This is a genomic window from Thermophagus sp. OGC60D27, assembly GCF_052400625.1.
In the GTDB taxonomy this organism is placed as follows: Bacteria; Bacteroidota; Bacteroidia; order Bacteroidales; family Marinilabiliaceae; genus Thermophagus.
In genome coordinates, this window is sequence record NZ_JBQTGH010000001.1 from 519,822 (window position 1) to 577,492 (window position 57,671).

The window sequence follows — 57,671 nt, forward strand, 5'->3', positions numbered from 1 at the left end:
CATAGGCAGGTACAGCACTGCACAAAAAGAAACGGGCATAAACTCTGACTGGATAACCCATATTTACAGGGATGACCAAGACAATATTTGGATTGGATCGTGGCAAGGATCACTGACACTGATAGATCATACCAGAACCTTTGTCAAATCGTGGACAAAATCAGATATACCGTTCGAAATCAACCATTTTTCTCCCTTCTCCATGACCCAAAGTGGAACGAACGAGTACTGGCTAGGCCTATGGGGGGATGGTGTAATTTATTTCTCTCTAAAAAAAGATTCCTTGGTGATAAAAAAGCAATTGCTGCTCAGTCAATCGGATATGTCTTCTACAGATAATATTATTTTTGATCTGACCTTTGACAAAGACAGCAATCTATGGATAGGATCACCAAACGGACTATCACGGGTAAAAAATCCAAAACAACCCAACCCCACTTTCCTGACATTTAACACTGAAAGCAATCACCACAGGATTTCTCACAATGAAGCTTTCACCATTCTTTGTGATGCATCAGGACTGATATGGTCAGGCACTTCAGGTGGGGGCATTAACAAAATTGACAATAAAATCAAACTATTTAACACTTTCTACATCTACGATTTACTCTCTCCACAAGGATCCCAGTCGGTGACCTCCATTACAAAAACCCCTGAAGGACATTTGCTCATTGGAGTTAAAAGTCAAGGGTTTGGTCTTTACAATCTACAAGATCAATCTTTTACCCGTTTCAATCAAATGCCTGGTTTTAAAGAGCTCCCCAATGAACTCAATACAGTAAACTGTTTTCTTTGGGATTCCAAAGGTAATCTTTGGCTTGGGACCCGCTACTTGGGCCTCATTAAAGTAAATCCTCAAACCGGGGAATATCTCATCATCAACAAAAACAATCCTCAATACAATTTCCCTTCGCGCGAGATTTCGGATATTCAGGAAGATCCCTTTGGTCACATATGGATAGGCTCCGAAAACGGATTATATAAAATCGTTCCTTCGAGCCCTGAAAGTTTTCGTCATTTCATTATTGTCAGATATGCCTCGGAAGAGGATAATCTCAAATCTCTTAGCAGCAACCGCATATCCAAAATTCTTCTTAATCACCGGGGTGAGCTATGGGTGGCCACCTTCGATGGAGGGCTTAATCACTCTAAATCAAACATAAAAAAACACTACCCTTTGCTCTTTGAACAGTTTCAGGCAGCACAAAAAGAGAAAAATGGCTTGATAACGGATCATATCCTAACTCTCTTCGAAGATGCCGCCAATCACCTATGGGTGGGATCCGGTGGAGGTGGACTCTTTAAATGGGATGACGAAGATCAGAAGTTCACCTCATTTGCCTCTCATGTGGCCGGAGATATTATTTATGCCATTAAGCAAGATGATGAGAATAATCTATGGGTGGGCACCAATCGAGGTTTAACAAAGATGACCTTCACAAAAGATTCCGTTCGTTCGAATTATTTCCTTAAGGAAAATGGTTTACAAGGAAATATATTTAACAAAGGAGCCGCCTTTAAAGACGAACGTGGTTTTCTGTATTTTGGAGGGAATCATGGTTTCAACTGTTTTAATCCACAAAACATTAATCCGGACAGCTTTATTCCGCCAGTAGTAGTCACCGATGTAAAGGTGATGAACAAAACGGTTTCCGGCAACACGACACCTGATCACCCTCTCATCTTGAACCATCTGAAAAACAGTTTCTCGGTAACCTTTGCCGCACTCTCGTTTTCGCAACCCGAAAACAATAAATATGCGGTACGACTTGAAGGGCTGGAAGAGGGTTGGAGAATCTTGGATGCCAAAATGCGAACACTTAACTATGCCAACCTAAAACCGGGAAATTACACACTCCAGATTAAAGGTTCTAACAGCCAAGGACACTGGAATCCAGTCGCCGAATTACTCTTTATTAAAGTAAGACCGGCACCATATAAAACCGGGTGGGCCTTTACCGCCTATGCACTCATCTTCGGAGGTTTTATTCTTTTGATTTTTCGTATGGAACGTAATAACCAAAGGGTGAAACAGGCCCTGAAAATGGAACATCTGGAAAGACAAAAGTCAGAAAAACTTAACCAATTCAAACAAAGCCTATTTGCTAATATCTCTCATGAATTTCTCACACCTCTGAGTATCCTTTCATTTCTGATTGAAGACTGGAAAAGCACTCGCAAAGTCCCACAAAATAAAGATCTTACTTTGGCCGAAAGAAACATCAATCGGCTCAACCGACTCAACCGACAATTTTTGTACTATAGCAAATCTGAAATGGAACAACTGCCGCTCTATGTCAACAGCGGAAATCTCAACCAATTTACACAAAATATTTGCGACAACTTTATTCCCCTGGCACGAAAAAAACAGATTGATTTCCAATGCAAAATCAACTGTCCCGAATCCAATCTGTGGTTTGATCAGGAAAAACTCGACATCATTCTTTACAACTTATTGTCCAACGCGTTTAAGAATACCCCTCAGGAAGGAACCATAACATTGCATTTGTCTCTAAAAAGATCGGGCCACCAAACGCTTGCTTGCTTCCAGGTTGAAGATACAGGACGAGGTATTCCGCATCATCTACAAACCAAAATCTTCGACCGTTATCAGTCGGTTGACAGCAGCGCCAAAAAGTCGGAAGGTTTTGGGATCGGCCTTGCCCTCACCAAGGCCATGGTTGAAACCCACAAAGGAACCATTCATCTGAAAAGCCAGCCAGGCAAAGGCACCACCATATCTTTCTCTCTGCCCGTCAACAAAAAAGCTTTCCTCAGGTCAGAGATCATAGAAAACAATGAAAACCAAACCTCCGTCACATTTATGGAACCGGAAGAGGTGGAGGAAGAAACACTTCTGCGCATCAAGAACCTTCAACAGTCCTTCGACAACAAACCGGTAGTCCTTATTGTAGAAGATAATGCCGATTTTCGCAAGCTTTTGAAAAGTAGCCTTGAAACCTTTTTCACCGTTATTGAAGCCCCCAACGGAATAATTGGATACGAAACCGCCCTCAACAAAAAACCGAACCTCATCATAACAGATATGCTCATGCCCACTATGACCGGCGTTGAACTGTGCCGTAAAATCAAAAAAAATGAAGCTACGGCAACGATGAACGTCATCCTGCTCACCGCGAAAACATCAGAAGAAGAACGTGCTGAAGCATACCGCGCAGGAGCTGACAGCTATATCACCAAGCCCTTTAATCTGAACACTCTGCTGGCACGTATTGAAGCGTTATTGGAGAAACAAAAACGGACCCTATCAATGCTGAAAAAGTTCGACCATAACGGCGACAAAGAGCAAAACGACTTTATGGCCCATGCCAGACAAATTATTGAAGAGAATCTCTCCAATCCCGACTTTTCGGTAAAAATGCTCGCCGTTAAATTGTCCATGAGCAATTCTATGCTCTATCGTAAAACCTCAGAATTCCTCAACATCAACCCCAACACCTTTATTCGAAAAATGAAAATGATGAGAGCCTCAGAAATGCTCGAAGAAAATAACCTTTCCATTTCGGAAATCGCCTACCGGTGCGGATTCAAAGATGTTAGCTATTTCGGAACTTCCTTTAAAAAAGAATTTGGAATGACTCCGTCACAGTATCAGAAGAAAAAGGGGGGTAAGTAAGAAGAGAATCTAAGAATATTATTTACCCCCATAAACAAAAATCACAAACGGACTAATTCCAATTATACAGATTGGGTTAGCTCCACCCCCGATGAGTTTGGTTGGCATATATTTTTTTTAAACTTGAAAAGAAGAAAAATAATATGGCTTGTCCATACTACCGTTAAAACATAAAAGAGCTTAGAAATATATTTTGACGATAAAAACCTCATTTCATGAAAAATTCAATTTTTATTCTATTTGTTGCATTTCTCACAACTTCCTGTCACCAGAACCAATCTGACCATGCCGGATTTATTGCCGATGAAATATTGACAGAAGAAGAAATATTTCCGGCAATAAGACAAGACCTTGTTGCCCCGCCACCGCCTCCGTTATCTCCAATTGAAACAACAAAGGAGGTAATTAAAAAGAAAATCATTAAAGACGGACGTTTGGGTGTGGAAGTACAGGAATTGGAACGGACAAAAACACATGTGGATTCTTTAGTCGAAAGATTCGAAGGATATTACGCAAGCGAACGTTTAAATAACACAGAAAGAGAAATATCTTACAACCTGAAGATTAGGATCCCAAGCCATTACTTTGAAAAATTCATTGCTCAAGTTGAAGAAGGGAACGGAGAAATAAAATATAAAGAAATTGATGCAAGAGATGTTACGGAAGAATTTATTGATTTAGAAACCAGACTCGCGAACAAAAAAAATTATCTTAAAAAATACAATGAATTACTGACAAAAGCCAAGACGGTTAAAGACATCCTCGAAATTGAAGACAAAATCCGCAAAATTGAAGAAGAGATCGAAAGCACCACTGGGCGACTTGAGTACTTGAATGACCTGATAGATTACAGCACCCTGCACCTGGAAATTTCAAAACCTAAAGATTTCAAATACCAACCTGTAAAACGCGATAAATTTACTAACCGATTCATACATGCCATAGCTAATGGATGGTTCGGATTCATAGATTTTATTGTATTCCTGGTAAAAATTTGGCCATTTTGGATATTAATGGCATTGACCATTTACGCATGGAAAAAATTTAGATTGAGAAAAAAAGAATAATAAAATATCCGACGGTTGCACATTAAGCCACAGCCCACCAATCATCATCCCGCCAAATGAACTTACTGATAAAGATAGGGACTGACGATTCAGGGCCGGGCATTAACTCTGTGGAAACCAACCAAGGAATCAATTTGAGGACGGAGATATAACATTTTGAGCATACCAGGACTCGATAAATTTTCCAAAACACTATGAAATATATTTTTCTAACAATAGAATTTGGAATAATTTTCCAAACCGATATTCACAAAATGTGATTACAAAAAACTTCGAACCGATCTTTAAAAAATATGGGATGAATGGATGTTTTGTTATTTACAATCAGAATGATAACGAATACATCAAATACAATTCAGAACCAGGTGCTTCAGAAGATATACCTGCATCAACGATTAAAATAACCAATTCATTGATTGCATTGGAAGAAAGGGTCGGTAACGAAACAAACCAAATAATCGAGTGGGATGAGATGGTGAAGCCACAGAAACAATGGAATCAGGATCAGAATTTAAAACAGCAGTTTAACATTCCGCATTTGGGTTTTTATCAATATTGCAGAGCAATTTGGCATAAATATCAGGATAATATTGATACCATTAACTCGGAACGACCCGCCAGCGCAATTTTGGTTGGCCGGACCATTTCACCTAAGTGCAAACCGGCAAATTGATTTTTTGAAAAAATTCTACAATTATCAATTACCTAAAATATCTCGAAGATCTATTAACATTGTTAAACCCGAAAAATGCATTAGAAAATCTATTACGAATTAAAATTGCTGCCAATCAAGTCGCAAGCTAACTTGTTTCCATTCAACATAGCGGGGCTATGCCTCATTTCAACCAGTTCTTGATGGATTGCACTTTTAATTCTCACGACGAAGTTATAATGCATTATTCGGGTTTAAGACATTCTTGTTTCGGACCAAAACCGTAATGATAAATTAAGTGGCAAAACAGGTTGTGGAATTTTATCCGATACACATTATCTTATGTGGTTTGTTGGGTATCTGGAAAAAGATGATAAGCCCTATTTTTTTGCCATGAACTATGAAACTGATGACGTTAACAAAACGAGTCATGCACGATATATTATAACGAAAGAGATTCTATGAGAGTTGAAGTTAATTGATTAAACAAACAATCAGTTTTAACTGAATGCCCTAACCCGGCATTTTAAAGACAATACACTGACAACCATTTGTCCATAATGTTTCAATATGCCCCACTTTAATTATAGTTTCCCAACAACCTACAAAAAAGATTAAATAGTTAGTAAATCCATTTAGGGAGTTGATTGCCGGCAAAATCGGTATAAATCTCACCGGCAGGATCGTGATGCAGCACGGCAAATGGTCTGTCTGCTAACGCTGGTTGATTTAGGTGCAAACAAAACTGAGAATTCCTAAAAGAAAAATATTTGACAGACTGTTCCCATTACACATCCTTACAAACTTATCAAAAGATAGATTGAATTAAGAACTCAAAAATTTGAGAGAAAACACATTTTCCGTGCTTCACAGACAGACCATTTTACCAACAAACTTTAAATATACTAGTGCCATCAATCCAAACAGGTTAACGGTTTATAATTAAACGTTTGGATACGTTTATCGATGCACCAACTCGCCCATATTTAAAGGCGGATTTGCCCCAAGACGAATATCACAGTCACGAACCAAAACATCATTCGCGTTATCAATAAAAAAAGCAGAAGTTTTTGCTTTGACCAACCCTTCTCCTTCGCAAGGTCTGCGATCATAAATTCCACCTTCATAAGCTGTAACTCTATTTAAAACAACAGAAACACCATCAAACAAAATATGGTTGATTTTGTCCGGTGATTCTGCACTCACATAGATTCCATTTTCGGAACGACATTGAATGTTCCTAAATGTTATGTCATTCACTTGCCCAACAAATCCTTCCGTGGCTCCTTCCGGAAATCTCCAACCGGCATCTTTATGATCAATATTTGCTCTACGATAGGCCGTTATATATATGGGTTCCGATTTCCCCCACCATACATCACTAAAAAACCGACTTTCAACAATGATATTTGAAAACAGCACATTTTGCACCACACCCTCATCTCGGTTTTGAATACCTATACCTCTGTTACTTTCAAGGATCGTACAATTGTTCACAGTTACATTTTGAATGGTATCCATATTTTCCGATCCAATTTTGAAGGCGCACGAGCGCGAGCTCATTAGACAATTGGTAACAACTATATTTTCACACCCTCCATACTCTTTGAATTCTCTTCTGTTTTTTAAACAAATACTATCATCACCACTTTTAATATTGCAATTACTAATACGGATGTTCTTGCTATGATCTAAATCTATCCCATCACTATTCCGGATTTTCAAACTATTATCAATAGTAACTCCATTAATAACGCCATCGTCACATCCAATCAAATGAACAGTCCAATAAGCAGAATTCCTGAAGGTGACATTCTCAATCCGTATTTTATGTACATTTACAAGGGTCAATACATGTGGACGGGGATCCTTAACCTCAAAGGGCAAAAGCTCATAGGAATCTTCCAACTCTTCCCCCATGAATTTAATGCCATTTCCGTCAATAATACCTAGGCCTGTAATGGCTACGTCATGGAGGTTTTCTCCACCAATCCAGACTGTTCCTTCTCCTTGATTTTCACGAAAAGCACTCTTGACATAGACTGAAGTATCTGGATTTGCCAGTAATGTGCCACCCGCTTCTACATGCAGTTCCATTTCAGAGACTAAGTCAAATGGTCCGGACAGGAACACGCCATTTCCGGGAATTATCACTTTACCCCCGCCCGACCGGGCACAGGCATCAATCGCTTTTTTTATGGCAACTGCATTATCGGTTACACCATCAGCGACGGCACCATAGTCAACGATATTAAACAATTTTTCAGTATTTGTCCCCACCTTACAACTCACCATTAACACCAAAAAAAACAGACTTAAAACAGATTTAAAATTCTTCATATAGCTTAACTACTTTTATGGGATATTTATCAATCATTTCACAATAAATCACTTGGCGGAAATCCAAATTGTTTTTTAAAACATCTACTGAAATAATAGGGATCGTTAAAGCCCACCATGTCGGAAACTTCAGAAACATTATTTCGTCCCGAACGAAGTAACTGAACCGCCTTTTTCAACCTTAAGGTTCTAATAAATTCATTTGGAGACAGGTCCGTCAACTCTTTGACTTTCCGATAAAGGCTTGAAGAACTAATTCCCAGGGTAGAACACAAAAATTTGCTGGTCAAGTTCTCTTCCCTTAAATTGCTGTTGATAATTGAAGTCAATTTATTCAAAAACTCCTCATCAACCGGAGAGTGAGTTAACAGATCAACAGAACTTTCAATATCACCGGAGAAGGTTTTTTTAAGCCTCGAGCGAGTCTCCACAATATTCTGAATACGGCTATTTAAAAGAGATGGATCAAACGGCTTGGTTAAATAGTCATCAGCACCTAATTTATATCCTTTTATTTGGTTTTCACTATTGCTAAGTGCCGTTAATAAAATAACCGGAATATGACTTATTCGCTCGTCATTTTTTAGTGTTCTGCATAATTCAAAGCCATCCATGACCGGCATCATTACATCGGCGATACAAATAATTGGTTTTATCTGTCGGCAAATTTGCAGCCCTGTTTCTCCGTTGTCAGCTTTATAAACCCTGTAATTTTCTGACAAACAATCAGCAATATAATCTCGTAACTCCTGATTATCATCTATGATTAAAACTTTCTCTTTAAATTCGGTAGAGCCACTTTTTTTCTCAACCTTTTGGTCCAAAGGCGGCATTGATTTTACAGGCACTTTTTCATAATCAAAGATCTCATTCTCATCATAAAACTCCTTATCAATGGGAATTTCAAGGGTAAACACACTCCCTTTCCCTGGAGTACTATGTAATTGTATATCGGATTTATGAACTTTAATCAATGATTTCACCAACGATAAACCGATTCCGGTACCAGTATGTTCTTCTTTACTGCTTTCAACCTGAAAAAATCGTGTAAATATTTTTTTTTGACTTTCTTCAGGAATTCCAATCCCATCATCCTTAACCTCAACAATTAGTTTTTTTACTCCTCTTTCAGTGTTTTTGAGGCCCAGAAACAGACTCACATTCCCATATTTTTGCGTAAACTTTAGCGCATTGGACAATAGATTACACAATATCTTGTCATATTTATCTGTGTCAATCCAACCTGAAATCTCATCATATTCACAGTTGAAATGATAATTAATAGACTTTTCTTTGGCCAATCCCTCAAATGAAAGAAAAATAGTTTGTGTAATTGTAATAACATCAGTTTTAGAAACTTTAAGTTTCAGCTCTCCATTCTGCGCTTTTCTGAAATCCAGAAGCTGATTGACCAGATTAAACAACCGATTGGAGTTCTGAAGAATTAGTTGCACCCGGCTTTTCTGAAAATCTGTGGTTAATCCATCTTCGGCCAACTGTTTGGCGGGGCCAATAATTAAAGAAATCGGCGTTCTAAATTCATGGGAAATATTAGTAAAAAAGCGTAATTTTTCCTCATTCAGTTTCTCTTCCCTTTCACGGTGAACTTTCTCCACCAACAACGCATGCTTTAACATCCAGCTTTTTCTCAACTGCCTATAAACAAAATAGATTACCCCTATCAGAATGAGAAAAATCAGTATGATGGCTTTAGGGGTCAACCAAAAAGGAGGATGAATTTTTATTTCATAAGTGGACAGCTCACTCCAATATCCACTGCTATTTGCAGCCCTTATTTTAAAAGTATATTCTTGGGGATATAGATTGGTGTATTGAACCGTTGTTGAATTTCCATCCACAGTGATCCATTCTTCGTCGAATCCCTCAAGCATATACTCATATTTATTCAAACGGGAATTTGCATATGATGGAGAAGAAAAGGATAATGAAAAATTCCTGTTCACATATTCCAGCTCCAGAAGACGTGAATAATTAATATTTTCATCCAAAACAACCTGTCCTTTAATCTGCTCCCCCGGCAACACCATTTTATTCTGAACCTTTACTTCAGTAATAAATGGAGGGTCAGACCTCAAATTTTCCTTAAGACCGTTAATTGTAAAATATATGATCTCATCTTTACCCGTAATATAAACAACCGAATCCTTATATAACAAAAAACCTTTATTACTAAAAACATCCAGTCTATTACCACTTCCAACATCATATGTTTTCAGGCTATTATCATGAGGATTAAATCGCCCAACCTGTCCATTGTTAAAGTTTAACCACAAGAGGCCATCTTTACCTTTTACAATATCGGTAATCCAGTTTTCACGCAATTCACTGGGCCTTTTTACATGCATAAAGTCATCAATGGTTTCTTGATAAAAGTTTAGGCCCATCCGAGTTGCCACCCAGACAGTCCCCGAATCATCAATGCAAACAGCCTTTGCACTGTTACTCGTTAGCCCTTCAATTTCACCATCTTTTGAAACATAAACCTTGGATTGATTATTTTCCGGATTAAAAGTTATCACGCCATTTTCCGTAGCAATCCATATTAGACCATCATTGGAAACGGTCACCTGGTTAATCGCAATATTGGGAAACTTCCGCTGAAGCGTATAATCCAAACTAAAACCGTGAGGCTTTAGAATAACAGCACCACTGCCATGAGAGCCCATTATTATATGACCGTTGGCCAATTTTTTAAACGCAAAAACAGGAACGGGCTTAAACCCAACATCCAATAGCTTAGAAGTATTCTTAATATAATTGTAAACAACCACTTTACCTGACCATAAACCACAATAAAAAATCTTGCCATCCGGTGTGTAAATACCAGACACGTCATTATTAACAATCTTAATTTTTTTAAACTGATTATTCTCCTTTATAAACAATCCACTATTGTGAGTCGCCACAATTAATTTATCGTCATACGTTTTGGCATAATCTGAAATCCGCGGAATCCGCCCATCAACGATTAAAGAAAATGAATTAATGGTTTTAAACTGATTTCTAAAGGGATCATATTTATCTAACCCATTATCGGTTCCGATCCAGAGTAGTCCAGAATTGTCAAAATAGAGCGCAGAGATGGAATTATCAACCAATGATGTTTTTTCCGATTGTTTGGTGTAATACCATTGAAAATCACCCTCCGAAATATCTTCCAATCTATTACAAACGACGATACCACCAATGGTGCCTAACCAGTATTTTCCATCCGGGGCTCGGGCAATACACGTAAAATAGGGACCTATGGTTTCCCGAAATATTGAATCATGGATTGGTTGCAGCTCAAAAATATCATCTTGCTTATTCCATTTAAAAAGGCCTTCTCGAGTTCCCACAAACAAATCAGACTTATAATCCTGACAAATAAAATAGATATACGGATTAACAACATTCAGTTCCCGCACCGACAAATCATAAGACTGAATATTAAGAATTTCGCCATTATCACCCAACGTTATCTTCGAAATTCCGCCAGTTTCAAAACTCCCAATCCATATATGACCATTTAAATCGTCAAAAATCGATTTGATGTACAAAGATTCGTCCAGAGGCACCCTTAAAAACGTTCTGTTTTTTTCATCCAAAATACACAATCCATGATCTTTGGTGCCAACCCATATCCTTTTAAATTTATCAATATATATCGATCTAATTTCGGAATCGGGTATGGAGTTAGGATCATCTTTTTCATGTAGAAATGTAGTAAACTGATGGGTTTTTAAATTAAATTTAGTGAGTCCACCTCGTGTTCCAATCCACATTACGTCCGAATCTTGGTCCAGAATTAAGGCGGTAATATCATCATCCTGGATTCCATTTCTCGATTTTGAGTTACTCAAATAAGGGGTAAAACGATGTCCATCGAAGCTATTCAGCCCTTTAAATGTTCCTAACCAAAGCAATCCAAATTTATCCTGAACGATATGACGTACAGAATTATGCGAAAGACCATTTTCCCTACTATAATGCTCCAGCTTAAAATCTTCCGCATAAAGACTTGTTGAGAACAAAACTGAGAATATAAAAAAAATGCAAACTATTACTCTCATAGAACTTAATTTGATTGGAAATCCAATCTAAAATTATGGAATATAAATCAAACCATTGACTATATTTTAATATATATGTGCCTTTTATGCAGCACCAAACCCAACATCCAACAAATTAACATATAAACGATTGCGGTTAGTAGTGAACCCAATGCACCAGGTGTTATAGTTTGAAAAATCCTTTCACTGACCCATTCAAATATATTTAACCCATTTCTAGCAGGAATCAGACATAAGGTGACAAAAAACAATTCGGAAAACAGGTAAATAAACAAAGAATTTTTGCCAAACACATCGAAAAACACAATTCCTTTTCTGATTTTCTTAATCTCAAGTATATATATCAGAACAGCCATAATCGATAAATCCAGGCCCACAGTGTAAAGCACGAAAGAACTTGTCCATAATTTTTTGCTAATTGGAAAAACTAAATTCCACCATACTGCCAATGCGGTCAATGCAAATCCAACCATTAAAAGTTTTGCAACGCCTTCAAAAGATTTGCCCTTCCGTTGTATAAATACTCCGGCCATATAGCCCATTACAACATTCACGATGGAAGGTAATGTGCTCAACAATCCTTCCGGATCAAAGGGGATACAATCTTTTTTATAAATATGCCCCAACCCCAAAATCGATAAATCAAACTTTGACGCGGCATTGGTAGCCATCTCATATTCCACCCCGGGATCTCCAAAAAAATACAGAATACCCCAATAACCAAAAAGAATCCCAATACAAAAAATGATAACAGCTCTTTTGGATAGATAAAAGATAAGTATTGATGCGAAAAAATAACAAAGAGCTATCCGCTGAAGCACTCCCATTATTCTGGTTTCAGAAATAGGCTTCAGAATCAAATCGCCACCTTCTCCAAGCTTAAAAAAAGGAAACCAATACATTAAGTATCCCAACAAAAAAATAACGATAGTTCTCTTAAGAATCTTAAGCCACAACCCCCTAGCTGTAGCAAGCTTCATTTTTCGCATGGAAAAACTCATTGAATTTCCCACTGCAAACAGAAAGGAAGGAAAAACCAAATCGGCCAAGGTAAATCCAATCCATGGAGCATGGATTAAAAATCCATAAATTTCAGCTCCTGTTCCCGGGGTATTGACCAGAATCATTAAGGCTATAGTCAGCCCTCGAAACACATCCAACGAAAGAAAACGCTCCTGCTTGTTGATTATAATTCCCTCCATATTAATAATTGTAATCTATTTGAGGTTGCATATTGGTTAAAGGAATTATCTTATCCCTATATTTCTTATACAATTCAACAACTATTTCAGCTGAGTTACCCTGAGGATTAACGGGAAATTCTTTCTTTGACAACACCCATTGCCATTCCCATTGCTTTATATTTTCGTCGAAGTCATTTTGATCAAAATGCCCCCAATGAGTTCGAACCTGATCAAAAAACTGCTCCCATCGAGGTTTATAAAAATCACTTAACAGTCCGCTCCATTGGCGGTTACTATATTCGTGCAAACGGTTATTGGCGTCGCCCCATAATGTTATCAAATTACGGGCGTTTTGCTCATACAACTCTTTTTCTCCGGGCGTAAAACCGCACTTACGAGCATCGGCAAGCCATGGCCCCAGCAAAAAATCCTTACGGGTGCCCAGCAACCGATCCATATCATCAATCAGTGCAATAAACGCCTTACTATATTGTTCAAATTTGGCCTTATCATCATTTTTATAAGCCAGCGAAATCTGTTGTTGTAAGGGCAATGCATAATTGGCTAAAACCTGCCGGGTAACATCCACTAAATCGTATAGAAATCCATCATATTGTTCACACCTAGCAATCGATCTGACAAACAAATCCCACGATGGCAGCAAATCTGCAGGTGCATAGTTTAATTTGGTACGGGCCCATCTTCTATATCCATCAAAAGTTGGTCGGGAAACAATAATGGATTCAGCCCCGTCTCTGATTGTTTTCCCATTATATACCGTTTGAACCAAGATATTCCATGCCTCCTCCAATTCCTGAGTGGTTGTTCCGTATCGGTTTTTAATGTACCTCTTTAACCATGCATCAAGATCAATCGGCGTATCGCGCCATGTATTGTCGGTCATTAATTCATATAAAACCGGATTCTGCTCAATGGCTTCCATGGTTAATCCAATCCCCTTCATTTGTCCGGAATTTTCATCACGTAAGGCTTTTGCAGGATTATGGGCCACATTCTCAATACGGCCGAACATACTTATATTTCCGCCAAAGTTGTGCAACATATTCCAGATCCAATGTTTCCCATAAAACGCTTCCGTTCTTTTCCAAACAGGTTCAATTTCTGCCGCTAAATCGAGAATGATCATCCGGTCATCAGGGATAGCACCAAGCAATCCTCTGATTTGTGGCGATTTCCAGAAATCGCGATGACTATAAAACAACCAACCCTGCATAACCCAGACAGCTTCCGGGTCGGCTGACGTCATACCTTCAAATATTTTCTTACTTAACTGTGATAAATATTCTGGATCATCTGTAGGAGGTGCATTCTCATTAAAGGTGTCGGCCGAATAAAGATGATCCGTTCCGTAAACCTGCGTTTGCAGTTCAAGGAATTTTCGGCCAATTTCAGCAAACAAGGGATCTTCAGCATCCAGAATAAACGTATCGTCAAAGCCGTTGCCCCAATTGGTTTTTTTGAGGTTTGCATCGGGAAAATACTTCTTAAAAGATGCAGGCACATGCCCCGTAAATGCAGGTAATACAGGTTTAATTCCCAATTCACGCTCACGTTGAACTATTTTTTGCTGTAGATCTCTATGACTTTCTTTCCAACTCTTTGGGAGAGGACCGCCCCAACCATCCAAATTTCCCATCCAAAACCAGGAAAAATAGGCCGGCCCACTAAAAAATGGATCTAAATCCTCTTTTTTAAAGCCATATGATTGATACACCTGATTCCAGATATATTCCTGCCCGGTAATGGACAGCGACATATTTATTCCGTGCAAGGCCATCCAGTCGATCTCTTTCTCCCAACGCTCCCAATCCCACCAACTCATGCTGTAATTAAAGGTACAATAATTAAGATAGTAACGGTATTCATAAGGACTTTCTTTACGAATCCTTGCCTCAATAACAGGTAGTTTTTCAGGCAAATTCAGATTCGTTCCGTTCCACGTTATCTGGCAATGACAATATTCTTTTAAATAATAATACAACGCCGAGGCAATGGAAACGCCACTGTTTCCCCGCAATACAATTTGGTCTTTTTGAGAGGATATCTCGAACCAATCAAGTGTATCAGTGTCTTCTATTTCAACAAGGAACTGGTCAGCATGCTCTGAAATAACGCGACGAATCAACTCATATGAAGATTTTTCATTCTCATCATGTTCTGGTTGAGTTGAGCAACCAACCAGAACATAACAGATAAAAAACATTATTAAATGATAAAATATTGATCTCATTGGTTTCTCATTTTTCTATTAGATGAAGATTCAATCATATGATTTACTACATCTTTTAGAACACAAGGTGTCGAAGAATCTTCTCCTTCAATTTTGATGCTTTCTAATTCCCTATTAGGAGCATCATCAAAAAAATATAACGCCCGTTATTTATCTTCCTCATGTATCAAATAATGTTTTTATACACTATTATTCGCCTACCAACCAAGCTCCCCGGCAACATTCCCCAAACACCCCATATCACAAACAATATGAAAATTTAAAATCCATCCATCAGAATCATTTGCGGATTGCTACAACTCATTATCCGACAATGAAGGAGGCAACATTTCCTTGCCCCAATTGTCAGAAGGCTTTGGCCCCATATTAAGGATCAAAGTTCCTCCTTTTACGATTTCACTGTGCTCAATCCAGGATAGGTTATAGTCAATACCATTTAACTGCACCGATTCAATAAATTTGTTTTGAGGTGAAAAATTCTTCGTCTGAATAATAAAATCCTTACCATTTTCTTGATGTATGGTGATTTTGCGGAAATATGGGGCGTTTATCAAGTAGTATGATTGACCGGCATTCGGATATAACCCGATCATATGAAAAGCCAGCCAGGACGACATGGCTCCGGAATCATCATTCCCGGGAATGCCACTCGGAGTACAATTGTAATTTTTATCGATAATAGCATGAATCCGCTCATTACTTAAATCGGGTCGTCCAATCCAGTGATACAGATTTGGACTTAAAAAAGATGGCTCATTTGCCACATTATACAGCCCCAAATCAAACAAAGTATTTAGCCGTTTCATAAAAGCCTCTTTTCCCCCTGACAACGCCACCAATTTCGCTACATCATGAGGTACCGATAATGAATACTCCCACGAGTTAGCTTCATAGAAAAAGCCGCACCACCAACATACGCAAATAGGCCAATCTTGCATAACCGGAGTATAGCGGACATAACTTGTTCTTCCGTATTTTGTACCACACTGAATGCTGTCGACCCAATTTCCATTGGCATCTTTGGGCATAATAAAACCTCTGGAACCGTGATCTTCTATATCGCGCCAAAGATTTTGCCAATTATTCGCCTGTTTAATAAACCGCCAGTATTCACCTCTGCGTTTTATGTTTTTGGCAACAATAGCTAAGCAATAATCGTTATAGGCATATTCAAGAGTGCGGTTCCCCGCCCGGACAAAATCGGTGGAAACATATCCCAACCGGTTATAATCAGTCAGACCACCCCGACCCTCCTTCTCCTCATTGTTTCCGGGAGGGATAGTCGCATCTTTCAACATAGCATCCAACGCCAGTTTATAATTTATTCCTTCCAACCCCTTTACAAAAGCATCAGCAATAACCACCTCGCCATTTGAACCACCTTGTGTTCGTCCATTATGGTTTCCGCTACGTGCGTCTGGCATATATCCCTCGCGTTTATAGATCTCTAGCATACTATTAATAATATCTACCTGACGCGATGGCGTTAACAATGTAATTAAAGGGCTTGAAGAACGATATGTATCCCAAATGGCATAAAAATCATCATAGTATGGTGCGTTATTTTCCCAAAGCGGGTTTTCGCCAGTCCGATCTACGGGCATGAGCATGGTATGATACAATCCTGTATACAACATTTTTTTCAGCTCATCCGGGGCATCCTCTTCCACTTCCAACCGCTTAAATATCGATTCCCATTTTTGCTGCACCTGTTCTAGGGTCCGGGAAAAATCCCAATGAGGTATTTCATGGTCAATATTAGCCCGTGCCTTTAATTCACTCAAAAAGGAAATACCCATTTTCATTTGCACATCATTCGTTTCTCCCGTAAAGGCCAGTATCGCACCGGTTTTTGCCCCCGTGTCAATCTGAATTTTTTGGTCGGGATACAGGCGCTCTCCCTTCCAGGTGGAAAACTCTGTAAAAGGCTGATCAAATACGGCTGAAAAGTAAACAGTATATGCGCCACCATTATTCCATCCGCCACGAATACGACTGTAGCCACGAACCTCATAGTCGGAAACAATCTCAATTTCAGAACTTACAAATTGTTGTGCTTCCCGGGCCTCGGGGTTAGGAACTGACGGTTCTCCCAGAAACTTTCCTAAATCAATCTTTACAAATCGTTTTACGCCCTGCGGATAGGAGAAATGATAGAAAGCGGCCCTGTCAGAGGTCGTTATTTGCGTTTGGATATTCCATCTGCTAAGATTTACACTGTAGTAGCCAAGTTCTACTTGTTCTTCGTTTCTGTGTGATGTGGGCTCTAAGGTAATGGAGCCATCCTCAGACAAAAAGGGCATCACCGAAATATTTCCATACTTGGGTCCCCCTCCGGTGCCACTGACATGAACCTGACTAAATCCATAAATTTCCTTATTGGGATCTGCAGAATAGCCACTATTTGATTTCACATCGTTATCGGGACCGGGTTTTATCATTCCGTAAGGAGCTGATGGTCCAATAAAAACATTTCCTAACCCCTCCGAGCCTATTAGTGGGTCAACAAACTTATAGTATTGTGCCTGAATAGGCATCAAAAAGAATAGGAAGATCAATAATAAGTTCCAATTTTTTAGAAGTCTGTTTTTCACCATCATGAATACATTTACTTATTTTAGATAATAAAAAAGATTGTTTGCAAAAACGACCACAATACCCTACTGTTTTACCTTTTAGATGAGATGCCTGTCTCCAATATTCATACAAACACAATATATTTCCCTTCTGGCAGGTGAAGGCAATCACTCTATTTAGTTGCCCATTGCTCATTGGGCGCTTTGCCCATATTCAGAATCAGCGTTCCACCTTTAACAATATCATTGTGCAAAACGTACCAATTTTGAAGTGCCTTACCATTCCACTGGGCTGATTGAATATATCTATTTTGATCTGAGTTATTTCTGACCTCTATCACTAATTTCTCCCCCGAATAATAACGAGGATTGAGTTGAATGGTAATTCGATCAAAAACAGGACTCCCCAACTCCAAAATAGGTTCCAATGAACATCCCCCCTTCATTGAAAACAACCCCATTTTCATTAACACTGCTAATGAACCCATCATTCCCTGATCTTCATCTCCATTGTAACCTTGATCGGGACTTAGGTCCTCATAAACCTCTTCGACAACCCTACGCGACCAATATTGTGTTAACCATGGCTTACCCAGATAATTAAAGATGAAGGCTGTTTGAATAGATGGCTGATTGCCATAATTAATCGGTATTCGCACAAATTCGGGATGCCTCTCTCTTTGATGGGAAGAACCGGCTGTAAAACCAAGTTTTTCAGCCTCCACAAAAGACTGGTTTAATAGAAAGGATACGGCTTCATCTCCACCCATCAACTGACTCAGACCCTCAATATCATGCGGCACAAACCAAGTATTTTGAGCCCCATTGGCTTCAATAAAACCATTTTCATATTGATAGGGATCAAAATCTGCTTTCCACTGGCCTTCTTTATTCTTTGGCCGCATCCAACCACTGATTGAATCAAATAAATTTTTATAGTTGTAACTCCTCCCTAGAAAGTACCGGAAATCATCCGTTTTATTCATTTTTTTTGCCAGCTGCGCCAAGGCCCAATCCTGATATGCATATTCTAACGTTTGACTAGCCCCATCCTGATGAGATCCATAAATAACATCTGAAAGCGGATAAGGAACATATCCTTTTTCCATATAGTATAACAATCCTCCTCCAATATTGGTATTATGTTCATAGCCAATTTTCTCCATAATACCGCCTGGCATTTGATTTTTTCTAAGTGCCTGATAAATATTTTCCAAGTCATCTTTGACGATCCCTTTCTGAATGGCACTGATAATAAATGGGTTTGACGACGCTCCCGTCATGACATAGGTATAATTACCTCCCGAAGGCCCCCGAGGAATCAATCCCCCATCACGGTAATACTGCATCAGGGATTGAACAAATTCATCCATCATTTCAGGATAAACCAACCCCCAAAGTGTATTGAGGGTCCACTGAGCTCCCCAAAACGAATCGGAATTATAATGATTAAACAATGGCTCTCCTTTATCATTAAGAGGAAGTTGTCCTATTCTGAATTCGTCACCAAAATTGTCGGGATAAGCTCCATTGACATCACTAATAATGCGTCTTCCTTGTAATGCATGCCATAAGTCGGTATAAAAACGTTGTTGTTCTTCTTCGGTTCCTCCTTCTATTTCAATTCGGGATAGTACAGCATCCCATTCATGGACCGATTCATTAACAACACGATAAAACTCCCATCCGGATAATTCCTCTTTCATATTTATCTCTGCATTTTCAACAGAGGTATAAGATATTGCCAATTTCACCTTCAAGGGTTTACTCAATTGATTTTCAAAATAAACCACATAATTACCGGTTGACGGATCTCGCTCAATGTCTTCAATCGGGGAATTAAATTGGGCCGCAAAATAGACTGTACAGGGTTTTGGCCGGCGGAATGTGGGCAGATTGGTTACCTGCCCGGTTATTAAGGTTGGCTCCTGTGCTTTAATAATTCCATTATTCATAAAGCTGGGCCCCAATTGTCCATTCAGATTAAAAAGCAAAGCGATTTTTCCATCACTTGTGTAACGATGAAAACCTACTCGTTTCGTGGAAGTAAGCTCGGCTTTGATTTGATATCTATCCAAAAAAAGCTGATGATAACCCGGAAATACCTGTTCTGTTTGATGATTAAAGCTGGAATAATAATCATGAAACATTGATCTCTTATCAATTAAATCCGGGTTTATAGGCATTATTGATGGACCAGCCAACTGCCACGCATGAATATGACTAAACCCCTTTACAGTATCACTGTCATATTTATACCCACTTTCCCAGGCGCCATCAATTTCCGTATCAGGACTTAAATTAACCATCCCAAAGGGGCGCGATGCAGAAGAAAAAAAGAACCACCGGGAATGGTTCGTTCCTAATAGAGGATATACTTTCTTGGCATATATACTGTCCGAAATTCCTCCGTCATTGTTCACCTCACAGGATAGCCCCAGAGAAAGAAAAAACAGACTCCCCATTATCCTGAAGAAAGATCGTTGTATGACCATTAGCAATATGAAATATTGATTATTATTGAAATTAATGAGAGACAGAAAAATACATCCCCATTTCCAAAACCGAACAGGCATCAGTTCTGAGGCATTGATACGTCAACCTAAATTATTCTGCCCACCTAAAAGGCACTAAAAACAAACGAAATAAGAGGAGGAGGTTTTTTGCAACCTCCTCCATCTACTAAGAAGTATGAAGTTAATAACCTTCATTTTGAGACCAATTGGTATTCTCATTCAAAACATAAGTTGGAATGGGGAATATTCGTTTCGTAAAATCACTCTTGGCTGTTGGATTGATGGTATTTTTAAAACCCCAGTCATCCTCAAACCTTCCAAAGCGAATTAAGTCATTGCGTCTCCAGTTTTCATCAAAAAACTCACGACCTCGTTCATCAAGCAAATCATCTAATGTTGGATCCGAATCAATGGTTGGCGCATTGACATACGAGCGTATCTGATTAAACAATCCCATCGGGGTATCTCCATTGGTGGCAGCTGCACCACGAAGAATAGCTTCACATTTTGTCAGCAAAATATCGGCATAACGAAAGATCGGAACATCATTGTCTTGACAGCGACTATACAACCCAAAATCATTGGGATCCATAATGAATTTATTAAAGCGATATCCTTGCGACCACCCGGTTACATTAGATCCTACATTCAGATTCTCATCGACTACTGTCAGTGTAATATCCTTGGTTAAAACAACTTGTTCTCCCTTATATTCAAACGGAATGGATGTAACCTGATAGGTAGAAGGATCATACTGATACAAGGCTCCTTTAAATAGGGCCTGATTCCTGCGATCTCCTTCCAAGCTAAATAAATCGGCAAATTCGGGATTCATGGCGAAATTACCGGCACATGACTTAGCGAGCTTCATCCCATAAAGTCCTGGACCACCATCTCCATCCGAATCACCCTTACGCCAGGTACGGAAACGACCATAGGTCAACCCATCTTTATTGGCTGCGGTATAAGGCATCACATAAATAAAATCTTTAATATGCGGCCCATTCGTTGGATAAAACTTTTCAAGAAAATCATCGCTCAGATCAAAAATTCCACTTTGAATAATGTCGTCACATACAGCCACGCAGTCATCCAGTTTTTCGTTATTAGCAGTAGCCGACCAACTTGCGCTGGTTACATCCTGAGTATAAACATTCCAATTGATATACAACTTTGCAAGCAGAGCATCCACCATCCAACGTGTCGGTTTGCCATAAGTCGACGCATCAACAGCGGTGGCCATGTCATCTCGAACCGCCAATAATTCATCTTCAATCCACTGTGCAACTTCTGCGCGCGGTTTACGTGCTAATAACTCATCTTCTTCCAGAATATGATCCAAAATAGGAACATCGCCATAACTGTCCATCAGAATGAAATGATAAAAAGCACGGATTGCTCGTACCGGGGCGGATATCACGGCTTCTTCACCCCCAAAATCCACAATCACCCGGTTACACTTGGTAATCCCGCTGGCCAAATCACTCCAATATCCCAGACAGGCATCATCCGCCTTAAAGTTATGTAAACTTGGATGGGCATAATTCCCGGAATCGTAATAGTCTCCATCATAACTTACCCCCATACACTCATCTGAAGAAAGGGTCATAGCCTCGTTGTATCGACGACCCAACACACCGCGAAAAGCATAATAAACATCCGAGGTTTTTGCTTCAATTGCTATCTCGGAATCCGGATAAGAAGTATACAGAGATTTTACTTCCACATCCAAATCGGTACAATTACTAGTAGCCAAAGCTATTATCGCAGTTGATATAACCAGTTTAATATTCATTTTTTTCATAGAATCCTAAATTTAGAAATTGATTTTAAGACCGAGCATGTAAGTACGGGTTCGTGGATAAAAATATTCACGGCTATCGATACCCGGAGTCAGACCACCTAACGATATTTCCGGATCAAGCCCTTTGTATTTAGTGATCGTAAATACATTATTACAGGTAGCATAAACATTTAATCCTTTAATGTACTCTCCAATCTTTCCAAAGTCGTAGTTCAAGGACAAGGTCGACAAGCGCAGATAATCACCTTTCTCAAGATATCTATCCGATGGGGCCTGAGCATTTACATCCTCAAAATTCTGAATTGTTGCCACTTCGCTCAACACATTCTTGCCAGATGCAACCATCGAAACAAAATTATACTGGGCGCGGGTTGAATTCAATATTTTATTACCGGTTACGCCCTGTAGAAAAGCCGTAAGTGACCATTTTTTATAATTAATGGTATTATTCCACCCATAAGTAAACTTAGGCTGCGCACATCCCACATTCGTTCGATCGGTTTCTTGTGGACTGGTGGTGAATTCGCCTGTTCGTTCCCCTGTTTCCGGATCATGCACATAGAATTGAGACACGCCGCTGTCGTTATATCCGGCCCACTCCCACATATAGAACGTTCCGATAGGTTCACCTTCCATAATGCGCTGAACAGTAGCTGTAGCATACCCCCCAATATTCGGATTGGCCGCATTGATATAATCCACCGAATAAGTTTGATTAGAAAGACTTATTACTTTGTTTTTATTATGAGAAAGATTGAACGAAGATTCCCATCGTACCGTTTCTGTTTGGATAGGTATAACATTCAATGATAATTCAACACCCTTATTACTTATCTCACCCACATTGGCCAACATACTTCCATAAGGATAACGGTTGGTAGATACGGCATAACTGTAAATCAAATCCTTTGTTCTCTTGTCATAATATTCCAACGTCGCTGTGAGGCGGTTTTTGAAGAAGCCAAAATCCATTCCAATATTAAACATACTGGTACGTTCCCATTTCAAATCCGGATTTGCATTACTTCTTGCAGCCAGCGTTCGATAATCAGAAGTATTTCCATTTGCATCTGTATAACTAAACCAACCCGATGCACCGTAGGTCTGGATGGCGGTAAAGGCATCAAATCCTAATGAGTTACCACTTACTCCATAACCTATACGAAATTTCAAATCATCAAATACATTCCAATTCTTAACAAAATTTTCTTCTATCAAACGCCACGATGCTGACACCGACGGAAATGTTGCCCACCGATTGTTTTCACCAAAAGCGGAACTCCCGTCTCGACGCATGGTGGCCTGAAAAAGATATTTGCTATTATAACTGTAATTCAGACGTCCATAAAAGGATATCATCCGCAACGTAGAAAGAGTATAGTCACTATTGATGCCCGAGATATCCATATTGTTGGCATACCCCAGGTTATAGTATTTCAAATCATCATTATAAAAATTGTAAACGGTAAGTCCAAAGCCATCGTTATCATCATTTTGCTCCCATGAATAACCGGCCATTATTCCCAGCTTATGGGCTTCATTAAAAGTTTTGTCATAATTCAGATAAGTCTCAAACACCGTTTTCTTATTCTCTACTGCGATCCGACTAGCCACTCCATTCTGAGAAGAATAAATCTGTGAAGCAGTGGTGTGATAGTTACTAAAGATGTTTTGCTCGTTTTGGTACGAGAGACTTAAATTATAAACCAACCCATCAAAAAGCTGAAGGGAAGCTTTGGCTACCCCTTGCAACCGTTTGCTTTCGGTATTGTACTCATCTTCTTCAATCATGGACATTGGATTGTAGTTCTGGGATATCCCTGAGCTTTCATACCAACTCCCATCTTCATTTTTTACCGGCACTAATGGAGAATAATACTTCATGGCATCAAGGACACTCGTTCCCTCAACCCCAAATGGCACACTATGATTATTGGTAATACTTCCATTAAGGCTAAACGACAATGTTAATCGATCATTAAGGGTTGTGGTTTCCAGGAAGGAACGCGCAATAAAACGATCCATCTCAGTCCCTTTGATAACCCCTTCTTTCTTCATATAATTAACACTTGCACTATAACTGGTCTCTTCGTTACCTCCATTAATAGACACATTATGGTTTTGACTGATTCCGGTCCGTTGAACTTCCTTCTGCCAGTCGGTGTCAGCCCCTTCATCATTGGGCAGCGTAATTCCATTCGCCGAAGCATATGAGCGAAGCTCACTTGCCGACATCATATCCAAATTTGACATCACATTGTCGGCCGCAATATAGCTACTATAACTGACCCGAGTTTTCCCGTTTTTACTCCCCTTTTTGGTCGTAATAATAATAACTCCATTGGCTGCTTTTGAGCCATAGATGGCAGTGGCTGATGCATCCCGAAGCACATCAATACTCTCAATATCTTCCGGAGAAACAAGTGACATTGACATCCCAGGCACGCCATCAATCACATAATAAGGTTCTTGGGCCTCGCCCGTACGTAAAGTAGATGCACCTCGTAATGAAATGGATGAACTTCCGTTAGGGTTTGAAGTCTGAGTAATAGTCAATCCCGGGACTTTACCCTGTAACAGCTGAGCAGGATCACTATACGCTCCAACATTCAAATCCTCAGCCTGAACGGTCGTGATTGAACTGGTAACGTCCTTCCGCGTCATGTTACCGTATCCAACAGCCACCACCTCATTTAGAAAAATGACGCTCTCAACTAACTCAACCTTTAAAAAGGAGCTATTAGCATCGATTGTCACCTCTTGGGTTTCAAAACCAATAAATGAAAAAACCAACGTTTGTGCATCCGATGGCACGCTCAACGAAAAATGACCATCAACATCGGTCATGGTGCCATTGGTGGTCCCTTTTTCAACAACAGATACCCCGGGAATTGAATTTCCCTGAACATCTGTTACTATGCCGGATAAATGAATATCCTGCCCCCAAATATTCAATGAACAACCTAAAATAAAGGCCATCATTCCAATTCTTAATACGACTTTTTTCATAAACTTTTATTTAGATTTGAATGCACAATTTTACACTCCATAAGGAATTTTCACCCGGATTTTTCATTCAAAAACATAGACATTTCATTCACGCTTCAATAATTCATTGAATTATGACCGAAAAATTCATGCGCTTGAATGTTTTCTACAAAAAACGGTGGGACAATTGAAACTGAGAGATGATATCACGATATCATTCCACACAAAAATGTATACAAAATTTATTCGAGTAAAATCTTTCTTAATTCAGGGGGGAATAAAACTCTCAAAAAATAGGCTTTTGCATATTCATCTTGTGTTAAGCCTGAACCTCATGCTCATTTTATCCCCGACTGGGGCGATAATAGCTTTTCCGGCCAAAGGTTCTAAACGGAACCTCTTTCAGACGCCCTACTTCGCGCCCCAAAGACTTTGACCTCTTCGATGAAAGATATTAAAAGAATGTATTACCAGAAGGATCGGCCCATCAATGAATAAGACCATGTCATTTTTTATGGCTCCAACCAGGAAGGTTATTGTGGATTCAATTCCACAATTGTCCCCTCTTTCATCCCGATTTTAAAATAATCAGAGGGTTCGCCATGAAGTAAATCATTAAAAATACTCATAAACAAATAGAATTCAACACTCAAAGAATCAACCGCACCCTTATTCGCATGAGTTTTCTCCAATTCTGAATTTATAATCGATTGGTATTCTTCTATCCGCTGAGCACCTACGTCGTTTAAAGCTAATTGATCACCATTTAAGACCCGGTAAAAGTCATAAATCATATCAATCCCTGTCCATTTAAAACCGGCTGTTGAATCAACAGGATCAATCCCTGCATATGCTTGTAAAGTAACGCCATCCGCATTAAGCATAAAGTTTCGAAATGCTTCCGGCCAATCCCTCTTAAGAAATCGTAATCGCACCAATTCCTTCAAGTGCCAATTCAGGAAATCCCCATAATTCGTGGCGCTTAATATCTCTTGATTCCAAATATCCTCCGCCCCACACTCCGTTAGATAAGCATACTCCTTTTCATACAGGGGAAATAAATTATTAAACCCGGGCACTGAGTCTAATTTTACCGTTTCAACAACCATCTCATCAGGATTCTTGATGGTTAATATCTTGTATGCCGCCGGATAGCCTGCAATTGAAGGCACCTGAATATTAACCAAAAAATCCCCGTTCTCATAGTGCCTTATTCCAGTATCATTGAGATGTAAATGGCCCCCGAAATGAATTTTAACACCTGCCTTGGCAAATTGAGCCGCAATATTCTCATCCGGCACCCGGTGTAATTGCATCTTTCCAACGCCAAACAATGCTTTCAGTGCTTCGGATGCGCCATCATAAAAATCAATCATTGGGTAATGACTAAAAACAATCAAAGTTTTATTTAAGCGCTCTGATTCCTTAACCACATCGGCTACCCAGTCTATCAAATAAGGCTTATGGGTAAGAACGTTAGAATATTCCCCTCCCTCTTTTAGCGAAGCCCTTTTAAAATTATTATCCTCTGCTGCCGAAGGTAAAAAAACATTGCCGTCAAGAGCCAATAACCACAATCCTTCTACCGGTTCGACCAAATAACTTGCATCCGGCAACTTTTTGCCTAAACCATCAACAAAATAAGACCTTTGAAGAATAGAAGATTGAGAAACAGCCTGACGATATTGATAGGCATCGTAATCATACGTGGTAAATGGGGTCTCCCAGTATACATATCCTTTCTGAGGGAAAAAACCATACTCTTTCAGAATATGTACGATCTCCTCATAACCTAATTTACGAATATCTTTCGTTACAACGACCGGGAGAGGATTGGACGATGGAGCCTTAAACAATCCTTCCTGACTCATTATGGCCTGTCGCTGTCCTTCTTTACCTAAAAAATCTTTTTTACCGGAATCCATGGAATATGGACCAACAGGATCATGATTCCCGGTAGTAATAAAAAACTGAATCCCGTAATTAGAACTATATTCCCCAAGTATTTCATTGATTCTTTTTACATTATACAATTGTCCGTCATCACTAAAATCCCCTGGTAGTATCACCAATTTTATTCCTCTTTTGACAACATCATCCAACGCTGATTTAAACGCAAAAAAGTTCTCATTAAAAATACGTGTTGAATGAAGCTGGGATTCCATGGTGCGAATAATGACATGCTTCCCCGTTGCAGGATTATAGACTCCTTTATAATCACTGTCTTCATAATCAACATAAATATCATTCAAATGAACATCCGACAAAAATGCAATCTGAACATCCTGTAAGATTGGACTTCCTGTGTTACTGCAACCGACAACAATCAGCCCCAATACAAACAACGCCAATAATCTGTTTCGCATTTCTTTTCGTCTTTTCATTGCCTCTCCTAAGAATTTAGTCCATGATGCATTTCGTCCTGCGTCGTCCCAAAGGGGCGGAGGCTTAAAAATTATTTCCTACACCTTGCCAGGTCAACTCAAAGAGGTTTTCCACGACCTCCAAATGGATTGTTTCCGATCCCCTCTTCCCCGAAAATTCCCTGCCACGAAAAAGGGTTCCCGATACTGCTGGCGCTCCATTCAACCATAAGTACAAAAAGTAGGATGGACCTACAATATTACCGTTTTTTTCTCACATTAAGCGGCTTCTAACTCCAATCGGACAATAATGAAATCACCAATTCTCTATTTTTCATTTTTAACACACCAACTTGTTGCTGCGTGTTATAACATCCGTTTTTTATGGGTTGTTTGACGAAAATCAGAAGCCAATACATTGACGCGCCTTATCAATGGCGCCATGCAAACCGTTATTATTCCGCTTAAAAATGTTCTTTCCCGGTTAAAAACAACCCACATCCGTGATGGAATACGAAAACTTTCAAATTTTAATTTATACCTTTAAGAGAATTTCAAATTTTTATTCCCTAAATTCATTTGTCAGAATACAACTTAGAGCTCGACACCCCTTAAAACAATAAAACATAACAATCACATCATAAGCATGTAAAACATACACATCAGTCAACTCATAGCAAAATCTATACTTTTCCACAAAACCTAAGATTTGGACCACTAAGCCACATCAATACTAAAAATAGGATGAAATTTGAAATCCACACCTAATAATTACTAAAATGAAAATTCTTCTTACTGGTGCAACAGGTTATATCGGAAAAAGATTATTACCCAAATTAGTAGATATGGGGTGCGATATCGTGTGCGGCGTTAGGGACAAGCGAAAATTCCATCCGGGAGACTCCATTAAAGACCGGATTCAAGTAATTGAACTTGACTTAATTGATAAATCCACCTTCATTAACCTTCCCAAAGATATCGATATTGCCTACTACTTGGTTCATTCAATGTCAAGCTCAAAAAATTTTGAACAATTAGAGAAAATATCGGCGATTAATTTCAGAGAAGAAATCCATAAAACAAATGTTAAGCAAGTAATTTATTTGAGTGGCATTGTAAACGCACAGACGTTGTCGAATCATCTTAATTCTAGAAAAAATGTAGAGATGGAATTGAGCAAAGGAAAATATGCCCTCACAACGGTCAGGGCAGGTATCATCATTGGGTCAGGAAGTGCCTCATTCGAAATCATTCGTGATTTAGTCGAAAAATTACCCATTATGATTGCGCCTAAATGGTTAAAAACCAAATGTCAACCCATCGGCATTTCAGATGTCATTAAAATTTTAACAGGAATAATGAATAACCACGAAGTTTTCAATAAAAGTTTTGATATTGGAGGACCCGATATTCTTACATATAAAGAAATGCTGTTGAAATTTGCATCTGTACGGGGGTTGAAAAGATACATTGGAATAGTTCCCGTAATGACGCCCAAGCTATCTTCGTATTGGTTATTTTTCATAACTTCCACCTCTTACAACCTTGCCAAATCATTAGTTGACAGCATGAAAGTTGAAGTTATCGCCCAAAATGACGACCTTAATCAATTATTAAAAATTCAACCTTTATCCTATACGGCATCCATTCAACAAGCGTTTAAAAAAATTGAACAAAATGAGATTTTATCCAGCTGGAAAGATTCTACAATTAGCGGAAGGCTAAATTTTAAAATATCTGATTATATCAATGTTCCTCAATTCGGATGTTATCAGGATATTCGCAAGAAAAAAGTAGTAGATCTTACATCCTGCATCGACAAAATATGGACCATTGGTGGTGAAACAGGTTGGTATTACGCCAATTGGCTATGGAATCTCAGGGGGGTTATTGACAAGTTTGTGGGAGGCGTTGGATTAAGGCGAGGAAGAACGAACTTAAACGATATTCACCCCGGTGATACGCTGGATTTCTGGAGAGTGATTTATGCCAGTAGAACCGAAAAGCGATTGCTGTTGTTTGCAGAAATGAAATTACCGGGCGAAGCGTGGTTAGAATTCAGAATACAGGATGGTTTTCTTGTTCAAACGGCCACATTCCGCCCTAAGGGATTACTGGGAAGAACTTACTGGTATTTAGGACGCCCATTTCACGAAATAATATTTAAAGGTTTAATCCAAGAATTAACCAAACCCAATACCCGGTCATAAATCATCGCCACAGAAATGCTCTGTTCAAGCGAAACCAACTTTAATTATTTAGTATAAAACCATGCGTAAACTCCTTTTTTCATCAATCCTATCAGTTGTCGGTTGGGCGATCTCGCTGACCATAGGTGCCGCCGCCTTTGCCCAAAGCACCGCTGACCACGATTCAATCCCTCAAGAAACATCTCAGGGGGATGTGACAGAACACCAAGTGCCTATCGGTAATAATATTCGGGAGCTTCCCAGGGGCAACCCCATTGCTGCATTTAGTCCCGGCGGTGCCAAAGCGAAGGCATTGGAAGATTTCATCAAGGAACAGAAAGTAGCCGGCCTCCTTATTCTTCAAGATGGAAAGATTAGAATGGAACGCTATGCGCTTGGACATAACGATTCGAGCCTGTGGTCCTCCTTGTCTGTTGCCAAGTCGGTCACAAGCACGCTTGTGGGAGTCGCAATCAAGGAGGGATATATTAAGAGCATTGACGATTATGTAACGGATTATCTGCCAAGCCTTAAAGGAAGTGCCTTCGACAGTGTCAAAATACGACATCTCCTCACCATGACCTCCGGCATAAAATGGAACGAAAACTATACCGATCCCACTTCTGACATCGCCCGGTTTGATAATGATACGACGCATGACGGCATGAAAGCCATTGTGAGCTATATGCGACGTTTGCCGGCCGAAGCAGCACCCGGCAAGAAGTTTAACTACAGTACCGGCGAAACCCACCTCTTAGGGGCCCTTATCAGTGCCGCCACCCAACAAAGCCTGGCGCATTACCTTGCCACTAAAATATGGATCCCTTATGGCATGGAACAAACGGCAACCTGGCGAGTGGATCGTACCGGACAGGAATTGGCCGGCTGTTGTCTTCAAATGCAGCTCCGTGATTTCGGCCGGTTTGGTCAATTTGTCCTTGAAGATGGATCCATTAACGGCGAATCCATAGTGCCCCACCAGTGGTTTCAGGAAGCCACCCAAATACAAATACCGCTTTGGCCAGGCGGTGGCTATGGATATGGCTGGTGGATCTTTAATAACCATAGTTTCGAAGCATTGGGAATTCATGGCCAAAAGGTTTATATCGATCCTTCCAGAAAACTTGTGATTGTCCTCAACAGTGCATGGCCCGAAGCCGACAGCAACGAGCGCCATTTCGCTGCCGCCATTTTTATTAAATCCATTACCGACGAAATTGATAAGGAGTAACCACCCCCTGTGCCCTATGCCTTATTTTAGATGATTAGACCTTTCGTTATAATATCTAAAAATCACACATCCAGACTTGGGATGGGACGGAAGACAGAATGTGTGGTGCTAATGGTAAATGGCTAGTGCGCCGTAATAAAAAGGGATATTTATTGAAATAAACAGAGATGGGTTGTTGATGGAACTTCCCATCTCTTCTGTCTCTTTGTCTCTCTGCGTTTGAAAATGGTAACGGTCACATTTCATCTTAAATCTTAAATCTATAAATCTTAAATCTAATAACCTCAAGTTTTGTTCCCCTGCCGCTTCGCGTCTCCGTGTTTATTATCAATAAAAAAACTGCGGCATGTCGAAAGAAAATTGAGCGGACTGATGTAAATTTGCGGATGTTTTTTTGATTTTATTCTAAACATAAAATGAAGCGAACCATCTTTTTTTTTATTTTCTTGTCTGCACAGCCCTATCGCTATTGGGGCAGAACTATCTCCCCCATTCCGCTGGTGAAATAATCAATCACACCGGCTATTCCCTCTCTTACGACGAGCAACACGAACAGGCCCAATGGGTTTATTATGAGCTCACACCCGACGATGTTAACGGAGACGTGTCAAGAACCAATGATTTCCGTCCCGACCCGAAAGTCTCCACCCGGTCGGCTCTTCCCGACGACTACAAAGGATCGGGCTACGACCGTGGCCATCTTTATCCGGCGGGAAGCAGTAAGACGAGTCGTCAGGCCATGTCCGAGACCTTCTATATGTCCAACATGTCGCCTCAGACCCCTTCGTTCAATCGCGGCATATGGCGAAGTCTGGAAGAAACGGTAAGGCGTTGGACCACTGAAAAAGAAAAATTAGTCGTGGTGTCCGGACCCGTATTCATCAACAATAAGGGCTGCATAGGCGCCAACCGTGTAACGGTTCCGGGCTACTACTACAAGGTGATCTACGCCCCCTATGAAGAGAAAATGATCGCCTTTATTTTACCCAATCAAAAAAGCGATCAACCACTCTACCGACATGCCGTAACCGTTGACTCGGTGGAAATAGTTACCGGCATCGACTTTTTCCCTCAGATGGAGGATTCCAAAGAAATAAGCCTGGAAGCAAAGGTCAATTTAATCCCTTGGAATTTTGACGCGGGCTTCACCCCCTCCTATCGTGCAACAACGAAAGCCGTGCAATGCAAAGGCATCGCCAAATCGACCGGGAAACGATGCAAAAATAAAACCACCAACCCCAACGGTTATTGCCGGTATCATCAAGGTCAGGCAGGACAAAAATAGAGGAAAGACAGAAATTTAATTTTCCGACCGGTTCGAAAATTGATTTCTCTTTGGGCTACTTTTACCTGCTTGCCATTCTCAGGATAGGCCGACCTTTTAAACATCGGAAAGGTCAGGCCATCAAAATTCCGAAAGTTTAATACGATCATATTAGTGGCAATGATATACACTGCACCAAAATATATACCCAGGGGTAATAATGCACATGTATAAGTTATAACCTTTAGGACGCATCCCAACGAAATATCCGTTGATAAAATCCGCTTGTGGTGCATCCTTCATTCCTTCTTTGAGATCGGCACAGTCAACATTCGTCCTTTACCATCAAGATACCCTCCCACCATAAGTTATTTTCCTTCATCCATGAAAATTCTATTAATACAAACCGGAAAGTAGCTTGCATATTTAAGTTTTTATAAAATTCTCAGGTAGAAAAGAGATATATGGCGATCAATGCCAAAACAAAGCCAATGATCATGGGCGTATTGGGAAAAACAGAATATATAACCAAGGACAAAACGATTGTTATCATTGGCGAAAGTGAAGTCATCGGTGATACCACTATCGCCTTACCGTAGCGCATGGCATACACCAATGTTAATGCACCAATAGCATTAAGCACTTGGATCATCGCCGCCAGATAAGGTCCCTTAAATCCCCAGTTAATATCCTGACTGAAGTCGGTCATCATTAAAGCAAAGGGAACCAAAAGAATCCCGGATATTGCCATGTAAGTAAAAATGCTCTCGGCCGACATCTTGTTATTGGCCACTTTCATAAAAACCCCTTGAACGCCCCACATGATAAATACCAACACCGATAATCCAAGCCACAAATAACCCTTTACTTCCAAATTTTCCGGCTTCATATAGGAAAGCAGGAAAATGGCGATCAGTGCCAAAACGATCCCTACCCAGCTTCGTTTATTGGTTCTCTCCTTCAAGATCATCACAGAAAGGGCAATGGTGACCACTGGATATAACGAGACAATCGGAAAAATAATATAGGCCGGTCCCTGGCGCAACGCTTCAAAAAGAATCAGCTGCCCTCCGGCACCGGTTAATCCAATCAGCAGTCCGTACAATATTGAACTAAGATTATATTCCAGTTTAAAATTAATCAGTTTTAATGCAACCAACGCACAGGGAAGCATGGTAAGGGCCCACATGGAATACCCCAATGTAGCAGGAAAACCTGCCTTTTCTGGAAGCTCTATTAAAGCACCCCAAATACCCCAAGTTATTGTTGTTACGATGGCATATATCAACCACAATTTTTTCTTCATGCGTATATCGATTTATTTAATGATGTTTTACAGTGAATATGACCTTCCGGAACCCGACCAAAAGTAGATAGGCATACGATACTTTCATCAGCATACAGTTTATCTAATTTATTGGTCTGATGGAACTCGCATGGTCCTAAGTTTACAAATATTCTTGTTGTGACAATCTCTCATAGTCATGTTCATTGCATGCCTGTATATTCTGTCCAAATCCTTTCACGGTCTGTTCATCTCTTTTACAAAATAATTCCTCAAAGATATAAGCAAAAACGGGAAGAGCACGATTTTAACCAGCATCTTCCCGCTTCGCTAAATCCTTATTGTTTATCCATCTTCACCACAATATTGTCGCCATAATCCTCATTGACAAGACTTCCTATATCCGACCAGTCAGAGTTCATAATGCTCATAAAGAACTGGAAAGAATCACCGGTAATGGCATACGATTCCCGAGGAAGACCAAATTCCATTTTCACAACACCATCCTCTTCCATTATGGTACCCACAATGACCGGATTGGAAGGTTCATAACCTACGAAAGGCCATCCCGAATCACCATTCACCAGGTCTACCATAGAAGGCCAGATATCGCCGTTATGGAGGTTGCCTTCTAAGCCATAATCCACGCCGATGCCTTTTAATGAAAATCCGCTAGCCAACGAATTATCGGTATCCATATAGATTCCAAAAATATGAGAATCCAAACCGGCACCTTCAACGGCGTTAAACTCTACATATATGTAAACGTTATTCGCATCATAATCAACGATGGCACCCAATACATCATCCTTACCTGCCACGATAAAGTCGGAATAGGTGACACTCTCCCAATCTTCGAAGGAATCATCATCCAACTGAATCAAAGATGCTTTATCAACTCTCAATACTCTGTGATATTCATAGGAAACACCATCTACTGCTGCCAACATGGTAATCAGATAATTACCTATCGAACTATATTCATGCACAACAGAGTCACCACTCGCGATTGTTGAGCCATCTCCAAAATCCCACGAGACATTCGTTGCGGCGGGCACATCGTTCACAAAGGAGATACTCATTCCGTCGATATAAACTTTGAAATCGAGTGGTGGCGGATCCTGCAATTCATATTCACCTTCATTACTACAAGAAAAGAGGGAGAGAAGTATTACAGGAAAAAGAAAAATATAGACTGATTTAATTGCTTTCATAACATCTGTTTTTTTAGTTTGGAACAACCAAATTGTTTGTACTTAATTCTCTACTTGGTATCGGATACACAAAGCGAGGATCGTTGGCCGGGATAAACGCACCGGGTGCGTCCAGGCCGGGCTCTGAAGAGGTGGGTATTCCATTGTAATTATCCAGGTGGTATCCCCAGTAATTTCTCTCCAGAGGTAACTCATTCCGTTTAATATCGAATAATCTGTGGCCTTCGAAAGCCAACTCAATTCTTCTTTCTTTCAATACGACATTCAAAACATTGGTAGTGGTAATATTATCTCTTCCCACGTCATACAAAAAGTCGGACATCGTACCGTATTCTCCGGGGATCATACGATTTTCACGAATCATATTGACATCATCAATAGCATTTTCTATCTGGCCCAACTGAGCATAAGCTTCGGCGCGATTCAGATATACTTCTGCCAGACGCAACATGACTGGTGAACTCAATGTAGAGCTATTATCCTGGTTGGAAAACTTACTGATAAAGTAGAGTAAGACACCATTTTTAAGTCCGGGATTCTGAGCATCAATGTATTGCCATCTCTGATCAACATTTTGAAGATCAGAACCAAATCCCATATCTTTAAGAAGAGAAAGCGACGCTCCTTCTTCTCCCCAACAGTTGTCACCATTATAAATCATAGAAGCAACCGACGCAGTCAGTTTATCATCAATCGTCAGGAAGGGGATACACCATATGGTCTCATCCGAATTTTTAGCATTTACAAAATAATCAGCATATGAATCGGCACTCTCCAAGCTATACATTTCCGAATTGACCACTGAGTCTGCATAGGCAATTACATTTTGGTAATCTCCTTTATCCAAATAGACGCGTGAAAGTAAAGCCCAGGCAGAATATTTAGAGGCATACCCTTTACTTTGACGCTCGGCAGGGATTTCTTCGCTCATCAGAGAAGCGGCACTTTTTAAACTGCCGATGATGTAATCATAGGTTTCTTCAAGTGTTGCTCTGGCTTTGGGCTGGGTATCCAAAGCATCTTCACGAAGAATCACTCCCGGTTCGGAAGCATTGGCCTGACTGTAATGTTTGGCAAACAGTCGCGTCACGGCATGGGTGGCAAAAGCCCGCAAAAAGTAGGCTTCACCTTTCAAATGGTTGGTCAACACATCATTCCCTTTCCTGTCGGCCATCTCAATAGAGACGTTGGCGCCGTAAATGATCTTATAGGATACTTCCCAAAAACTATTGATATTAGATTTTTCAGAAGAACGATCGTTGTAGCGGAAGCTGTTGGTCAAATCGTCTTCCGACTTATATCCGCAAACGATGTCGTCACCGGCAAAATCAATCAGCTGAAAATATTGACGCAAGTACCAGTTATTGGTTTCATCAGGATCCGGAAAGTCCTTGAACAATGCATAACCACCGTTTACCAAACTAGGTAATCCATCAGAGGTGGAAGTAATTTGAGTCCCAGTCAGCGCGTCACTGGGAACCACTTCCATATCACACCCTGTGACCCCAATTATGAAAGCCACAATTAACATATATAAAGATTTGATTTTCATAACAAAGCGATTTAGAAATTAATATTTACACTCAATACATACTGCTTACTGTTGGGATATCTAAATTCGGAATATCCAGGCAACCCATTCAAAGGATTGATGGACACTTCAGGATCTTGTCCCCAGAAGCGGGTAAAGGTGAATACATTGTCAGCACTCAAAGCCACATCGAGACTGCTAATTTTCAGTCGGTCAATTAAACTACCATGAATTCTGTAGGAAAGCGTGATGTTACGAATTTTAAAATAGTCACCATCTTCAATATATCTGGTAGAAGGATCGAAAGAGTTTCTGGCATTCTGAGGCAGTGGATGGGTAGCATCGTCACCCGGCTGTTGCCAAAGCTTCCAATCATCCCTTGGCATCATTGTGTTGAATAAAGGATCTTGCAAATCGTGGTCTACATATCGTCTGAAATAGTTATATATCTTATTTCCGGTAACAAACGAGCAGTTGGCACTCAAAGTAAGATCAGAGTATTTGATACTGGTAGAAAAACCACCCTCTACTTTAGGAATGGGGCTGCCATACTCCACTTTTCTGGCTTCCTGATATTCGTGCGTTAGATTACCGTCTTCCCCGACCCATAATACAGATCCATCGTTGGGATCTATCCCATGAAATTCTTTGGCATACCAGCTATAGAGCGATCCTCCATCACGATAAATTTGGGTAATACCATAGCTATTCGCATTGATAATGGTGTCACCACCAAAGTTGGTAAGTGAGTTTTTGTTAAAGCTAATGGAGAAGTCGGTTGTCCAAGTCAATTTATTGGTTTTTATGTTGGTAGAGGAAAGACTCAATTCAATCCCCTGATTTTTTACCGACCCGGTATTTTGCCATTGTTTACTAAAACCTCCAGAAGGGGGCAGATCACGATAGACTAAAAGATCTTCGGTCAGGTTATCATAAGCATTAACACTGAAACTAACTTTTTTGAACAACCCTAATTCCATTCCCAGGTTTATTTGTCTGGTTTGTTCCCAAGAAAGATCGGGATTGGCCAGCTGGTATGGAACGGCAGCGATAGCACCATCATATTGTGTCGTGTAGGCAAACTGCTCCAAATATTTGGAAGCACCAATATCTTTCATACCTGTTTTCCCCCAGCTGAGAATCAGCTTCAGGTTATCCACAGCACTCATTGAGTTCATAAAGTTCTCCTTGCTCAACAGCCAAGCACCGGATAAACTTGGGAAATGAGCCGTTCGGTTATTGGGGCTAAAAGCCGATGATTCATCGATCCGATAGGAACCGGTCAGGAAATATTTTCCCTGATAGCTGTAGTTAACCTGCGAAATGAACGACTGCATAACGGTATGATCGGGAGCACCACTAATGTTAAAGTTAGAAGAAGCTACCGAAGGAGCAGAAAGACCTTCCGGCATTCCCTGTCCTGAACCGTTGATAAAGTCATTGTCTGTCCGTTGAGCTTCCACACCAACCAAACCGCTCAATGAGTTACCGCCATTGTCAAAACGAAACTTAAACAAGTTTGTAGTAATTCCCCCATAAGAAATATCGGAAGTAGAACTGACATATCCGGTTCCGAAGTAGGAGATGTTGTCTGCATCTTTGGAATAAAATAGTTTTTCCATTCCATTGGAAACACTCAGACGATTGGTACTTCTAAACGACAGCCAATCGGTCAGACGGATATTCAGATCGAAGTCGTAGTCAACATTCAATGCCCGATAGTTAAGTTCTGAATTTTCTGCTGCCTGGATTGGGTTGATTTTATCTTTTGACCAGATTCCATCAGCTTCTTTGAAACTCCTGGCATTACCATCGGCATCATAGGGATCATCCCAAGGCATATTTACGTAAGAATAGTAAATATTCATATAATCAGTAGTTCTGGTTTTTGAACCGGAAATATTGATATTGTTGATGATTGAAATATTGTCGGTTAACCGATAGGTGGTGTTGGCTCTGAGGTTGATCCTTTTAAAATAGGTATTAAGAAAAGTTCCCTCTTCATTATAGTAACTTCCACCCAGATAGAATGAGAGTTTATTGGTTTTTCCGGTAGATGAAACATAATAGTTCTGAACCATAGCAGGCTGAAAAGCCTCATCCAACCAATCAGTATTAACATCGAGAATAGATTCGGGCCTTACCTGCAAAAATTTGCTGTCGTCAATCACAAACAACTGGTTGTCGCGGTACAACTCGCGTTGATAGTTGTAAAGAGTCCGACTGTCCATCATATTAACATTACCATGGTCAGCCATCCGAATACCGGTAACAGCCTTTACATTAATTTTCGGGGTTCCGTCCGTGGCTTTTTTGGTGGTAACCACAATCACACCTCCATTTGCCTGAGATCCATACATCCCTGTTGCTCCGGCATCTTTCAAAACGGTGATGGTTTCCACGTCGTTGGGATCGAAGCTTCCCCCAATAATTCCGTCCACTACGTACAGAGGTCCTTGAGGGGCACTCAATGATGAGATTCCTCGGATTCGCACGTCGGGGGTGGAGCCCGGTTGACCAGAACCATTAAACACCTGAATTCCGGCAACCTTACCCTGCAACATACTTTCAATGTTACTGGAAGTCACATCCTTCAGTTTTTCAGAAGAAACGGTGGTAACAGCACTGGTAATTTCATTTCTTTTTTTATCACTATACCCCATAACCACGATCTCCTGAAGACCTTTTACTTCTTCTTCAAGAACGATATTAATGACCTTATCATTTCCAACAACTCTTTCTTGGCCCAGAAACCCGATGAAGGAAAAAACCAATACATCATCAGGAGAGCTCACCTCTAGAGAATAAGCACCATTAATATCGGAGATGGTTCCTTGGGTCGTTCCCTTTATTAGAATATTTACACCGGGAATCGGTTCATTGTTTTTGGTAGTAACGGTTCCCTGCACAGTAAACCCCTGCGCAAGGACCGACGTACTCAGTATGCTCATTAGCAACATTATCAGAGCACTTGTCTTGGTAACTTTGCTGAAATACTCTTTCATAGACATTAGATTTATGGCATTTATTATTAGAATTACTTGTTTGAACTGATCACAAAAAGGAAGGGCTATATTCATTGTTTCTAAATCCTTACCATATTATTAGTTAAATACTGTTCGGTAGAATATGGCTTCTAAGAATCACTTCAAAGAGAGGGGACAGACTTCAAAAAACCGGCCCACCCCAACTCTCATCATCAATCCTGATCGTTTCCTTATAGAGGTCTGGCTTCCACCAGACAATGCCCTTTAAAAGCAAGGTTCAAATGTCCTGTGGGCCCTTCTACCTCTCCCAGCTCTTTTTCATTGACATAATCGTAGATCATATATTTCCTTGCCTCCAACCCTCTGAATTCCACTTCACCATTCCAGACATCGGCATAAAAGGCATAATAGAATTGTTGATTTTTTTCAATAGCATGAGTTTCCGGCTTGTCATACCCGATATCGTACAATTCACCCAGATAATTTCCACGGGAAAGCATCATGCGATTGTAAAGATCAAACCAGCGTTTCCACACCACCTCCTTTTCCGGTGTCAGCAGTGAACTGGTGTCGCGCACATTTCCATTGGGATACCAGGTGAATTTGGTGCCAAGCACTGCTCCAATGCCAAACGAAGTGGCAAAATCATCTCCTCCGTCACTCAGCTCCACATGATCGCCGAAGTAAGCCAACCCCGGCGCCAACGCCTTAATGGTTTTACCTTTTAGGCGTATTTGCCAGCTGCTTTCAGGATCGGAAGCTACAGCCTGATTGGAATGGGCAAGATTAAAAGGCGACACGCAGGTACCGCAGGGGCAATACTGGATGACCGAATTGGGATTTATTCCCCTGGCTGTGTGATAGATCTCTTTGAAGAAGGCTGGCAGCTGATGTACCGCTTCCAAAGGATTACGGCCATGCGCATAATCGGGCGGAACGGCATTCATGTGCTGTCCGTCTAGCTTCAAACCATCAAACCCATATTCCGTCATAAACTTCACTACTTGATTTTTGGTGGCTTGAATAACGGCAGGATCGATAGGTGACAAATAATAACTGTCCCACCAGGTAATATGGCGTGGTTCACCCTTCTCGGACAATAAAAGCGTGTTAGGATTATTTTTCAAAAAGTTGGTGCCCGGGTCTGCAGCCAATGGGGCCCACCAGATCTGAGCTTTCATTCCCATATCATGGATTTTATCCACCAGATCTTTCATCTGCTTATCGCCACCGGGGAATTTTTTAGGATTCAATTCCCAATCGCCTTCAGCCTGTTGAAAGCCATCATCCACGACAGCCCATTTAATCCCCATTTCCTTTACTTTGGGCAGGGTATTGATGATTTCTTCCACGGTAAAGTCTCGGCCGTAGCCCCAAGCACACCACATAGCCTCATAAGCCCAGCTCTCATCATCCGGTTGTGGGACTCCCCGCTCATAAATAAGGTCGCCATACTTACGTAATGAAGAGAAATAGTCTCCCTTTTGTGCCATAATAAAGGTTTCAAGTGTCTCTATGGTGTCGCCCGCAACTAAAGAGGTTGCTTCGCCCAACTCTTTTTTCACCTTTATGACAGCACTATGATCCTCCTCGCCCATCTCAACGGGCAATGAAACCAAGCGTGGAATGGTATCGCAATGACCGATGGCAATACCCCCATCTTTCCGCCAAAGACTGGTCACCGGCACACCTCCGCCATAGTCCGAATCATTCATCCCCATATAGTTTTCCTGAGAAAATCCCGGATTCACCGCCAACACCCAGTCGGCTCTCGCCTCGCTTGAGCTTCCCTGGAAAGACCAAAAAGCTGGAGAATCGCCGGCACTTTGAATGGCATACTCATGGTTTACCCAGCCAGATACCGGAAGACTACGCTCTCCCTCATTCACATACGTCACCTTCAGAGTTAACAGTCCGGGATGCTGCTGATAGGTATATACCTTTAAGATCTTCTTAATGGCCACACCAGCTTCATTATATTTGCCGACAAACTCATATAATTTTCCAGGACCGTTTGGTGTCCCAACAGATGAAGTGTGGGTTGAAATCAACTGGAACTCTTTGATGGCTTTGGGGTCTGTTATCAAATATTCCGAATTTGAAAATTCGGCGACCAAAGGTTCTTGAGAAGCCTGAAGATGAACGACCTTGGTCTGCATCTTTTCATTCACTTCAAATTCCAAATCACCCGTTCGGACAATGTTCTCTTGATTACAACTCCAAAGCAACACAGGCAGGAGAAGCAGTACATGAATTTTTAAAAGTTTACTGGTATTCATATCTATCAGTTTTTATTCATTAACTTTTCGGCATTCTTGTGATACACCTTCCGGAGCACCTCATCATCAAGATCGAATCCACTGTACGACCAATGATAGTTGAAGGTGGGATAATAGAAGTGTTCATCCGCAGTTTCGAGGATTCGGAAAGTAATCTCATACATATCAGCCTCCATACCCATATCGGTACCATAGATCAGTTTGTCCTGATACTTTTCATAGAAAGCTTTCATATAGCGAGGGATGGTAGCCGTTTCAGCAAACCGGGCAGCGATATCGGCATACAGATTGGGATATTTGTCCAACATTTCACCCAATATTTCCAGGTTATAGCTGCAGTTGGCCAGGTGACAGGCAATGAAGGTTGTTTTGGGATTGTCTCTGACGGCATTTTCAAAACTTTGGATTAATTCCTCGTGACCCAGTTTGCCTTCCTTATCCACATCGATATGCCATGCTGCGGCATTCATCAATCCATCATTACGCTCATTAACGGGAAGATACATCCAATAAGGATCGGCAACGTGGATGCTGATGGGCATATTTAACTCAGCACATTTTTCCAGCAGCGGTTTCATCCTCGGATCATCCAGATGCATCCCTATTGCGCGGGTCGGTGATGAATAGATCAATCCGTCACCTTTGTCACCCAGTTCTCCCACGCCGCGAGCACCCATTTTATAGCAACGTTCCAGCTCCTTCACGGCAGCGGGGCCGTAACCCGGTTGGTCATATCCGGTATAATCAAAGCCACACCATAACTCAAACCAGTCTCCATATTTACCATAGATTGCAGCCAACGAGTCAAACTCCGCACCGGTGGCCATCGTCAGAACAACAGTCTTTTCAATGCCCATGGCATCCATAGTCTTAATCCAGTTTTTGATTTCTTCTTCAGAGGCAGCATAGGCATGTGAATGCATGTCTATCACCTTGAATCGGGCACGTTCTATTTTGGTCCGAGGAACATTGTAGATCGACTTGGGCTGAAAATCTTTTAACAGGATATCTTTGCCTTGTTGTTCGGATGCATCCAGGGATCCAAAATTACTCATATCCAATTGGGCCTTTACGCCCCAACCGATGAAAAAAAATTGCAGAACTATGAAAATGCTGATTCTTTTGAACATCTTATTTTTTTTAAATTAAACCTCTTAGCTTGGATTGGATTAATTCTGTCACCGACTGAATGGCCGGCGGAAACACTTTCCTTAAGTCAATCTCGGAGGAGGTTTCCAGCAGGCGTCTCAGTGACTTCATGAAGGTGTCTTTTATTTCAGTAGCTAGATTTATTTTGGTGATTCCGTGGGCAACAGCACGGCGAAGCATCTCATCGGGGATGCCGGAACTGCCATGCAGCACCAGTGTTGCCGGAGTTGCTCGGCGAATTTCATCCAGTAAGTCGATCTGAAGATTCGGCGGATCTTTGTAGAAGCCGTGAGCAGAACCAATGGCGACGGCCAAAGAGTGAACCCCCGTCATCTGAACAAACCGGGCAGCATCTTCGGGTTGAGTAAAAACATGATTGCCCTGACTTTGTCCCAGTTTTGCCACATACCCCAATTCGGCTTCCACATGAGCGCCATATTTTTTGGCAGCTGCCACAACTTCTGACGTTATGTCGACATTTTCCTGAAAGCTCTTTTCGCTGGCATCAATCATCACTGAATCGAAACCGGCTTCCAAACATCGACGGGCCAACTCGGGACTATTTCCATGATCCAGATGAACCCATCCTTCCACATCAAATTCTTTCAATGCACTCTTAGCCATGTTGACAGCGATCTCCAGCCCGATGTAATCAATAGAGCTTTTAGAAAGCTGTAAAATGATGGGGACATCAATGGCTTTGACAGCACTGAGAACACCTTTCAGCGTCTCCAGATTATAAAAGTTGGTAGCCAGAATAGCTTTGCCTTTGCCCCTATACGCTTGTAATTTATCTTGTAGTTTCATCATCACAAATCGATTGAGATATTAAACTTATTAAGAGCCATAGACCGAATTAATTCTGGGGAAGCAAAAGCACCCGTTCCGCCCACCGCAGTGGTATTAAGCGCTCCCGTAAGATTGGCAAAGTCCAGACACGCCTCCGGCGAGGCACCTTTCACATATTTACAAATAAACCCGGCATTGAAACTATCGCCGGCACCAATGGCATCCACCACTTGGGTATTGAGATATCCTGAATGGTGCACCAACTCTTTGTTGGGTTGATAAAGAACGGATCCTTTATTTCCTCTTTTCACGGCCATATTATTCATGAATGGCTCCAGCTTTTTGATGGCCTCCTCGATGGAGGTCGCCTTTGTCAGATGCAGCAACTCCGTTTCATTGGGAAGAAAGACATCCACAAAAGGAAGGATGGCTTCGAAGTCAAATTCCCATTTTTCGGATGGATCCCATTGCGTATCAAGCGAAGTGGTTACACCTAGCTTTTTAGCTCTGGAAAACAACTGATGAATATCCTTTTTCAAGCCGGGTTGAAGAAACAAGGATGAAAAATGAATATGCCGGGCACGACTCAGATGGTCGTCCGTAATATCCTTTAGACTCAAAAAGTCCATCGCTCCGGGATGAGTCACCATAGCCCGGTCTTCTCCATAATTAAGCACGATGGTGGCCCCGGTCGAAAGGTTCATATCGGCCATGACCAACGAAGTATCGATGCCCTTCTCTTCTAATTTTTGCGTTACAAACTCACCGAAGGCATCCACCCCAATTTTCCCCAGAAAGCCCACATTAGCTCCCAGACTCGAGAGATTGGAAGCAAAAATTGCCGTTGAACTTCCCAAGGTTAGAGACATGTCACCTGCCAGTTTTTCTTTACCTACTTCGACTTCCCCATCGATATCGTTTAAAATCAAATCGACGTTGAGTTCTCCGATGGCTAATACATCCAACTTTTTCATATTTTTTAGATATGCATATAACCCATGGGCCAATAGCTAATGGGCAGATAATTATTATTTTTTATGTTGATATTCCTGCAAATCAAAATGATCAAACAGCCTATTGACTTCTACACTTTTGTAAAACCGCAAGCCCGCGAATACATTCCGGCAACCGTCCGGATATGACTATATACAAGTTCTTTAGGGTCAAGACTCAATTTCCCGCTGCACACTAGGTAAAACTGTGCCGGCATGAATTGACTCAGTAACGACAAGGGAATTTGGTTCTCTTGAAGATTTTTGAACAGTTTTTCTTTCGCAGCATCCACTTCCGGAAATGTCCAATAATACCTCGAACGATCCGAAAAACTATATTTTCGTTTAAATGCTTGTTGATATTCACTTCCGTGGTAGTAAGCTTTCCAAAATCTTGGTTCTTTCAACATAGCATTATCCAACGTTTCACTCAGCTTCGACAAATTGCCATTGTCCTTCCCCATAATTTCAACCTCCATGGCCTCCAGAGCAAACAGCGCCTCTCGATAAGCAAAGGTCAACCAAGGACCTACTTTTAGGATGCAAAAATGTCCTTCAATCAGTTTCGCCAGATTTTCTGCCGACTGATAATCGGTTGAATGCGCTTCAAAAACCAGGCGGTCAACATTTAAAATTTGCGAACTTAACCCCTGAGCTTTTTCTGGCAAATATTGGAATACTTTGTCATCGCTAAACTCCACTCCGGGCTGAACCACCAGTCCTACCACCCTTTCCCAGGCATCTGTCAACCCTTCTTTCACAAAATATTCATGAGTAACAGCAATGGTTTTTTCAGCATCTTCCGGCGTAGTTGGGGACACCCCTTCTTCCTCTTCCTGTGCCCCACCGGGAATGGGAACTTCCGTTCCTATGATATAGACCGGCTTGGGAGTGCCCTTCCGGAATTTTTGCCATGTATCTTCCGCCACGTGGCAAAGAATGGCAGTTCGTTTGGCCACCACCTCATCGGACAGTGGCTTACTTCTGTCACCTTCATCATCGGCACAAAACATACTTGTATCCAAATGAATTTTTTGATATCCGGCTTTTATGTATTCAGCAATCAGCACTTTTGCTTTTTCCATAGCCTCCTCAGCGGGAAGATGTTTCCAGGGGTTAGGCCCCAAATGGTCACCACCTAGTATTATCTTATCGCTAGAGAATCCTATGGCTGCTGCAATTCGGCGAATAAAACTAACAAAATCGGCAGGTTTCATGCCGGTATACCCACCAAATTGATCAACCTGATTGGAGGTGGACTCAACTAAGAGAACAGACCCATCGGCCTTTGCCTGCATAAAACAGGCTTTTAACACCTCGGGATGAGCCGAACAAACGGAATAAATCCCTTTCTGCCGACCATTTCTATTCTCTTTCAATAAATTGACAAATATTTCCTGTGAATTTTTATTGTCCATTTTATTTTAAATTGGATAGATTTTAACCCCTTGAACCACTCTGGAAATCGTTCCCGAAACGGATGGTTGGTCGGGATTCAGTCCCAGACTTAACGACTTGAAGTAGCCCATCAGCTGAGCGACCAAAACTTCAGCAACGCCTAAATACTCATGTACAGCAGCGATATCTCCATCATTTCCGAAAGTGACCGTAAGGTCGAAATCGATTTGGTCAATTTTTAGCGGCAGGTGAGAAACTGCCACCTGAGCCATTCCTTTTTCCGACTGGTTGATTTGACGCACCAAATCAAATTCGTACTTCCGGGAATAATCATCATCCGAAAAGAGGTAAACCAGCAGCGTTTTCCCATTAACAATAGCCCGGGGACCATGCCGGAACCCCAAAAAAGAGTTGTAGGCACACATCACCTGTCCGTCGGTCAACTCCTGAAGTTTCAGATGGCTCTCTTCTGCCACCCCCACAAGCGGCCCGGCGCCCAGAAAGACTGCTCGGTCAAAGCCCTTGGCGGCGATGTGCGCGATGGCTTCGGAATAGTGCGTTAATATCACCTCTCCCCAACGGGCCAGACGAGCCACGTTTTCCTCTTCCTGTTCCAATTGATCTAATTTGGTTATCAAGATATAGGCAAGCATCATGGACGAAAAACTGCTGGTCATAGCCAGACTAACATCGTTGGTCTCGGGAGGAAGTAGGACGCGCAAGCTACGCTCGTTATCGGTCATGGCGTAAAGCTTACCGGTCTCGTCGCAGGTAATGATAAGATGAAAAACTTTGGGACAGTATTTATCCAATAACTCGACCACCGCCAGACTTTCCGGGCTGTTGCCAGAACGTGCGAACGACACCAACAATGTGGGACGCTCGGTTTGCAAATAAAATTCGGGATGAGTCAGAAGTTCGGTAGTGGGGATATTTCGTCCGGGATTTTTCTGATATGGAATTCTCAACCCATGCACTGCTTTCCCTATAAAAGCAGAAGTGCCGGCACCCGTAAGAATCACATCTGCATCGGTGGGGGCAAACCCCTGGAAAAAATCTAATATCTCAGTTCTTCTGCCCGAAACTATTTCGAAAGTCTTTTTCCAAACCTTCGGCTGCTGGAAAATTTCGTTTCGCGTATTTCTACCTTTCGAATCATTCATAACTTTAGTTTTTACCATACTTTTTGTTTCACTCCAATGTCAAAACAAACCCTTTTAACTTTCATTTCCTTTCGCAAATAAAAAATATAATCTTTAAAAAACCAAATAATAACACAACAAAATGAAACGAACTATGATTTGAAATAAAACACAACAACCATTCTCCCACCCCAAAAATCCCACTTCAGCACCTTTTTTTTATTAATCCACAGATTGTTTATATCTTTACCGCTTTAAACAGAAACCCATGATTACGGAAAACTTAACACCGGAAAGGCGGAACTATATACTAAAGCAGATAAGCGATACCGGGAGTATTAAAGTAAAGGAGGTGAGTTCCAAATTTAACGTTTCGGAAGTTACAGTTCGAAAGGATTTGGAAGTACTGGAAAAGAAAAACCTTTTGCTTCGCGTTCGTGGCGGCGCCATTAAATTGAACTATACACCTGCCGAAGAAGATTCGCCCATCACCGAAAAGCAACAAAAGAATTACCGAGAAAAACAATTAATTGGTAAAGCGGCGGTTTCTCTCATTAAAGAAAACGACACCATTATATTGGACTCAGGGACGACAACCCTAGAAATAGCCAAAAACCTTCAAAAATTCAATAAGCTATCCATCATCACCAACGCATTAAACATTGCGATGGTATTAAATGAATACAAAAGATTTCAGGTCATCATCCCCGGTGGGTACCTCAGAGAAAAGTCGGCATCATTGGTAGGCCCCATTGCCGAATCTTTTTTGAAAAATTTTTATTGCGACAAGCTCTTTCTTGGAATCGACAGCTTCAACCTAGAGAGAGGCGTCTCTACCCCCAATCTGGAAGAAGCCAGCATGAACCAGATGATGATCTCCATTGCCAAAGAGGTAATTGCCGTTTTTGACTCCAGCAAATTTAATCGTGGAAGTTTTGCCTTTATCGCCCCCGTAAACAAAATAAACACCGTCATCACCGATGCAGGCGTCGACCCTCATACCAAAGAAGAGCTGGAACGACTCGGCGTAAAAGTGATCATCGCCTAACACTTTCCTTTTTCGATATATTAACACTGGCTATAAAAATGCGATCGATCACCGAACCGTCACCTTTTTATTATTTGTTGATTTAAAGCTTTATAAACAATTAGGTAAGACAAACACTCAACTTAGCTTACAGACACATAACCAATTTCAAACCTTCTATTTATGAAACTACAAGATATCGTCAGTCAATTTTTGATCCGGGGTAACGTAGAGTTTATAAAACCATTTGGAACAGGATTAATCAATACCACTTATAAAGTCAACACCATTGAAAATTCGGCGCCAAACTACCTACTCCAAACCATTAATCATCAAGTCTTTCCAAACATTGAACAACTAACTCGCAACATCCGGAGAGTCACCTCTCATATACGTCAAAAGCTGGAAGAACAAAACGTCAAAGATATCGACCGACGCGTCTTAACCCCCATAGAAACGAAAGACCAGAAAGGATTCTTTCAGGATGAAAAGGGCAATTACTGGCGCATGTTTCTTTTTATTGAAGAATCGCATTCCTATGATCACTTGGCAAGTCCGCAACAGGCAGAGGCCGGTGGACGAGCATTCGGTCAGTTTCAAAAATGGGTATCCGATTTGCCCGGTGAACCGCTATTCCCGGTAATACCGGGGTTTCATGATACGGAGATGCGCATCAACAACTTTATGTCGCGAGTAGAAAAGGATCCCATAGGCCGACTCAAAGAGGTAAAAGAGGAAGTCGATTTTCTCCTGCAACGCTCCGAAACGTATAAAAAAATCGTCAGAATGGGGCGACAGGGCGAAATTCCCCAACGCATCGTGCACCAAGACACCAAGTTTAACAATGTACTGCTCGACAAAAACGATGAAGTGCTTTGTGTGGTGGATCTGGACACCGTAATGCCCGGATATGTTTGTTACGACATTGGTGACGCCATAAGAAACGGTGCCAACACAGGTAAAGAAGACGACCCCAACACTGAGAATGTCGCTATCGACCTGGCACTTTATGAAGGTTTTATCAAAGGCTTCCTTATGGAGACGAAGAACATTTTAACTCCCGCCGAAAAAGAAACATTGGCTTTTGGCGCCAAATTGCTCACATACGAGCAAGCCACACGTTTCCTGGATGATTATCTCAACGGAGATCAATATTACAAAATTAATTACCCCGAGCACAACCTCACTAGAACTCGAGCACAAATAAAGCTATTATCCAGCATGGAACACAACTGGGAAAAAATGCAAAAAATCGTAAAACAATCCATTTAATTATCTATTCTTAATGATTATCGTTATGAAGCAACAACTCATGATTCCATATATTGACATCCATCCCTCCAGTCCTGAATACATAAAATACATCCTCGATCAAAAAGGGGCAAAAGGAGAGATTGATCAAATCAACTGGAGCGCTTTCCCTTATAAGCCGGAGGTCCAATTTGGCATGGCATATAATGAAAACTTCCTCTTTTTGGTTTTTTACATCCAAGAACAATACATAAGAGCACTGGAAGTGGAACCCAACGGAAAGGTTTGGGAAGACAGCTGCAGTGAATTCTTTCTTTCTTTCGACAACACCGGCTATTACAACATTGAAACCAATTGTATCGGAACCCAACTGGTCGGCTTTGGAAAAAACAGACACAACAGAACACACCTTCCGAACGACGCGATCCGTTCGATAATCGCCCATTCCTCTTTAGACTCTCATCCCATAGAACCACAAACCGGACATTTCGATTATCAGCTTTCTCTGATCATCCCGGCCACCAGTTTTCGGTTTCACCCCGGCCTCAAATTCAAACCCGGAATGCCAATAAACGGTAACTTCTACAAATGCGGCGACAAAACCGACCAACCCCATTTCGTTTCCTGGAACCCCATCTCCACGAATGAACCCGACTTCCACCAACCCGACTTTTTTGGCATCTTAAAATTGGAATAAAGCAAAATGATTCGTTCTCCACATGCTCTGTGCGCTGTGTCTCGACAAACGAAGAGGCACAAAGGCACAGAGAAAATCTATGAGTTTCAAAAACTACTTATTTCCATTTATTTCCTCTTTATATCTATTTATACCCATCCACATTGTTTAATTTATTAACAACTAGCCTTTTCCCGCCTTTCAACCTCTAACCTATAGCTTCTGTCTTCCGGCCTCCGACTTCTGTCAAAATATTTTGCACTTTCATACCAATTATTATTAATTTTATAAGGCACATTTTAAATCCTTATTGTTAAATCGGGCCATTGGTTCTTTAAGGCCATACAAACCGTATCGTAATGAGATTCAAGATCACCTTTAACCGTACCGGGAAACTCTGCATGCTTCCGATGGATTATCAATACTACATCAGCGCATGGATCTACAAAGTGCTGATGCAGGCCGACAAGGACTATTCCACCTTCCTGCATGATCAGGGCTATGGACAAAGTCCTACCAAGCTTTACAAACTATTTTGCTTTTCGCGTCTCCATTTTGGACGCCCCAAACTGTGGAAAGATCGCAAACTCTTCGAAATTGATGCCACCACCCTATGGCTCAAGGTGTCGTTCGATGTGCCACAAGCCGCCACCACCTTCATCAAAGGGCTCTTCTCCGATCAGGAGTGCTACCTGGGCAACCGCTTCAACGGCATTGACCTGAAGGTGACCGGCGTAGAAGCCTTGCCAGAGCCTCTCTTTACCGAAACCATGCACTACCGACTTCATTCACCCTGGGTGGTAAGCTTTCAGTCCGACAAACAACGACCGGCTCAATACCTCAGACCCGATGAGGAAAATTTCAACGATTTATCGGTAAAACATATCACTGAAAAGTTTCTGAATACCCGAAAACGAAAAATACCTAATCTTCAAATCACCTTTACTCCTGCCCCTCAATATAAACGAAGCGGTTTCGTCATTAAACCCGACACCCCTTATCAAACTAGAGTGGTGGGCAATCTCTTCGACTTTGAACTGACCGCCCCTACCGAAGTGCAACGCATGATCTGGAATGGTGGAATCAGCGAAAAAAGCGCGCTCGGATTCGGATGGTGCGAACTGGATGAGAAGTACAAGATGTGTTGATGTGCCGATAGGGGGATGTGCTCAGTGAGACGGCAAAAGAGGAATCTACTAATTTCATGATTTGCGGAAAAGGGGATTTCCTCAGTCGAATATGCTCATGACAAGCCTTTAGGCTTACTCAGGCGATTGGTCGAAAGGGCGCCTGAGGCATGACCGCAAAACATAACAGCTTTTAATACAACAAGTTAATTTCATTATATTAAAAATGAAGAACAACCCGGTCATACCACCTATCATGATAGAAGATACCGGTCCGCCCTAACGATCATTGGACGATGTCTTCCGGCAGGAAGGGACCATAGCGAAAGAAGCCCTGGAAAAAAGAAATGAGACGAGACACAGGTTGATGAACACCTCCATAATTTCGGACCTGGCAGTCTGCAAAAGGGTCGGAAGGTTTCGCACAAAGGTCGGAAACCTTTGCATAAAGGTCGGAGACCTTCGCATAAAGGTCGGAAACCTTCGCATAAAGGTCGGAAAGCTTCGCACAAAGGTCGGAGACCTTCGCACAAAGGTCGGAAACCTTCGCATAAAGGTCGGAGACCTTCGCATAAAGGTCGGAGACCTTTGCATAAAGGTTGGAAAGCTTCGCACAAAGGTCGGAGACCTTCGCACAAAGGTCGGAGACCTTTGCATAAAGGTCGGAAAGCTTCGCACAAAGGCCGGAAAGAACGAAACAGAACACGAGAATCAACAAACAAAGGCACCCTGAAGGTCTTAATTATAGCACATTGAAAACCCAAGTTATTAACCTTTTATTAATCTAAGTGCTATGAAAACATCGCAAATAAACAAAAAGAACATGCTTGAGTCCGTCAACACCTATCTGGACGAGCATGCAGAAAAATGGCAAGGCATCGGCCGTCTGGTGGCGGCCAAAACTCAGCTGAGCCAAAATATTGCAGCCATCAACAGTGCGGCACAGGCACAAGCCGAGGCTCAGGTAACCTATGGCAAAACCAAACAGGCTCTGAAAAAGGCCATTGCCACTAAAGCAGATATTCTGAATGATGTGATTGAAGCATATGCCCTCACCGAAGGAGATAACGAACTGGCGCGTCAAATGGGCGACAGCAAGTCGGATCTCTACCGGTTGCCTTACAATGATTTTTTTATTAAAGTGAGGTCTATCATCGACAAAGCCTCCGAATTGCAGGAGGTGCTGGTGACCGACTTCGGGCTGTCGGCCGAACAAATCACCGATGTCCAGAACGACCTCAACCAGTTGCTCGAAATCAATGGTCTGCCGCGTGCCTACCAAATTAAATCGAGCGTGGCAACCAACCAAATCGAACAACTACTGTCTGAATCCTCAGACCTTTTATACAACCAGATAGATAAACTGATGTCGATCTTTAAACACAGTGATATCAACTTTTATCATGGCTACCAAAAAGCCAGAATGATTGTGGATTAAGTGCAGCAAAGACCTTCAGGGGTGCTTTAAAAACAGAGACCGGAAGACAGAAGCCAGAGGCTAGAAGACAGAAAACAGAAGACAGAAGACAGGAGACAATAGCTTTTGAGATAAAGGGATATAGATAGAAATATGTAGATACAAGTAGATAAAAATAGTGAATGAAGAAGAAGGGGGAAGTCAGGGGCAGAAGACAGAATTGGCGGTGGATGTAATTGGGGATAAATTAGATATAAATAGAAATAAGAGGTTATTGAATCTCATGGTTTAATACATTATTTTTTGCACACTAAATAATTAGAAAAATTGTAAAATTGCGAATCAACACCACAATAACTTATTATTATGACCAACAGCTATGACCAATATAAACAAAACTTGGTTAGTGCATTAAGAACCAAAGAAGAAAAAAAACTACATGGAGCATTCCTTTTAAAAGGCGATGTTAGTGGCATTCAAAATTATATATTCAATGTTCCCTCCGAAGGTGCTGCACGTTTGCTAAAAGCAAGGTCTTTTCTTTTACAGGCCATCACTCACTTATGTATCCAAAAAATTTTAGAAAATGTAAATGGGCAAGTTTTGGTAAACAGCGGGGGGTCTTTCTTTATAAACCTAAATAGTGAGATAAATGAATTAGATACTCTTAAAGCAGAAATCAACAAACCACTTTTAAAGGAAGGTCTATATATTTCCATTTCCCAAGCGTCATTAAATCAAGGATGGCAATATGCCCTTAATACAATTAGGAATAATGAAGAAATTGAAAAATTCAGAAAATATAATAATATACCCTCTATTTTCGAGCCAGAGGATGTATTGATCAAAGACCTGTCCGATGAAATAGCAGTTATAAAAACATGGAAAAATTTTGCTAAAAATCTTTCCATAGCCTATGGCTTCAATATCCTGCAAAAGGAAGAATACAGCCATAATTTAAAAATTTCAGACAAATCCATTTTTATTTGGAATTGGGAGTTATCTCTAGTTGAAAATGAGCAAAACTGTCAACATCCATTCAACCAAGAAAATCCCAACAATTTCATTATTAAAGAAATGCCTATTTGGACAGAGGATAATCCATATTTTAAGGCCTTTCAACAAAATGATGAGGAAGTAATTAAGTGGGAAAATGAACTATTATCCAAACAAAAACAAAGAACAAGTACTCTGGATGATTTCCCGGCGGGCCCAAGCCTCATACTTAATGAATTAATTGATCTGGACCATTTAAGTCTTCAGGCCCAGAGACGCACTGGAACGAATAAATTGGGGGTTTTGAAGCTGGATGTTGACAACCTTGGGAGCCTTTTCAGATATCAATTACCCACATATCAACAATTTCGAAAAGCATCGGAAGCGCTGAGTTATTTTTTCGGCCCCTATTTAAAAGAAATATGGGAGGAAAAATATAAAGATGACATTTTAATTATTTATGCCGGTGGTGACGATTGCTTTGCATTAGGCGGATGGGACATGATATTTGATTTTGCAGAAAGAATACATGAAGAATTTATTTCCTTTTCTGAAAAGCATTTAACTCTTTCTGCAAGCTTACTGATATTGGATTCTACCTATCCGATAATAAGAATTGGGAAGGAAGCCGAAGACCTTCTTGACAAAGCCAAATCTTCCCCCGGGAAAAATGCCATCAACGTATTTGGTGAAGTGTTTTCATGGGAAAATTTTAAAATGGCAGCCAAAATAAAAAACAAATTAAAAGAATATATAATTGACAAAGGAGAATCCAAATCAATTCTCCAAACCATACGCCTGAGTGTCAGAGGATACCAAGCCATTGAGAATGGCATCAAAAACAAAAACAGCATTAACATACAAAAAGTATGGAACCTCAAATGGTTTTTATTGCGCAAGGTAAGTGATTTAAACAAACAAGCCTTTAATGAGGATATCGTATCAAAGTATCATCAGGCTGTGATTGATGCTCTAGTAAATAAAAAATTTACAAACGCTCTTATTTATCCAATGGCTGCCAGATGGACAGAATTATTGATAAGAAATAAACAACCATTACCTTTTAATAAAACAACTTTTAATTATGGGACAGAACAGTGATATACAAAAACAAATCAACGAAATTATTAAACCATTCTTAGATAGTGATAAAGAAACGGTTAAACGTGATTTCCTGAAAATGCAAGACGAAACAAGGCCTGAAGAAATACAAGCTATTAATGATTTCATGTCAGATTATTATAGAGACATTACTTCCACTCAGTTAAGAAACTTATTTAATGAATTAAAAAAGGCGGAATTAAGTAATTTATTGCTAAAAAAAGCCAAACTAGCCTATATTACTGGCAGAACGAATAAAGACAAAATAGGAATGTTGGCATTTCTTCATCTTCTTGATTTACTTATAGATAAAGTTTTCAAAGATACTGAAATCCAAATAGAAGGACTAATAACATTTTTGGAAGCATCATTAAGTTATCACAAATATTACGAAAAATTAAATCCCAAATCTAAACAGAAATGAATGACAAATTAAAAGGCAAAGTTTTTATAACCGGTGAAATAATTGCCGAAACCGGATTGCATATTGGCGGTTCAAAGTCTTCGTTAAACATTGGAGAAATTGATGCCAATGTTATTAAAGACAGCCAGGGAGTACCTTACATACCCGGCAGTTCACTAAAAGGAAAATTAAGAAGCCTATTGGCCAAGGTTGAAGGGAGTAAAGCGGTAGAAAATGACCCTAAATATATCAAGGAAATTTTTGGTTCAACCGATGATAATTTCGGCCCTACCCGATTAATTACCCGTGATTGCAGGTTAAAGAACAAAGATGAACTGCTTCGTTGGGAGACAGAGATGAATTATACCGAATCGAAATGGGAAAATACCATCGACAGAAAAACAGGTACTACCATACAAGGAGGACTTCGACAAATAGAAAGAGTCCCTAAAGGTGCAAAGTTTGATTTCGAATTGATTTATGATGTTTATTCTGAAACCAATCTTAAACCACCTATAAAATGGGATATAGCAAGTTATGAAAAAGGTTTAGAGGAGATTAAAAATAAAACCATTGACAATTCCCCAAATAAAGAGTGGTTTAATATAAGAACTTTATTAAAAGCCCTATCACTATTAGAGGATGACTATTTGGGCGGCAACGGAACACGAGGATACGGAAAAGTTAGAATTAACGATTTGAAAATAATCTATAAACCTATCAGGGCTTATTGGGATAACACCTCAACATTAGATCTTAATATTTTAAACATTTTCGACTTTAAAGAGAAAAAAGAAAAAAATGCATCTCATTAAACTTCGATTAAAGCCAGGTTGTCAGTTTCATTTGGGCAATTACACACCCTTTTTAAGTTCGGTATTACACGAAACGGCCACATATATTCACTCTGACATACTTTTTTCTGCACTTATTAATACTGCCCACAAAATTGGGAAAGCCGATGACCTGGTGGACCATTTTGAAAAAGAAGATGTAAAAATTTCTTCCTGTTTTTATATGCTGGAAACGCCCAGGGCTTCGATATATTTCCTGCCAAAACCTTTAATTCCGTTAACCGATCAACGCAACTGTAACGATGAACAAAACTATAAACGACTAAAAAAAATACAATTTGTTAGCACAGGTGTATTTCATTCCGGGATAAGCATGAATGAATGGTTTTCGGACATACATAAAGAAACATTTTTTCACAATAACAACTGGATCGCCACCCGGAATGAACTTACTTCGTTACTTGGTGAGAAAAATGATGTGCTGTACAAAAACATCTCCTTTTTCACCAAACAAAATATTCCTCAGGTAAAAGTGCACACTACAACCCAGATAGATTCTTTCTATCAAAACACCAATCTTCAAATTGCAAACTTATCGGAACAAATTCCCCATTTAAAGGTTCACTTTTATTTTCTAGCCATCGGGACCAATGATTTGCTTCGACAAACTGTTTCCCTTCTTAAAGATGAAGGCCTTGGTGGACAACGCTCAACAGGATGTGGTGAAATTGAAGAAACAGAATGGATAGATAACCCTGATGGGTTTGAATTTGGGGATAAAAGCTCAACAATATCACTTTCTCTCATTGCTCCGGGTCAAAACGAAATTAATTATCTGGACAATGCCTTCTATCAAACTATTATCAGAGGTGGTCGCTTTATCGGGAAAAACGTACGTTTAAAGAAACTCGTAATGCTTAAAGAAGGTAGTGTAATCGACCTACGGTTAAAGGGCGCCATTAAGAATATCTCACCTTATGAAGACAAACCATACTTAAGGTATGGCAAGACGTTCCATCTGCCAATCCCAAAATCCATTTTGCCATGAAACACGAAATTGGCCATATATACCATTTAGAAGTTGAATTAATCACCCCTGTTTCCATCGGTGACGGCTCGGTACTAAGTCCCCTGTCGGATTATTACATTAAACAAGGAAAAAAAAGCTATGCAAAACTTTTAAACAAATCACTTTTTGAAAAAGCACTTGAAAAATATCCCGCATCAATTAATGATTATATTCAAAAAGTAAATATTGCGAATCAGAACAAAGAGGAAGACAAAAGTAATTTTTTACCTAACTTCATTAAGGAATCCTTAAAGAATGAAAATGTTGACGATTTTTTTATCGACAATGAAATAGAGGTCATTGGGAAAGGAAATCCAATTCAGTTAAACACTTGTATAAAAGAAAGAGGAACACCATATATTCCAGGCTCATCCATAAAGGGTGCCATAAAATCTGCACTGTTTTACAGGTGGTTGCAGGAGGTTCCGCAACAAGAAGAATTGGAAAAAATATGCCATAAATTACTACGTAAGCAACCGGTAAACAAAGAGTTTGACGAACTTATAAACGTGTTTTTTGAAAATGACGAAAACGAAAAACGTAAGAGCTTTTCATTACTAAGAGTTTCGGATGCCTACTTCAATAGTGATAAAATTATATGGATACATTGCAAAAGGTTCAGAACCCAAAAAGATTCCGGGAAAAAACCCTTTCCTTTATTTAAAGAGGCCATAAAAAAAGGTGAAACTGCTCCCTTTGAACTTTTTATTGAAGACACCCCCTTAGTTGGCACATGTAAAAAAACGATACAACCCATAATAGATAAAGGGATTAATCATATTAGAGAGGCCGTAAATCAATTTTCATTGGCCAACTTAGATTATGAAATTAATACTGCAACCAATAAAAATCTTAATTCATTCATTGATTTTTCCAGAGACTTGGTTTCCAGAATTAAAAATGAAAGTA

General features: G+C 40.5%; 37 protein-coding genes (2 of these 37 cut by a window edge). 17 read left to right on the top strand and 20 right to left on the bottom strand.

Annotated features, from left to right (window positions below; genetic code table 11):
• From ACT29H_RS02030 to ACT29H_RS02045, 4 genes are all read left to right on the top strand, one after another.
• Window positions 1-3,637, top strand: the 3' portion of a protein-coding gene (locus tag ACT29H_RS02030; protein ID WP_444819924.1) for a hybrid sensor histidine kinase/response regulator transcription factor. 563 nt of this gene lie to the left of the window's left edge; 3,637 of the gene's 4,200 nt are visible here — the last part of the coding sequence; its start codon lies beyond the left edge, outside the window; the stop codon is at window positions 3,635-3,637.
• A gap of 215 nt (window positions 3,638-3,852) precedes the next feature.
• Window positions 3,853-4,704, top strand: a complete 852-nt coding sequence (locus tag ACT29H_RS02035; protein WP_444819925.1) for a DUF4349 domain-containing protein — start codon at window positions 3,853-3,855, stop codon at window positions 4,702-4,704.
• Between the two features lie 298 nt (window positions 4,705-5,002).
• Entirely contained in the window at window positions 5,003-5,377 is a 375-nt protein-coding gene (locus ACT29H_RS02040; protein ID WP_444819926.1) for a penicillin-binding transpeptidase domain-containing protein, read from the top strand.
• A 240-nt stretch (window positions 5,378-5,617) separates the two neighbouring features.
• Window positions 5,618-5,821, top strand: a complete 204-nt coding sequence (locus ACT29H_RS02045) for a penicillin-binding transpeptidase domain-containing protein (RefSeq protein WP_444819962.1) — start codon at window positions 5,618-5,620, stop codon at window positions 5,819-5,821.
• A 495-nt stretch (window positions 5,822-6,316) separates the two neighbouring features.
• On the opposite strand, the gene ACT29H_RS02050 is transcribed toward ACT29H_RS02045, so the two are convergent.
• From ACT29H_RS02050 to ACT29H_RS02090, 9 genes are all read right to left on the bottom strand, one after another.
• Entirely contained in the window at window positions 6,317-7,696 is a 1,380-nt protein-coding gene (locus tag ACT29H_RS02050; protein ID WP_444819927.1) for a glycoside hydrolase family 28 protein, read from the bottom strand.
• A gap of 38 nt (window positions 7,697-7,734) precedes the next feature.
• Window positions 7,735-11,769 carry a two-component regulator propeller domain-containing protein gene (locus ACT29H_RS02055; RefSeq protein ID WP_444819928.1) on the bottom strand — a complete coding sequence of 1,345 codons (4,035 nt, stop codon included), beginning with the start codon at window positions 11,767-11,769 and terminating at the stop codon, window positions 7,735-7,737.
• A gap of 59 nt (window positions 11,770-11,828) precedes the next feature.
• Window positions 11,829-12,971, bottom strand: coding sequence for an acyltransferase family protein (locus ACT29H_RS02060; RefSeq protein WP_444819929.1), 1,143 nt, complete (start codon window positions 12,969-12,971; stop codon window positions 11,829-11,831).
• Between the two features lies 1 nt (window position 12,972).
• Window positions 12,973-15,204 carry an alpha-N-acetylglucosaminidase gene (locus ACT29H_RS02065; RefSeq protein WP_444819930.1) on the bottom strand — a complete coding sequence of 744 codons (2,232 nt, stop codon included), beginning with the start codon at window positions 15,202-15,204 and terminating at the stop codon, window positions 12,973-12,975.
• Window positions 15,205-15,497: 293 nt separating this feature from the next.
• Window positions 15,498-17,804: a GH92 family glycosyl hydrolase gene (locus ACT29H_RS02070; protein ID WP_444819931.1), complete on the bottom strand. Its 2,307-nt coding sequence runs from the start codon at window positions 17,802-17,804 to the stop codon at window positions 15,498-15,500.
• 149 nt (window positions 17,805-17,953) lie between these two features.
• Entirely contained in the window at window positions 17,954-20,275 is a 2,322-nt protein-coding gene (locus ACT29H_RS02075; RefSeq protein WP_444819932.1) for a GH92 family glycosyl hydrolase, read from the bottom strand.
• A 202-nt stretch (window positions 20,276-20,477) separates the two neighbouring features.
• Window positions 20,478-22,100, bottom strand: coding sequence for a RagB/SusD family nutrient uptake outer membrane protein (locus ACT29H_RS02080; RefSeq protein ID WP_444819933.1), 1,623 nt, complete (start codon window positions 22,098-22,100; stop codon window positions 20,478-20,480).
• A 12-nt stretch (window positions 22,101-22,112) separates the two neighbouring features.
• Entirely contained in the window at window positions 22,113-25,109 is a 2,997-nt protein-coding gene (locus ACT29H_RS02085; RefSeq protein WP_444819934.1) for a SusC/RagA family TonB-linked outer membrane protein, read from the bottom strand.
• A 512-nt stretch (window positions 25,110-25,621) separates the two neighbouring features.
• Window positions 25,622-27,472 (bottom strand): metallophosphoesterase, encoded by a 1,851-nt coding sequence (locus ACT29H_RS02090; RefSeq protein WP_444819935.1) that lies wholly within the window; start codon window positions 27,470-27,472, stop codon window positions 25,622-25,624.
• Between the two features lie 758 nt (window positions 27,473-28,230).
• On the opposite strand from ACT29H_RS02090, the gene ACT29H_RS02095 reads away from it, so the two are divergent.
• The 3 genes from ACT29H_RS02095 (at window position 28,231) to ACT29H_RS02105 (ending at window position 32,156) form a co-directional block, all read left to right on the top strand.
• Window positions 28,231-29,661 (top strand): SDR family oxidoreductase, encoded by a 1,431-nt coding sequence (locus ACT29H_RS02095; protein ID WP_444819936.1) that lies wholly within the window; start codon window positions 28,231-28,233, stop codon window positions 29,659-29,661.
• 61 nt (window positions 29,662-29,722) lie between these two features.
• Window positions 29,723-30,871 (top strand): serine hydrolase domain-containing protein, encoded by a 1,149-nt coding sequence (locus tag ACT29H_RS02100; RefSeq protein ID WP_444819937.1) that lies wholly within the window; start codon window positions 29,723-29,725, stop codon window positions 30,869-30,871.
• A 469-nt stretch (window positions 30,872-31,340) separates the two neighbouring features.
• Complete coding sequence (locus ACT29H_RS02105; RefSeq protein ID WP_444819938.1) at window positions 31,341-32,156, top strand: DNA/RNA non-specific endonuclease; 816 nt, start codon at window positions 31,341-31,343, stop codon at window positions 32,154-32,156.
• Window positions 32,157-32,580: 424 nt separating this feature from the next.
• On the opposite strand, the gene ACT29H_RS02110 is transcribed toward ACT29H_RS02105, so the two are convergent.
• The 10 genes from ACT29H_RS02110 to ACT29H_RS02155 form a co-directional block, all read right to left on the bottom strand.
• Window positions 32,581-33,441 (bottom strand): DMT family transporter, encoded by an 861-nt coding sequence (locus ACT29H_RS02110; RefSeq protein ID WP_444819939.1) that lies wholly within the window; start codon window positions 33,439-33,441, stop codon window positions 32,581-32,583.
• Window positions 33,442-33,758: 317 nt separating this feature from the next.
• Window positions 33,759-34,634 carry a PKD domain-containing protein gene (locus ACT29H_RS02115; protein ID WP_444819940.1) on the bottom strand — a complete coding sequence of 292 codons (876 nt, stop codon included), beginning with the start codon at window positions 34,632-34,634 and terminating at the stop codon, window positions 33,759-33,761.
• A 13-nt stretch (window positions 34,635-34,647) separates the two neighbouring features.
• Window positions 34,648-36,186, bottom strand: a complete 1,539-nt coding sequence (locus tag ACT29H_RS02120; RefSeq protein ID WP_444819941.1) for a RagB/SusD family nutrient uptake outer membrane protein — start codon at window positions 36,184-36,186, stop codon at window positions 34,648-34,650.
• An 11-nt stretch (window positions 36,187-36,197) separates the two neighbouring features.
• Entirely contained in the window at window positions 36,198-39,170 is a 2,973-nt protein-coding gene (locus ACT29H_RS02125; protein ID WP_444819942.1) for a SusC/RagA family TonB-linked outer membrane protein, read from the bottom strand.
• A gap of 212 nt (window positions 39,171-39,382) precedes the next feature.
• Window positions 39,383-41,431, bottom strand: coding sequence for a glycoside hydrolase family 36 protein (locus ACT29H_RS02130; RefSeq protein WP_444819943.1), 2,049 nt, complete (start codon window positions 41,429-41,431; stop codon window positions 39,383-39,385).
• 5 nt (window positions 41,432-41,436) lie between these two features.
• Entirely contained in the window at window positions 41,437-42,486 is a 1,050-nt protein-coding gene (locus ACT29H_RS02135) for an amidohydrolase family protein (protein WP_444819944.1), read from the bottom strand.
• 85 nt (window positions 42,487-42,571) lie between these two features.
• Entirely contained in the window at window positions 42,572-43,390 is an 819-nt protein-coding gene (locus ACT29H_RS02140) for a class II fructose-bisphosphate aldolase (protein WP_444819945.1), read from the bottom strand.
• Window positions 43,390-44,343, bottom strand: coding sequence for a carbohydrate kinase family protein (locus tag ACT29H_RS02145; RefSeq protein WP_444819946.1), 954 nt, complete (start codon window positions 44,341-44,343; stop codon window positions 43,390-43,392). Before ACT29H_RS02145 ends, ACT29H_RS02140 begins: the two co-directional genes overlap by 1 nt.
• A gap of 110 nt (window positions 44,344-44,453) precedes the next feature.
• Window positions 44,454-45,779 carry a D-tagatose-bisphosphate aldolase, class II, non-catalytic subunit gene (locus tag ACT29H_RS02150; protein WP_444819947.1) on the bottom strand — a complete coding sequence of 442 codons (1,326 nt, stop codon included), beginning with the start codon at window positions 45,777-45,779 and terminating at the stop codon, window positions 44,454-44,456.
• Window positions 45,780-45,785: 6 nt separating this feature from the next.
• Window positions 45,786-46,922 (bottom strand): SIS domain-containing protein, encoded by a 1,137-nt coding sequence (locus tag ACT29H_RS02155; protein WP_444819948.1) that lies wholly within the window; start codon window positions 46,920-46,922, stop codon window positions 45,786-45,788.
• 247 nt (window positions 46,923-47,169) lie between these two features.
• On the opposite strand from ACT29H_RS02155, the gene agaR reads away from it, so the two are divergent.
• The 4 genes from agaR (at window position 47,170) to cas6 (ending at window position 51,003) form a co-directional block, all read left to right on the top strand.
• Window positions 47,170-47,949, top strand: a complete 780-nt coding sequence (agaR, locus tag ACT29H_RS02160) for a transcriptional repressor AgaR (RefSeq protein WP_444819949.1) — start codon at window positions 47,170-47,172, stop codon at window positions 47,947-47,949.
• A 162-nt stretch (window positions 47,950-48,111) separates the two neighbouring features.
• Window positions 48,112-49,200, top strand: coding sequence for a phosphotransferase enzyme family protein (locus tag ACT29H_RS02165; RefSeq protein ID WP_444819950.1), 1,089 nt, complete (start codon window positions 48,112-48,114; stop codon window positions 49,198-49,200).
• 25 nt (window positions 49,201-49,225) lie between these two features.
• On the top strand, window positions 49,226-49,876 hold the full coding sequence (locus ACT29H_RS02170; protein WP_444819951.1) for a carbohydrate-binding family 9-like protein: 651 nt from the start codon (window positions 49,226-49,228) through the stop codon (window positions 49,874-49,876).
• A 338-nt stretch (window positions 49,877-50,214) separates the two neighbouring features.
• Complete coding sequence (cas6, locus tag ACT29H_RS02175) at window positions 50,215-51,003, top strand: CRISPR-associated endoribonuclease Cas6 (protein ID WP_444819952.1); 789 nt, start codon at window positions 50,215-50,217, stop codon at window positions 51,001-51,003.
• Between the two features lie 265 nt (window positions 51,004-51,268).
• On the opposite strand, the gene ACT29H_RS02180 is transcribed toward cas6, so the two are convergent.
• Window positions 51,269-51,700, bottom strand: a complete 432-nt coding sequence (locus tag ACT29H_RS02180) for a hypothetical protein (protein WP_444819953.1) — start codon at window positions 51,698-51,700, stop codon at window positions 51,269-51,271.
• 75 nt (window positions 51,701-51,775) lie between these two features.
• On the opposite strand from ACT29H_RS02180, the gene ACT29H_RS02185 reads away from it, so the two are divergent.
• The 6 genes from ACT29H_RS02185 to csm5 form a co-directional block, all read left to right on the top strand.
• A complete protein-coding gene (locus ACT29H_RS02185; protein WP_444819954.1) occupies window positions 51,776-52,420 on the top strand; it encodes a hypothetical protein in 645 nt (214 codons plus the stop codon).
• A gap of 345 nt (window positions 52,421-52,765) precedes the next feature.
• Window positions 52,766-54,496: a type III-A CRISPR-associated protein Cas10/Csm1 gene (gene cas10, locus ACT29H_RS02190; RefSeq protein WP_444819955.1), complete on the top strand. Its 1,731-nt coding sequence runs from the start codon at window positions 52,766-52,768 to the stop codon at window positions 54,494-54,496.
• Entirely contained in the window at window positions 54,480-54,920 is a 441-nt protein-coding gene (csm2, locus tag ACT29H_RS02195) for a type III-A CRISPR-associated protein Csm2 (protein WP_444819956.1), read from the top strand. Before cas10 ends, csm2 begins: the two co-directional genes overlap by 17 nt.
• Window positions 54,917-55,714, top strand: a complete 798-nt coding sequence (csm3, locus tag ACT29H_RS02200; RefSeq protein ID WP_444819957.1) for a type III-A CRISPR-associated RAMP protein Csm3 — start codon at window positions 54,917-54,919, stop codon at window positions 55,712-55,714. Before csm2 ends, csm3 begins: the two co-directional genes overlap by 4 nt.
• Window positions 55,701-56,741, top strand: a complete 1,041-nt coding sequence (csm4, locus tag ACT29H_RS02205; RefSeq protein WP_444819958.1) for a type III-A CRISPR-associated RAMP protein Csm4 — start codon at window positions 55,701-55,703, stop codon at window positions 56,739-56,741. Before csm3 ends, csm4 begins: the two co-directional genes overlap by 14 nt.
• Window positions 56,738-57,671: the 5' portion of a type III-A CRISPR-associated RAMP protein Csm5 gene (csm5, locus tag ACT29H_RS02210; protein WP_444819959.1), read on the top strand. The gene runs 491 nt beyond the window's last position; 934 of the gene's 1,425 nt are visible here — the first part of the coding sequence; the start codon lies at window positions 56,738-56,740; its stop codon lies off the right edge, out of view. Before csm4 ends, csm5 begins: the two co-directional genes overlap by 4 nt.

Excerpts from the sequence above, each read along its gene's own strand:
- ACT29H_RS02185 (WP_444819954.1), top strand. The coding sequence starts at position 51,776 with ATGAAAACATCGCAAATAAACAAAAAGAACATGCTTGAGTCCGTCAAC.
- ACT29H_RS02075 (WP_444819932.1), bottom strand. The coding sequence starts at position 20,275 with ATGGTCATACAACGATCTTTCTTCAGGATAATGGGGAGTCTGTTTTTT.
- ACT29H_RS02135 (WP_444819944.1), bottom strand. The coding sequence starts at position 42,486 with ATGAGTAATTTTGGATCCCTGGATGCATCCGAACAACAAGGCAAAGAT.
- csm4 (WP_444819958.1), top strand. The coding sequence starts at position 55,701 with ATGCATCTCATTAAACTTCGATTAAAGCCAGGTTGTCAGTTTCATTTG.
- ACT29H_RS02035 (WP_444819925.1), top strand. The coding sequence starts at position 3,853 with ATGAAAAATTCAATTTTTATTCTATTTGTTGCATTTCTCACAACTTCC.
- ACT29H_RS02110 (WP_444819939.1), bottom strand. The coding sequence starts at position 33,441 with ATGAAGAAAAAATTGTGGTTGATATATGCCATCGTAACAACAATAACT.
- ACT29H_RS02170 (WP_444819951.1), top strand. The coding sequence starts at position 49,226 with ATGAAGCAACAACTCATGATTCCATATATTGACATCCATCCCTCCAGT.
- ACT29H_RS02055 (WP_444819928.1), bottom strand. The coding sequence starts at position 11,769 with ATGAGAGTAATAGTTTGCATTTTTTTTATATTCTCAGTTTTGTTCTCA.
- cas6 (WP_444819952.1), top strand. The coding sequence starts at position 50,215 with ATGAGATTCAAGATCACCTTTAACCGTACCGGGAAACTCTGCATGCTT.
- ACT29H_RS02070 (WP_444819931.1), bottom strand. The coding sequence starts at position 17,804 with ATGATGGTGAAAAACAGACTTCTAAAAAATTGGAACTTATTATTGATC.
- ACT29H_RS02145 (WP_444819946.1), bottom strand. The coding sequence starts at position 44,343 with ATGAAAAAGTTGGATGTATTAGCCATCGGAGAACTCAACGTCGATTTG.
- ACT29H_RS02100 (WP_444819937.1), top strand. The coding sequence starts at position 29,723 with ATGCGTAAACTCCTTTTTTCATCAATCCTATCAGTTGTCGGTTGGGCG.
- ACT29H_RS02140 (WP_444819945.1), bottom strand. The coding sequence starts at position 43,390 with ATGATGAAACTACAAGATAAATTACAAGCGTATAGGGGCAAAGGCAAA.
- csm3 (WP_444819957.1), top strand. The coding sequence starts at position 54,917 with ATGAATGACAAATTAAAAGGCAAAGTTTTTATAACCGGTGAAATAATT.
- ACT29H_RS02095 (WP_444819936.1), top strand. The coding sequence starts at position 28,231 with ATGAAAATTCTTCTTACTGGTGCAACAGGTTATATCGGAAAAAGATTA.
- ACT29H_RS02130 (WP_444819943.1), bottom strand. The coding sequence starts at position 41,431 with ATGAATACCAGTAAACTTTTAAAAATTCATGTACTGCTTCTCCTGCCT.
- ACT29H_RS02040 (WP_444819926.1), top strand. The coding sequence starts at position 5,003 with ATGAATGGATGTTTTGTTATTTACAATCAGAATGATAACGAATACATC.
- ACT29H_RS02060 (WP_444819929.1), bottom strand. The coding sequence starts at position 12,971 with ATGGAGGGAATTATAATCAACAAGCAGGAGCGTTTTCTTTCGTTGGAT.
- ACT29H_RS02065 (WP_444819930.1), bottom strand. The coding sequence starts at position 15,204 with ATGAGATCAATATTTTATCATTTAATAATGTTTTTTATCTGTTATGTT.
- ACT29H_RS02120 (WP_444819941.1), bottom strand. The coding sequence starts at position 36,186 with ATGAAAATCAAATCTTTATATATGTTAATTGTGGCTTTCATAATTGGG.
- ACT29H_RS02115 (WP_444819940.1), bottom strand. The coding sequence starts at position 34,634 with ATGAAAGCAATTAAATCAGTCTATATTTTTCTTTTTCCTGTAATACTT.
- csm2 (WP_444819956.1), top strand. The coding sequence starts at position 54,480 with ATGGGACAGAACAGTGATATACAAAAACAAATCAACGAAATTATTAAA.
- agaR (WP_444819949.1), top strand. The coding sequence starts at position 47,170 with ATGATTACGGAAAACTTAACACCGGAAAGGCGGAACTATATACTAAAG.
- ACT29H_RS02165 (WP_444819950.1), top strand. The coding sequence starts at position 48,112 with ATGAAACTACAAGATATCGTCAGTCAATTTTTGATCCGGGGTAACGTA.
- ACT29H_RS02155 (WP_444819948.1), bottom strand. The coding sequence starts at position 46,922 with ATGAATGATTCGAAAGGTAGAAATACGCGAAACGAAATTTTCCAGCAG.
- ACT29H_RS02125 (WP_444819942.1), bottom strand. The coding sequence starts at position 39,170 with ATGAAAGAGTATTTCAGCAAAGTTACCAAGACAAGTGCTCTGATAATG.
- ACT29H_RS02085 (WP_444819934.1), bottom strand. The coding sequence starts at position 25,109 with ATGAAAAAAGTCGTATTAAGAATTGGAATGATGGCCTTTATTTTAGGT.
- ACT29H_RS02090 (WP_444819935.1), bottom strand. The coding sequence starts at position 27,472 with ATGAAAAGACGAAAAGAAATGCGAAACAGATTATTGGCGTTGTTTGTA.
- ACT29H_RS02050 (WP_444819927.1), bottom strand. The coding sequence starts at position 7,696 with ATGAAGAATTTTAAATCTGTTTTAAGTCTGTTTTTTTTGGTGTTAATG.
- cas10 (WP_444819955.1), top strand. The coding sequence starts at position 52,766 with ATGACCAACAGCTATGACCAATATAAACAAAACTTGGTTAGTGCATTA.
- ACT29H_RS02080 (WP_444819933.1), bottom strand. The coding sequence starts at position 22,100 with ATGAAAAAAATGAATATTAAACTGGTTATATCAACTGCGATAATAGCT.
- ACT29H_RS02150 (WP_444819947.1), bottom strand. The coding sequence starts at position 45,779 with ATGGACAATAAAAATTCACAGGAAATATTTGTCAATTTATTGAAAGAG.